Annotated in this window: 48 protein-coding genes and 1 pseudogene (1 of these 49 running past the window's edge); 10 read left to right on the top strand and 39 right to left on the bottom strand. The window is 39.0% G+C overall.

Annotated features, from left to right (window positions below):
- A protein-coding gene (locus tag EUBHAL_RS05825; RefSeq protein WP_005346333.1) for a pyruvate carboxylase crosses the window boundary here: on the bottom strand, positions 1 to 3,244 show its 5' portion. 323 nt of this gene lie to the left of the window's left edge; only the first 3,244 of its 3,567 coding nucleotides appear in the window; it begins with the start codon at positions 3,242 to 3,244; its stop codon lies off the left edge, out of view.
- A gap of 198 nt (positions 3,245 to 3,442) precedes the next feature.
- Here EUBHAL_RS05825 and pduB point away from each other — a divergent pair, with 198 nt between their 5' ends.
- Positions 3,443 to 4,219, top strand: a complete 777-nt coding sequence (pduB, locus tag EUBHAL_RS05820; protein ID WP_005346330.1) for a propanediol utilization microcompartment protein PduB — start codon at positions 3,443 to 3,445, stop codon at positions 4,217 to 4,219.
- Between the two features lie 70 nt (positions 4,220 to 4,289).
- A pseudogene (locus EUBHAL_RS05815) lies at positions 4,290 to 4,913 on the top strand (flavodoxin family protein); the annotation flags it as partial.
- A gap of 255 nt (positions 4,914 to 5,168) precedes the next feature.
- On the opposite strand, the gene EUBHAL_RS05810 reads toward EUBHAL_RS05815, so the two are convergent.
- From EUBHAL_RS05810 to EUBHAL_RS05755, 12 genes are all read right to left on the bottom strand, one after another.
- Entirely contained in the window at positions 5,169 to 5,789 is a 621-nt protein-coding gene (locus EUBHAL_RS05810) for a cytidylate kinase-like family protein (RefSeq protein ID WP_005346326.1), read from the bottom strand.
- 434 nt (positions 5,790 to 6,223) lie between these two features.
- Positions 6,224 to 7,153 carry a bifunctional riboflavin kinase/FAD synthetase gene (locus EUBHAL_RS05805; protein WP_005346323.1) on the bottom strand — a complete coding sequence of 310 codons (930 nt, stop codon included), beginning with the start codon at positions 7,151 to 7,153 and terminating at the stop codon, positions 6,224 to 6,226.
- Positions 7,154 to 7,218: 65 nt separating this feature from the next.
- Entirely contained in the window at positions 7,219 to 8,241 is a 1,023-nt protein-coding gene (truB, locus tag EUBHAL_RS05800) for a tRNA pseudouridine(55) synthase TruB (protein ID WP_044922190.1), read from the bottom strand.
- Entirely contained in the window at positions 8,222 to 9,259 is a 1,038-nt protein-coding gene (locus EUBHAL_RS05795; protein ID WP_005346317.1) for a DHH family phosphoesterase, read from the bottom strand. The genes truB and EUBHAL_RS05795 overlap by 20 nt, the downstream gene beginning before the upstream one ends.
- Positions 9,256 to 9,642, bottom strand: a complete 387-nt coding sequence (rbfA, locus tag EUBHAL_RS05790; protein ID WP_005346315.1) for a 30S ribosome-binding factor RbfA — start codon at positions 9,640 to 9,642, stop codon at positions 9,256 to 9,258. Before rbfA ends, EUBHAL_RS05795 begins: the two co-directional genes overlap by 4 nt.
- A 14-nt stretch (positions 9,643 to 9,656) precedes the next feature.
- Positions 9,657 to 12,164 carry a translation initiation factor IF-2 gene (infB, locus tag EUBHAL_RS05785; protein ID WP_005346314.1) on the bottom strand — a complete coding sequence of 836 codons (2,508 nt, stop codon included), beginning with the start codon at positions 12,162 to 12,164 and terminating at the stop codon, positions 9,657 to 9,659.
- 3 nt (positions 12,165 to 12,167) lie between these two features.
- The gene (locus EUBHAL_RS05780; protein WP_005346312.1) at positions 12,168 to 12,461 is read right to left on the bottom strand and encodes a L7Ae/L30e/S12e/Gadd45 family ribosomal protein; all 294 of its coding nucleotides are present in this window, start codon (positions 12,459 to 12,461) and stop codon (positions 12,168 to 12,170) included.
- 10 nt (positions 12,462 to 12,471) lie between these two features.
- Positions 12,472 to 12,747 (bottom strand): RNase P modulator RnpM, encoded by a 276-nt coding sequence (rnpM, locus tag EUBHAL_RS05775; RefSeq protein WP_005346310.1) that lies wholly within the window; start codon positions 12,745 to 12,747, stop codon positions 12,472 to 12,474.
- A 22-nt stretch (positions 12,748 to 12,769) separates the two neighbouring features.
- Positions 12,770 to 14,014, bottom strand: coding sequence for a transcription termination factor NusA (gene nusA / locus EUBHAL_RS05770; RefSeq protein ID WP_005346306.1), 1,245 nt, complete (start codon positions 14,012 to 14,014; stop codon positions 12,770 to 12,772).
- A gap of 37 nt (positions 14,015 to 14,051) precedes the next feature.
- A complete protein-coding gene (rimP, locus tag EUBHAL_RS05765) occupies positions 14,052 to 14,513 on the bottom strand; it encodes a ribosome maturation factor RimP (RefSeq protein ID WP_022169362.1) in 462 nt (153 codons plus the stop codon).
- Between the two features lie 157 nt (positions 14,514 to 14,670).
- Positions 14,671 to 17,151, bottom strand: coding sequence for a YhgE/Pip domain-containing protein (locus EUBHAL_RS05760; protein WP_005346300.1), 2,481 nt, complete (start codon positions 17,149 to 17,151; stop codon positions 14,671 to 14,673).
- A gap of 88 nt (positions 17,152 to 17,239) precedes the next feature.
- Complete coding sequence (locus tag EUBHAL_RS05755; RefSeq protein ID WP_005346299.1) at positions 17,240 to 19,354, bottom strand: efflux RND transporter permease subunit; 2,115 nt, start codon at positions 19,352 to 19,354, stop codon at positions 17,240 to 17,242.
- 195 nt (positions 19,355 to 19,549) lie between these two features.
- Between EUBHAL_RS05755 and EUBHAL_RS05750 the strand changes: the two genes are divergently transcribed.
- A complete protein-coding gene (locus EUBHAL_RS05750) occupies positions 19,550 to 20,161 on the top strand; it encodes a TetR/AcrR family transcriptional regulator (protein ID WP_005346296.1) in 612 nt (203 codons plus the stop codon).
- 227 nt (positions 20,162 to 20,388) lie between these two features.
- On the opposite strand, the gene EUBHAL_RS05745 is transcribed toward EUBHAL_RS05750, so the two are convergent.
- The 15 genes from EUBHAL_RS05745 to hisH form a co-directional block, all read right to left on the bottom strand.
- Positions 20,389 to 20,964 carry a 5-formyltetrahydrofolate cyclo-ligase gene (locus EUBHAL_RS05745; RefSeq protein WP_005346293.1) on the bottom strand — a complete coding sequence of 192 codons (576 nt, stop codon included), beginning with the start codon at positions 20,962 to 20,964 and terminating at the stop codon, positions 20,389 to 20,391.
- On the bottom strand, positions 20,939 to 21,163 hold the full coding sequence (locus EUBHAL_RS05740) for a DUF896 domain-containing protein (protein WP_005346286.1): 225 nt from the start codon (positions 21,161 to 21,163) through the stop codon (positions 20,939 to 20,941). The genes EUBHAL_RS05745 and EUBHAL_RS05740 overlap by 26 nt, the downstream gene beginning before the upstream one ends.
- A 174-nt stretch (positions 21,164 to 21,337) precedes the next feature.
- The gene (locus EUBHAL_RS05735) at positions 21,338 to 23,023 is read right to left on the bottom strand and encodes an NAD(P)/FAD-dependent oxidoreductase (protein WP_005346284.1); all 1,686 of its coding nucleotides are present in this window, start codon (positions 23,021 to 23,023) and stop codon (positions 21,338 to 21,340) included.
- Positions 23,020 to 24,636, bottom strand: a complete 1,617-nt coding sequence (locus tag EUBHAL_RS05730) for an aminoacetone oxidase family FAD-binding enzyme (protein WP_005346281.1) — start codon at positions 24,634 to 24,636, stop codon at positions 23,020 to 23,022. Before EUBHAL_RS05730 ends, EUBHAL_RS05735 begins: the two co-directional genes overlap by 4 nt.
- On the bottom strand, positions 24,633 to 25,142 hold the full coding sequence (ybeY, locus tag EUBHAL_RS05725) for an rRNA maturation RNase YbeY (RefSeq protein WP_005346277.1): 510 nt from the start codon (positions 25,140 to 25,142) through the stop codon (positions 24,633 to 24,635). The genes EUBHAL_RS05730 and ybeY overlap by 4 nt, the downstream gene beginning before the upstream one ends.
- Positions 25,139 to 26,149, bottom strand: a complete 1,011-nt coding sequence (locus EUBHAL_RS05720; protein ID WP_005346273.1) for a PhoH family protein — start codon at positions 26,147 to 26,149, stop codon at positions 25,139 to 25,141. The genes ybeY and EUBHAL_RS05720 overlap by 4 nt, the downstream gene beginning before the upstream one ends.
- Before the next feature lie 79 nt (positions 26,150 to 26,228).
- Positions 26,229 to 27,482: a sporulation protein YqfD gene (locus EUBHAL_RS05715; RefSeq protein WP_044922187.1), complete on the bottom strand. Its 1,254-nt coding sequence runs from the start codon at positions 27,480 to 27,482 to the stop codon at positions 26,229 to 26,231.
- A gap of 12 nt (positions 27,483 to 27,494) precedes the next feature.
- Positions 27,495 to 27,710 carry a YabP/YqfC family sporulation protein gene (locus EUBHAL_RS05710; protein ID WP_005346269.1) on the bottom strand — a complete coding sequence of 72 codons (216 nt, stop codon included), beginning with the start codon at positions 27,708 to 27,710 and terminating at the stop codon, positions 27,495 to 27,497.
- A gap of 232 nt (positions 27,711 to 27,942) precedes the next feature.
- Entirely contained in the window at positions 27,943 to 28,323 is a 381-nt protein-coding gene (gene dhaM, locus EUBHAL_RS05705) for a dihydroxyacetone kinase phosphoryl donor subunit DhaM (protein WP_005346266.1), read from the bottom strand.
- 18 nt (positions 28,324 to 28,341) lie between these two features.
- Positions 28,342 to 28,965 carry a dihydroxyacetone kinase subunit DhaL gene (gene dhaL / locus EUBHAL_RS05700; RefSeq protein ID WP_022169448.1) on the bottom strand — a complete coding sequence of 208 codons (624 nt, stop codon included), beginning with the start codon at positions 28,963 to 28,965 and terminating at the stop codon, positions 28,342 to 28,344.
- A gap of 141 nt (positions 28,966 to 29,106) precedes the next feature.
- Positions 29,107 to 30,105, bottom strand: coding sequence for a dihydroxyacetone kinase subunit DhaK (gene dhaK / locus EUBHAL_RS05695; RefSeq protein ID WP_022169449.1), 999 nt, complete (start codon positions 30,103 to 30,105; stop codon positions 29,107 to 29,109).
- 520 nt (positions 30,106 to 30,625) lie between these two features.
- Entirely contained in the window at positions 30,626 to 30,802 is a 177-nt protein-coding gene (gene rpsU / locus EUBHAL_RS05690; RefSeq protein WP_005346250.1) for a 30S ribosomal protein S21, read from the bottom strand.
- A gap of 202 nt (positions 30,803 to 31,004) precedes the next feature.
- Positions 31,005 to 31,964, bottom strand: coding sequence for a S66 family peptidase (locus EUBHAL_RS05685; protein ID WP_005346245.1), 960 nt, complete (start codon positions 31,962 to 31,964; stop codon positions 31,005 to 31,007).
- Positions 31,965 to 32,168: 204 nt separating this feature from the next.
- A complete protein-coding gene (gene hisF, locus EUBHAL_RS05680; RefSeq protein WP_005346239.1) occupies positions 32,169 to 32,927 on the bottom strand; it encodes an imidazole glycerol phosphate synthase subunit HisF in 759 nt (252 codons plus the stop codon).
- 10 nt (positions 32,928 to 32,937) lie between these two features.
- Positions 32,938 to 33,543, bottom strand: coding sequence for an imidazole glycerol phosphate synthase subunit HisH (gene hisH / locus EUBHAL_RS05675; RefSeq protein WP_005346237.1), 606 nt, complete (start codon positions 33,541 to 33,543; stop codon positions 32,938 to 32,940).
- A gap of 316 nt (positions 33,544 to 33,859) precedes the next feature.
- Here hisH and EUBHAL_RS05670 point away from each other — a divergent pair, with 316 nt between their 5' ends.
- On the top strand, positions 33,860 to 34,072 hold the full coding sequence (locus EUBHAL_RS05670; protein WP_005346236.1) for a DUF6465 family protein: 213 nt from the start codon (positions 33,860 to 33,862) through the stop codon (positions 34,070 to 34,072).
- Between the two features lie 469 nt (positions 34,073 to 34,541).
- Here the strand turns inward: EUBHAL_RS05670 and EUBHAL_RS05665 are convergent, their stop codons facing one another.
- Both EUBHAL_RS05665 and EUBHAL_RS05660 read right to left on the bottom strand, forming a co-directional pair.
- On the bottom strand, positions 34,542 to 35,717 hold the full coding sequence (locus EUBHAL_RS05665; RefSeq protein WP_005346234.1) for a phosphoribosylaminoimidazolecarboxamide formyltransferase: 1,176 nt from the start codon (positions 35,715 to 35,717) through the stop codon (positions 34,542 to 34,544).
- 197 nt (positions 35,718 to 35,914) lie between these two features.
- Positions 35,915 to 36,628: an IMP cyclohydrolase gene (locus tag EUBHAL_RS05660; protein WP_005346232.1), complete on the bottom strand. Its 714-nt coding sequence runs from the start codon at positions 36,626 to 36,628 to the stop codon at positions 35,915 to 35,917.
- A gap of 241 nt (positions 36,629 to 36,869) precedes the next feature.
- On the opposite strand from EUBHAL_RS05660, the gene EUBHAL_RS05655 reads away from it, so the two are divergent.
- Positions 36,870 to 38,060: a hypothetical protein gene (locus EUBHAL_RS05655; protein ID WP_005346230.1), complete on the top strand. Its 1,191-nt coding sequence runs from the start codon at positions 36,870 to 36,872 to the stop codon at positions 38,058 to 38,060.
- 12 nt (positions 38,061 to 38,072) lie between these two features.
- Positions 38,073 to 38,633: a class IV adenylate cyclase gene (gene cyaB, locus EUBHAL_RS05650; RefSeq protein ID WP_022170395.1), complete on the top strand. Its 561-nt coding sequence runs from the start codon at positions 38,073 to 38,075 to the stop codon at positions 38,631 to 38,633.
- On the opposite strand, the gene EUBHAL_RS05645 is transcribed toward cyaB, so the two are convergent.
- The gene (locus tag EUBHAL_RS05645; protein ID WP_242648749.1) at positions 38,581 to 39,528 is read right to left on the bottom strand and encodes a DMT family transporter; all 948 of its coding nucleotides are present in this window, start codon (positions 39,526 to 39,528) and stop codon (positions 38,581 to 38,583) included. The two genes, cyaB and EUBHAL_RS05645, sit on opposite strands and share 53 nt — an antisense overlap.
- A 368-nt stretch (positions 39,529 to 39,896) precedes the next feature.
- Here EUBHAL_RS05645 and EUBHAL_RS05640 point away from each other — a divergent pair, with 368 nt between their 5' ends.
- Entirely contained in the window at positions 39,897 to 41,096 is a 1,200-nt protein-coding gene (locus tag EUBHAL_RS05640) for an exonuclease SbcCD subunit D (protein WP_005346223.1), read from the top strand.
- A 1-nt stretch (position 41,097) separates the two neighbouring features.
- Positions 41,098 to 44,547: an AAA family ATPase gene (locus tag EUBHAL_RS05635; protein ID WP_005346221.1), complete on the top strand. Its 3,450-nt coding sequence runs from the start codon at positions 41,098 to 41,100 to the stop codon at positions 44,545 to 44,547.
- 114 nt (positions 44,548 to 44,661) lie between these two features.
- Here EUBHAL_RS05635 and EUBHAL_RS05630 read toward each other — a convergent pair whose 3' ends face one another.
- The 3 genes from EUBHAL_RS05630 to EUBHAL_RS05620 all read right to left on the bottom strand — a co-directional run bounded on the left by EUBHAL_RS05630 (position 44,662) and on the right by EUBHAL_RS05620 (position 48,288).
- The gene (locus EUBHAL_RS05630; protein ID WP_005346218.1) at positions 44,662 to 45,759 is read right to left on the bottom strand and encodes a glycerol dehydrogenase; all 1,098 of its coding nucleotides are present in this window, start codon (positions 45,757 to 45,759) and stop codon (positions 44,662 to 44,664) included.
- A gap of 303 nt (positions 45,760 to 46,062) precedes the next feature.
- On the bottom strand, positions 46,063 to 47,022 hold the full coding sequence (gene pta, locus EUBHAL_RS05625) for a phosphate acetyltransferase (RefSeq protein ID WP_005346216.1): 960 nt from the start codon (positions 47,020 to 47,022) through the stop codon (positions 46,063 to 46,065).
- Positions 47,023 to 47,310: 288 nt separating this feature from the next.
- The gene (locus EUBHAL_RS05620) at positions 47,311 to 48,288 is read right to left on the bottom strand and encodes a hypothetical protein (RefSeq protein WP_005346214.1); all 978 of its coding nucleotides are present in this window, start codon (positions 48,286 to 48,288) and stop codon (positions 47,311 to 47,313) included.
- 979 nt (positions 48,289 to 49,267) lie between these two features.
- On the opposite strand from EUBHAL_RS05620, the gene EUBHAL_RS05610 reads away from it, so the two are divergent.
- Positions 49,268 to 50,458 carry a CDP-glycerol glycerophosphotransferase family protein gene (locus EUBHAL_RS05610; RefSeq protein ID WP_242648748.1) on the top strand — a complete coding sequence of 397 codons (1,191 nt, stop codon included), beginning with the start codon at positions 49,268 to 49,270 and terminating at the stop codon, positions 50,456 to 50,458.
- Between the two features lie 250 nt (positions 50,459 to 50,708).
- On the opposite strand, the gene EUBHAL_RS05605 is transcribed toward EUBHAL_RS05610, so the two are convergent.
- The 5 genes from EUBHAL_RS05605 to nikB all read right to left on the bottom strand — a co-directional run bounded on the left by EUBHAL_RS05605 (position 50,709) and on the right by nikB (position 55,950).
- Positions 50,709 to 51,665, bottom strand: coding sequence for an ABC transporter ATP-binding protein (locus EUBHAL_RS05605; protein WP_005346203.1), 957 nt, complete (start codon positions 51,663 to 51,665; stop codon positions 50,709 to 50,711).
- Positions 51,658 to 52,446: an ABC transporter ATP-binding protein gene (locus tag EUBHAL_RS05600; RefSeq protein ID WP_005346201.1), complete on the bottom strand. Its 789-nt coding sequence runs from the start codon at positions 52,444 to 52,446 to the stop codon at positions 51,658 to 51,660. Before EUBHAL_RS05600 ends, EUBHAL_RS05605 begins: the two co-directional genes overlap by 8 nt.
- Before the next feature lie 9 nt (positions 52,447 to 52,455).
- Complete coding sequence (locus EUBHAL_RS05595) at positions 52,456 to 54,024, bottom strand: ABC transporter substrate-binding protein (RefSeq protein WP_005346198.1); 1,569 nt, start codon at positions 54,022 to 54,024, stop codon at positions 52,456 to 52,458.
- A gap of 148 nt (positions 54,025 to 54,172) precedes the next feature.
- Positions 54,173 to 55,000, bottom strand: coding sequence for a nickel transporter permease (gene nikC / locus EUBHAL_RS05590; protein WP_022170021.1), 828 nt, complete (start codon positions 54,998 to 55,000; stop codon positions 54,173 to 54,175).
- Between the two features lie 5 nt (positions 55,001 to 55,005).
- Complete coding sequence (gene nikB / locus EUBHAL_RS05585; RefSeq protein WP_005346192.1) at positions 55,006 to 55,950, bottom strand: nickel ABC transporter permease; 945 nt, start codon at positions 55,948 to 55,950, stop codon at positions 55,006 to 55,008.
- Positions 55,951 to 56,622: 672 nt separating this feature from the next.
- On the opposite strand from nikB, the gene EUBHAL_RS05580 reads away from it, so the two are divergent.
- Entirely contained in the window at positions 56,623 to 57,444 is an 822-nt protein-coding gene (locus EUBHAL_RS05580) for a DUF4097 family beta strand repeat-containing protein (RefSeq protein ID WP_005346190.1), read from the top strand.
- Positions 57,445 to 57,671 lie beyond the last annotated feature (227 nt).

Raw genomic sequence — 57,671 nt, 5'->3', positions numbered from 1 at the left:
CAGGATTTTTCGGATCTGTCTTTAATCTGCGGTCCGCCTTCACTTCAAAATGCTTGTCAAGAATCTTTACCTCCCGAAGGAATCCATTTACTTCAAACTGTAAAATGCGGTATCCTTTCTCATCGGGTTCTGACTTACCGACAAACTTAATTAATGTATCATTGCCTTCCTCAATCTGGATAGTTGTCTCTTCACCTGGACGAAGCCCATAGAAATACACATGACTTTCTAACTTCGATACATCATTATATGCCTGGAAATGCTCACAATAGTCCTCATATACCTTCGGATAAAGGGCATAACTTAGCACTTTCTGCTCCATGACTTCCGGCTGTTCCATCGATTCCATGTAATAGTTTTCGCGAAGATGCCTGCCGATTGCCTCAAAATCTACATCGGGAAGTAAACTTCCCGGACGCACCGTTATCGGTTCCTGTCCTTTTAATACAATACGCTGTAATTTTTCCGGAAAACCACCTTCTGGCTGTCCTAATGCACCCTTAAAATATTGTACAATAGAATCTGGATAAGACAAGTCTTTTCCTTTCTCTAAAATATTATCTTTTGTCAGATCATTTTTCAACATAAAAATTGCCATATCTCCTACAACTTTTGAAGTCGGGGTTACTTTAATGATGTTGCCAAGCACCTCATCTGCTTCTTTATAAAGACGCTTAATATCATTAAAATCATTACCTGCACCCATTTCTTTGACCTGTGCAGCAAAGTTAGAATACTGACCTCCCGGAATCTCGTATTTATAAATTTCCGGATTTGGAGAGTCCATATCACTCTCAAATGGCTTGTAAACCTTTCGTTCATGCTCATAATATTCATTTAAAACAAGGAGACCATCCGGGTCAATTCCGGTATCCCGCTTCGTTCCCCTTAATGCCTCCACCAACGCATTCATGGACGGCTGGCTCGTAAGGGAACTCATTGAACCAATCGCACAGTCTACAATATCAGCTCCGGCTTCTGCTGCCATCAGATAGGTTGCGATTCCATTTCCCGTTGTATCGTGTGTGTGTAAATGAATCGGCACACGGACTTCTTCCTTTAATGCGGTAATTAATTCTTTTGCTGCATACGGTTTTAGCAGGGAAGACATATCTTTTAACGCAATAACGTGACAGCCCATTCTCTCTAACTGTCTTGCCTTTTTACAGTAATAATCAATTGTGTATTTTGTTTCTTTTGGATTTAAAATATCTCCCGTATAACAGATAGCCCCCTCGACTACCTTGCCAGTCTTTAACGCTTCTTCTACCGGAAGTTTCATATTTTCTATCCAGTTCATGCTGTCAAAAATACGGTAAATATCTACGCCGTGGTCACTGGATACCTTGATAAACTTTTTGATAACATTGTCCGGATAGGTGCTGTAGCCGACAACATTGGAAGCACGAAGCAGCATCTGAATCATCACATTTGGCATACGTTCTCTTAAAATATCCAGTCGTTTCCATGGGGATTCCTTTAAGAAACGGTATTCTGTATCGTAAGTTGCACCGCCCCACGCTTCGATAGAATAAGCATCCTTTAAATACAGGTTCGTTGCTCTTGCCGCTCCTGCCACTTCTTTTGTACGCATTCTTGTTGCAAGAAGAGACTGCTGTCCGTCACGCATTGTCGTATCGGTGACATAAAGTTTGTCACTTCGATACACCTTTTGGGTAAATTCCTTTGCCCCAAGTCTTAAAAATTCATCTCTTGTTCCAAACAGTTTCCGTTCCGTATCAATAACAGGAACCTTTCTATTCTCAAGAAACGGCTTTGGTCCTGGATTGACATTCACCATCTTATTGGCAAGAAATTCCAATATTTTTGTTGTTCGGTCTAACTTGTAATGCAGTTCAAACAGTTCCGGTGTCTCTTCTATAAAAGTAGTAAAGCACTTTCCTTTATGAAATGTTTCATGATTTAATACGTTAATCAAAAATGTAATATTGGTCTTTACTCCGTGAATCCTCAGTTCTTTTAATGCACGCACAGACTTGTGAATCGCATTCTCAAAAGTACGGTCATGGGAAATGACTTTTACAAGTAAGCTGTCATAGTGTGGTGTAATGACAGCTCCCGTATAAGCCGTTCCTCCATCCAGACGGATTCCACCACCCGAACCAGAACGATATAAATCAATCTTTCCCGTATCTGGCAGGAAATGATTTGCCGGGTCTTCTGTTGTTACTCTTGCCTGCAGGGCGTAGCCAGTACATTTGATTTCATTTTGTGAATAAATGTGAATCGTTGGGGAATTTAACGGATACCCTTCTGCAATTAAAATCTGACAGATCACAATATCAATTCCCGTCACCATTTCTGTCACGGTATGTTCTACCTGAATACGTGGATTCATTTCAATAAAATATGGATGCTCCTCCTCATCTACCAAAAATTCCATCGTTCCAGCATTCGTATATCCGACTCTTCTGGCAAGTCTTTTTGCCGAATCCAAAATCTTCTTTCTCGTCTCTTCCGAAATCGACCATGCTGGTGCAAACTCAATGACCTTCTGGTTTCTTCGCTGCAAGGAACAGTCTCTGTCATAAAGATGGACGATATTTCCATAATTATCGCCAAGAATCTGCACTTCGATATGCTTTGGATGAATGAGATACTTTTCTATAAAAAGCTTCGCCTCTCCAAAAACTCGTTTGGATTCATTCCGTGACTTTTCAAATGCTTCTTCCATCTCCTCCTGACTTTGTACAATGCGCATTCCTCTGCCACCACCGCCATTACTCGCCTTTAACATAACAGGATAGCCAATCTCATCCGCGATTTTCATTGCCGTATCCACATCATGAATAATAAAATCACTGCCGTCAATAATTGGAACCTTACTCTCCTCTGCCGCTCTTTTTGCAGAAATCTTATCCCCCATAATGTTCATTGCCTCTACATTCGGTCCGATAAATACAATATCATTTTTCCGGCAGGCTTCGGCAAACTCCGGATTCTCCGATAAAAATCCGTATCCGGGATGAATCGCATCCACCTTTTTCTCCTTCGCAATCCGGATAATTGTAGGAATGTCTAAATATGCATCCACTGGCCCTTTATCTGGATTTAACGGATATGCCTCATCTGCTTTTGTACGAAAAAGTGCATACCTGTCCTCTTTAGAATAAACAGCTACTGAGCCAATCCCTAACTCACTCAATGCCCGAAATACACGAATCGCAATCTCTCCTCTGTTTGCGACAAGCACTTTTTTGAACTTCTTTACTTCCATAATCATAACCCATCCTCCAAAACTGCAATATTTTTCACTCAGAAGTTATACAAGTTTCAAAACAAATAAAAATCCCCCGTATTCAAAACCTTATTATTTAGTATACCTGTATATTTTTACAAAAACAAGGTGATTTTCTGGCATTATATATACATTTTTTCTAACCCATGCTATACTATTTAGAGATTTAGGAGGAGGATAACAATGGATGTGAATAATTTTTTGCAGTCAGAAGCGACCCAGTTCGTCGGTACCGCTGCGGCAAATACTATCGGTCTTGTTATTGGAACGATTCATGAAGATATCAAGGAACTTCTTGAGATTCCCGATGAATATCAGGCCATCAGTATTGTATCTTCCCGAACCGGAACTGTCGCACAGGCGATTGCGATTGATGACGCAGTAAAAGCAGTAAATGCAAAGCTGCTCCGTTTTGAGATGGCAATTGATGCTGGTAAGCAGTGTGGACAGGGATGCCTCTTCGTCCTCGGTGCAGAGAACATTTCCGATGCCAGAAGGCTTGTTGAGATTGCGTTAGAGCAGATTGATTACTGGGCTGCCTGCATCTATGTGAACGAAGTGGGGCATATGGAATCTCACGTCACTCCACGTGCCGGAGAGATTTTACATCAGATATTTGGTACACCACTTGGCAAGGCATTTGGCGTTATCGGTGCTGCCCCAGCAGGAATCGGCATTGTTGCCGTTGACCAGTGCATGAAAGCCGCACCTGTAGATATCGTCTGGTATGGCTCCCCATCCCATAATCTTACGATGATGAATGAATTTTCTGCTGGTATTTCCGGCGATGTTTCTGCTGTTCAGAAGGCATTGGAAGCGGGTAAGGAAGTCGGTTGTGAACTGCTTCGTGTGTGCGGTATCACACCAATTTCTATCACGAAAGTTCATGAAGTCTGTGGAACAGATTATGTGAAGGAAAGTTATACACCGACATCCTGTTTAAAACCAAAGGAAGAATAGAATATAGCTATTATTTTATAATGGCTTTACAGATATGCAACAAAATTCATAGAAAGGGTTGGGATTATTTATGAAAGTATTACTTTTAAATGGAAGTCCACATCCAAATGGATGTACTTTCCGCGCACTCTCTGAAGTAGAAAAGACACTTCAGCAGGAAGGCATTGAAACAGAAATTTTCCATATCGGCACTAAAGCGATCCGAGGCTGCATGGGCTGTGGTATGTGCCGTAAGAACAAGCTTGGAAGATGTATCTTTGGTGAAGATGCTGTTAACGTAGTCATCAAAAAAATGAAAGAATGTGATGGACTAATCGTTGGCTCCCCTGTACATTACGCCGGAGCAAGCGGTGGAATCACTTCTTTCCTTGACCGTATGTTTTACTCTACCGGTGGGTTTGCCTACAAACCGGGAGCTGCTATCGTAAGCTGCCGTCGTGCCGGTTCTACTGCCGCTTTAGAACAGCTGAATAAATATTTTATGATGAACAATATGCCACTTGTTCCTTCTGCTTATTGGAATATGGTTCATGGCAATACTCCTGAAGAGGTGGAGCAGGATTTAGAAGGGCTTATGGTCATGCGTACTCTGGGACGAAATATGGCGTGGATGCTTAAATCTATTGATGCAGGAAAGGCGCATGGAATTTTGACTCCGGCGGCGGAACCGAAGACTCGGACAAATTTTATTCGGGAATGTGCACCGGTGAAAGAGGAAGCAGAAGAGAAGAATTTTGCTCCTTATTTTATCTCTTATAATAAGGTGAATAAAGCATATCAGGAGGAGGATTAGATTCTGGGCTGCCTCAAGCAGAAGAGACGCCCTCAGGGAATAAAATGGTATGCTCCCTTTTAGGTAGACAGTTGAAAAAAATAAAACTGTTTATCTGAAAGGGAGCATACCATTTTCGTCAGCTTACGATAAACTAACGTGACTTATTTCGTCTCTTTATAAATTCTTCTCTTTTAATGCTACAGCCTGTTTAATCAGTTCCACCGTTCCATCAATACCTAAGATACTACTATCAATGCAAAGATCATAACTCTTCAAGTCTCCCCACTTCTTAGAAGTGTAGTAATTATAGTAGCTTGCACGCTGCTTATCTGTCTTGATAGCTACGTCTTTGACTTTGGCTTCTGGAACCTCATACTGTTCCTGGATACGGGACTTTTTGAAAGCCATTGGTGCGTGGATGAATACATTCAGCTTATTGTCATAGTCTTTTAATGCATAGTCTGCACAGCGGCCTACGATAATACATGGACCTTCATCTGCTACCTTTTTGATGGCATCAAAGGAGGCAAGGAATACCTTCTGGTTGAGAGGCATATCAAAGGAGGCTGCATTATAGCCTAATGCGTATGGATCCATTACGAGGGAGTAGAGAAAACTTGTGGTTGGTTTCTCATCGAAGTTTTCAAACATCTCCTCGCAGATACCGCTTTCTTTGGCTGCCACTTTTAAAAGTTCTTTATCATAAAATGGTATGTTATAATATTCAGCAAGCTTCTTACCGATTTCTTTTCCGCCGCTTCCGTACTGTCTTCCGATTGTGATTATTGTGTTCATAAGACCACTCCTTTTGTCATTCTTTTCAGGATATGCATAAGCCTTTGCTTTTGCATTTAGTTTTATTATACACTAGTTTTCAGACAATTTCCACAAAAATATTTTGATTTTATTGTGAAATTTATTTATTTTATGGATTATAAGCTGTCAAATCCAATGGACAACAGACACAATTCATCCCCTACCTTAGCCAAAATGGGATTTAAAAGAGGCGAATAAAAAATCAGTAACGGACACCATTCATTTTTCTACCTTAGAGCGTATTTGAAAAATGTTCTAGATAGAACTCTTCTTGCTGGAAGTGGACAAAAAAGACCAAAGATATGTCTTTACTCATCCCTAAGCGGATATAGAAACTTATCTTTGATCTTTTTGTTTTTTAATAATTGATCTTAAAGAATAATTTGTTACAATAGTCCTTCAAATCACATATATCAATGAGACAGCACATTAGTAACATACTGCTTTCCAAATTCAATATCCTGAAAAAGCTGTGCCTGCAATGCCTCTACAGAAGAAAAACGAGTTTCTTTTCTGTGATAATGCAGAAGTTCTACGACCATTTCTTCGCCATAAACATCTTTATTGAAATCAAAGATATTGGTCTCGACTGTTTTTTCGCTGGTATTGTTGACAGTTGGCTTGGTTCCGATGTTGGTAATGCCGTAGTAAACTTCGTCTTTCCAGTGGATTTTAGAAACATACACACCATTTGGCGGCAGTAGTTTAAAGGACGGAACTTGCTGGTTAATGGTTGGCACCTGTATGGTTCGTCCAAGTGCATTTCCGTGAAGGATTTCCCCAGAAACACTGTAGTTTCTGCCTAAGAGAGCTTTGGCTTCTTCCATTGCTCCTTTTTCAAGAGAAGCACGAATTCTGGTACTGCTAATATCCTTTCCATTTAATTGTAACTTTTCGACTACAATAAGGTGATATCCGCATTCTTCTTCTAGCTTTTCTAAGTCTGTAATACTACCGGAGCGGTTCTTACCGAAATGGAAGTCTGTTCCGACAACAATTACTTTTGCCCCCACTTTTTCTACGAGGACTTCCCTGATAAATCTGTCAGGGGTTAATGCAGCAAATTCTTTTGTGAAAGGATGCTCAATCAATATGTCGATTCCTCGTTTTTCAAGAATTTCCCGGCGTTCTTTTTTTGTATAGATTTGTTTATATTCTGTATCACCAGTAAGGGTCAGTCTGGTTGGACGGTCAAAGGTAAATACAACGCTTCGCAGTCCGTGAAGCTCCTGTTTTTTTACTTCGTCCATTAGAAGCTGGTGTCCCCGGTGAATCCCTTCAAACTTTCCAAGTGCAACTGCGGTGTCTTTGAAATGAAAGTCTGAGCTTGTTATATATTCCATTTTTTTCCTCCGAAACCGCTAACTTGCGGTATGGATTTTGTATTTTATATCATTCTTATAGTGACCTACAAAAACAACTTATAAGGTTTTAACATCTTCTTTTCCTGAAGCTGATAAATTCCTATAAAGTTTTTCTGATTGTCATAAACACGGAATCTGTTACCAACAGTATAACTGCTATACTGTTTTCCGTCTTTGCCTGACTTTTCTTTCTTACCAAGATCCTCTGTATCCGCTTCTTCCATTTTCATTTGTTCATTAGATGACAAGTCCTCATATAGTTGCCAGTTACTAATCGATGAATTTTCATCCAAAGCACACAAAGAAAGAGAAATCGGATTCCCATTATAGAGAAGTTTTTCTCCTTCTTTTTTCACAAAAAAAGCTGGCAGATGCAAAAACACTTCATCGACTGGTACGATATGTTCCAGTAATGTATCAGCATCGCGCATGGCTTCTACTTCTGAAAGGGTGAATCCATCCTCTATCTTAAAAGAAGACACTCTGGTACGGACAAGTCCTGCCATACAGCCTCCGCATCCTGCTTTTTCTCCAATATCACGACAAAGGCTGCGGATATAGGTTCCTTTTGAGCATGTTACTTCAAAGGTGACGTAAGGCAAATCTATTTTTTTAATAATGATAGAAGAAAGGGTGACTGGACATGGCTTTCTTTCAATAACGATTCCCTGTCTTGCAAGTTCGTAGAGTTTCTTTCCGTTTACCTTTTTAGCGGAATACATCGGTGGAATCTGATCGTAACTTCCCTGGAAAGAAAGGATAATATCTCTTATCTCTTCTTCCGTGACCGTTACCTCTCGTTCTTTTAATGTCTGCCCGCTTGTATCTTCGGTATCGGTTTCTCTTCCAAGCAAAAGAACAGCTTCATACGTTTTATCCCAATCTCCGATAATGTCACAAAGCTTGGTTGCCTTTCCAAGACACACTGGAAGTACTCCGGTCGCATCCGGATCAAGGGTTCCGGTATGTCCGATTTTTTTCTGATGTACAATGCCGCGAAGCTTTGCCACTACATCATGGGAAGTAAAACCTGGTTCTTTTTTAATATTAAGAATTCCGCTTATCATAAATTGATTCCTGCTTTTCTTCTTGTTCATTTAACTGATGCTCTACCATATGGGTGATATTCATTACGATATCTCTTGGCTGGCCATGTACCGTACAGCCGGCAGCTTTGATATGCCCACCGCCGCCAAAGATTTTGGCAATTGCACTGACATCGACTGCATCGTTAGAACGCATACTGACTTTGTAGTTACCATCTTCTTTCTCATAAAGGAGAATCGCACATTCAATGCCATCTGTCACACGAAGCTGGTCAATAATTCCGTCTAAATCGCTGCTGTCGATTCCATAAAAGTCAAAGTCTCTCTTTCGAACGATGGAAAAAATAACCTTTCCATGCAAAAGAATGATACTTTCCATTAATGCACGGCCAAGAATCTGATTCTGCACATAGGACTTCTTGTAAAATGTCCGGTCAATGATATCTTCAGAATGAATGCCTTTTTCAAGTAAAGCACCTGCGGTCTCCATCGTTTTTCTTGTTGTATTGGTATGCTTGAATACACCGGTATCATGAACAATACCCATGTAAAGATCCTGCGCGCATTCAAGGGAAATCTTATCCCAGTCAAACATATCAAACAATACTTCGCAGGTGGAAGAAGCGTCCGGCACGATAAAGCGTAAGTCACCAAATCCCTCATTAGTGAAATGGTGGTCTACGCATATCTTGTATTTTGCCTCTTCAAAATAACCTTTGAAATCATGGAGACGATCTGTATCGGAACAGTCAAGAGAAAAAAACAGGTCATACGGTCCGTCAATCTTTTTTTCCTGTGTAATCTGGTCCGCATATTTTAAAAATGAGAATTTATCCTGTACCGGTTCTAAAAATAATGTTACCTCTTTTTCTGGATACTGTTCCACAATGTAGGTATAGAGTCCGAGACAGGAACCAATGCAGTCCCCGTCCGGATTCATATGACCGGATATGGCAATTGTCTGTGCAGTCTGAACCTGACGCTCAAACTCCTCTTTTCTTTCGGCAAATGTCACATTTTCTCTCTTGTCTGTACTCATTCTTCCGATGCCTCTCTTTCTCTCTCATGCATTGCTGCATTAATCTCGTCAATCTTCTTTGACATACTTACGCCATATTCAATAGACTGGTCAAGAATAAAGCGGACATCTGGTGTATTTCTTAAGTTAATACTTCTTGCTAACTCACGGCGGATATAACCGTGAGCACTTCTGAGCCCTTCTAAAGTAGATTCCTGTGCCTCTTTATCACCGAGTACGCTGATATAAGCTTTACAGGTCTTTAAATCCGGAGCTACTTCCACAGACACAACAGAAGTCATCGGAGCGATTCTTGGGTCTTTGATTTCTCTGGAAATAATACGGCTCAGTTCTTTTAATACCTCGGAATTAATTCGAGTATTTTTTACACTGTTCTTTCTCATAACAGTACCTCCTGTTATCTAGGAATTTCTTCCATTACGAAAGCTTCAATCTGGTCGCCTTCTTTAATATCGTTGTATTTTTCAAAAACGATACCACATTCGAAGCCTGCTTTTACTTCTTTTACGTCATCTTTGAAACGTTTCAGGGATGCAAGTTCTCCTTCGTAAATAACGATACCATCACGAACGATACGGGACTGTGCGTCTTTTGTAATCGTACCATCCAGTACATAACATCCAGCGATTGTTCCAACACCGGAAGCTTTGTAAATCTGACGTACTTCTACATGACCGATTACTTTTTCTCTGTAAACAGGATCTAACATACCCTTGATTGCTGCTTCGATATCTTCAATTGCGTTATAGATGACACGGTATAATCTCATGTCAACTTTTTCTCTCTCTGCTGCAGCCTTTGCCATCGCATCTGGACGTACATTAAATCCGATGATGATCGCATTAGATGCAGAAGCTAAGATTACATCAGATTCGTTAATGGCACCTACACCACCATGTACAACTTTAATCATAACTTCCTCATTGGAAAGCTTCATAAGACTCTGTTTTACAGCTTCTACAGATCCCTGTACATCGGCCTTTACGACAAGGTTTAATTCTTTTACGTTACCAGCCTGAATCTGATCAAATAAATCATCAAGGGACAACTTATTCTTTGTCTCTTCGAGCATCTTTTCTCTTCCATATGCGATAAATGCATCAGCAGTTGCTCTTGCTTCTTTTTCATTTCCGTGAGCCATAAGGACCTCGCCGGAGAATGGTACATCGTTAAGACCAAGAATCTCTACTGGGGTAGATGGGCCTGCTACTTTTACACGGTTACCCTTGTCATCCATCATCGCACGAACACGGCCAAATGCATGACCTACGTTAATGCTGTCTCCTACATGAAGCGTACCTTTCTGGATAAGGATTGTAGCAACTGGTCCACGGCCTTTATCAAGTTTCGCTTCGATAACAAGACCTCTGGCTCTTCTCTTCGCGTTTGCTTTCAGCTCTAATACTTCTGCTGTAAGAGTAATCATCTCTAAGAGTTCATCAATTCCTTCGCCTGTCTTAGCAGAAACTGGTACAAATACGGTACTTCCACCCCAGTCTTCTGCGATAAGGCCGTATTCAGTAAGTTCCTGTTTTACACGGTCAACGTTGGCACCTTCTTTATCAATCTTGTTAACTGCAACGATAACTTCTACCTCTGCAGCTTTTGCATGGTTGATTGCCTCGATTGTCTGTGGCATAACACCGTCATCGGCAGCAACAACTAAAACAGCGATATCTGTTGCCTGTGCTCCACGCAGACGCATAGAAGTAAATGCCTCATGACCTGGTGTATCTAAGAATGTAATCTTTTCTCCGTTAATCTCTACCACATAAGCGCCGATATGCTGTGTGATTCCACCAGCCTCACCTGCTGTAACGTGTGTGGAACGAATCGCATCAAGAAGAGAAGTTTTACCGTGGTCAACGTGACCCATTACACAGACAACTGGTGGTCTGCTTGTTAAGTTTCTTTCGTCCTCTTCTTCCTCTTTTAAGAGTTCTTCGATGACATCAACTTTTACTTCTTCCTCTGCGATACAGTTATATTCTAAAGCGATTTCTGCTGCATCATCAAAAGAGAATTCTGTGTTGATGGTTACCATCTGTCCTGCCATGAAAAGCTTCTTGATAATAACAGAAGGCTGAACCTTACAAGCATCTGCCAAATCCTTTAAGGATACTGGATCTGGGAGAGTGATGTTACGGATTACATCTTCCTTTGGCTCTTCCTGCTTTGGTGGCTGTACTGGAGCCTGCTGCTTCTTATTGTTCTTCTGCTTTCTTGAGCTGCCAAAATCATTATTGCGGTTATTGCGGCGGTTGTTCTTGCCACCACGGTTATCATTTCGGTTGTTTTCCTTGTTGTCACGGCTGTGCTCACGATTGATGTCATGGCGGTTTTCTTTGCCGTTTCTTGTTTCTTTTGCGTTAATCGGAGTATCTCCCATAGAAGGCCTGTTTCTTCTGTCATTTCCGTTACGGTTATTGTTACGGTTATCTCCGCGATTATCATTACGGCCGCCACGGTTGTCGTTATTACGATTATTATTTCTTCCGCCGCCACGGTTGTCATTTCGGTTGTCGTTACGGTTGTTACGGCCGCCACGGTTATCATTTCGGTTATTATTTCTTCCATCTCCGCGGTTTTCATTACGTCCATTACGATTGTCGTTATTGCGGTTGTTATTTCTTCCGTCCCCACGGTTGTCATTACGGTTATTATTTCTATCTCCACGGTTATCATTTCTGCTACCGCGATTATCGTTGCTACGGCTTTCATTGTTACCGCGGTTGTTACCAGATTCTTTTTTCTGGAATTTTGCTTTTAATTTATCTACATGTTCATCTGATACTGTACTCATATGACTCTGTACTTCAACTCCCTGCTGTTTTAACTCTGCTATAATTTCTTTGCTGCTTTTATCTAATAACTTTGCTAACTCATGTACTCTCATTTTTGGCATACACTATCCCTCCATATTCAGACTTATTTTTTTTACGATTGATTTTGCAAAACCTTCATCTAAGATACAGATGGAAGCCCTGTACGCTTTACCTATCCAATGCCCTAATTCCTCTTTGGTCGCAAAGATTTCCATAGGCACTTCATAATACTTACACATGTTCCGGAACAATTTTTTTGTATTGTCAGAAGCATCTTCTGCTACGATTACCAGACAGGCATTGCCGGATTTTACTTCCTTTTCGGTAGAAAACTCTCCGCTGGCAACCTTTCCTGCCTTAGCAGCAAGCCCTAGCATAGATAATACTTTACTGTTTTGTGTCAAGTTCCTTCAACTCCTCTTCTAATCGGTCATATATCTCATCAGGAATGGAAATCTTTAAAGAACGTTCCAGTCCTTTTGAACGTCTTGCTTTCTGAAGACACTCCGCAGAAAAACAAAGATATGCACCTCTGCCATTCTGCTTTCCTTTTGCATCAAGGACAACTTCATTCTCCGGTGTCTTGATAACCCGGATCATCTCTTTTTTTGTCTTCATTTCACGACAGCCCACACACTGTCTAAGTGGTATCTTCTTTCCCATAACTGTTCACCAGATTCCATTCTTACTGTTCGTCTGTGTCTGCTTCCTCAGAAGAAACTTCCTCAAAAGAATCCTCTGCTGTTTCTGGTTCTTCTGTTACCTCTTCTGCCTCAAAATCTGCTGTCGCTTCGCTTGCGGAAACTTCTGGCTCTTCTACAGGTGCTTCAAGGTCAAAATCTTCTGCCTCATCAAGATCACCAAAATCTTCTCCGAAGTCTAATTCTTCTGCAAGCTCTGCTGCCTGGCTTTCACTCTTAATATCAATCTTATATCCTGTAAGCTTTGCTGCAAGACGGGCATTCTGTCCCTCTTTACCGATGGCAAGTGAAAGCTGGTAGTCTGGAACAACAACGCGTGCGCTCTTTTCCTCTTCGTCTACATCTACAGAGACTACATTGGATGGGCTTAATGCGTTCTCGATCAATACTGCTGGATCATCATTCCATTCAATAATATCAATCTTTTCTCCACGTAAGTCACTTACGATTGCATTAACACGCGCTCCGTTAATACCTACACATGCTCCTACAGGATCTACATTAGGATCGTTAGATGCTACTGCAATCTTTGTACGGGAACCTGCTTCACGGGCAATGCTCTTAATTTCTACTGTTCCATCATAAACTTCTGCAACTTCTTTTTCAAAAAGTCTCTTAACAAGTTCTGGATGTGTTCTGGAAACTAAAATCTTAGGTCCCTTGTTTGTATCTTTTACTTCTACGATGTACAGTTTGATACGGTCTGTTGGCTTAAATACTTCGCCTTTAACCTGCTCTTTTTCTGTGAGAACAGCATCTGTCTTATCGTCAAGACTTACACTGATATTCTTTCCATTATAACGCTGTACTACACCTGTTACGATGTCTTTTTCTTTATGTGCGAAATGCTCGAATACCACTCTTCTTTCTTCTTCTTTAATCTTCTGCACGATAACACTTCTTGCATGCTGTGCAGCGATTCTTCCGAAGTTCTTTGGAGTCACTTCGATGTTTACTACATCGCCAATCTCATAGTGGAAACGAATCATCTTTGCATCTGCTAAACTAATTTCTGTAGCTGGATCTTCTACTTCCTCTACAACTGTCTTTTCGACATAAACAGAAATATCACCAGTGTCTCTATCCATGTTTACCTTTACAATGGCATTCTTTCCAAAGTCACGGTTACATGCTGCAACTAAAGAATCTTCAATCGCCTGCATAATTACTTCTTTTTCAATATGTTTCTCTTTTTGTAATTGATTTAAAGCATCAATTAATTCACTCATTTTCTCTTATCCTCCTGCTTTCTTTTCTATATTATTCTCAAAAATCAATAGCTAAACGAATCATAGCAATGTCCTTACGGTCAAGTACCAGTTCGTTCCCTTCTGTTTCAATCGTAACAGTATCTTCTGTGAAATCTTTTAAGATTCCCTCAAATTCCTTCTGTTTATTAATTGCTTTGTAGAGCTTACATTCTACAGACTTTCCAAGACTTCTCTTAAAATCTTTCTCTTTTTTCAGTGGTCTTCCAAGACCAGGGGAACTCACTTCTAAAATATAAGCATCAGAAATAAAGTCTTCTGCATCAAGCTTCTCTTCAAGAGCACGACTGATCAGTACGCAGTCATCAATGTTAATGCCGCCTTCCTTATCCGCATATACACGAAGATACCAGTTCGCACCTTCTCTTACATACTCTACATCAACAAGTTCAAAATGATTCTCCTCAATAATCGGAGTTACCAGTTCTTCCGTCTTTGCAACAATCTCTGTTCTTTTCATGTTGATTCTCACCTCTTTCCCAGACATACAATAAGAGTGGGCACCCACCCACTCTTATCATCTACAGTATACTATTCGTAGTATAGCAGGTTTTCCATTGTTTATCAAGGGATTTCTTAAAATTTTACCTGCTATCTGCTATTTTTGTGACATTTTCTTAATTCTCGTCTGCCTCGATAGGGTCTGTTTCAATCACAAATTTCACGCTTCCCTTCGCATTTTTCTTAATTCCGCCGAAGGATTTGTATCTGTTATCTGCCTTCTTTACAGCCTTGAAATGATTGATCACGCTGTCAAGATCATCTCCTGCAAGGTCAGAAAGCTTGCTGATTCCATCATCATTAAATGTCTTTAAGCCTTTTGTAAGTGTATCGCTTCCTGTAGCAAGCTTATCAATACCAGAAGTAAGCTGTCCGCCTGCGGAGTCTAACTTATTCATTCCAGAAGAAAGACTCTGTACACCGATCGCTGCTGCATTAACCCCCTGTGCATAAGCCTTTACACCAGTTACTAACTGGCTGCTTCCCGCTACTAACTTACCTGTTCCTTTATCTACGGAACTTGCTCCTTTTGTAAGAACACTGTTATTGCCTGTTAAGGTCGCCGCTCCTTTTGTCATGGTATCAAGTCCGGTAGAAAGGGTGCTAAGACCAGAAGTTAAATCTTTCATACCACTTGTAAGCGTTTTATTATTTGCAGTAAGAGCCTGCGCTCCGGTATTTAATTCATCAACACCCTTGATCAAATCTGGAATCTGACTTGCTGCATCGGATAAAGAACCTGTATTTGCTGCAAAACTCTCTAATACTGCTGCCTGTGTCTTCATATCTTTTAACAGAGTTTCCATATCACTGAGTCCTACATTAACTTTGCCAATATTAAGCTTCTCTGCACTTGGAGCATCTCCTAATGCTTTTTCGGCATCACTTGCCAGGCCACTGATTTCAATGCTTGATGGCTCTGCACTTACACTAACGTTATTATCAATGGCACTCTTTAAAGCACTCTTCATTTCATCGGTCAATCCATCCATATTTACACTATCAATGGCAGATTTAGCTTCTTCTTTTGCCTTTGAAGTTGCACTGCTGCTAAGAGAATCTTTCTGGCTGGCAATCTTTTCATTTGCCTTATCCGTTGCCTTTTTATCAATATCATCTAATGCAGATTTTGCACTACTGAACTTCTCTGAAACTTCTTTATTATGTTCATCTATCTTACTATTGTGCGCCTCCACTGCTTCAGATAACTTATTCATCTTATCAATTGCCGATTGAATCTCTGTTGCCGATTCCTGTAACTTTTTCGCGTCACTTTCTAATGCAGAGGATGCCTTCTTTACTGCTTTTAATTCTGTGTCACTTGGCAGTTCCAAATTACTCATTCCAGAAACCTTATTATTTAACTTTTTGATTCCTGCTGCAATTTTAGCTTCATTTTCGGTATAACTTTTAATACCTTTAGAAAGTGCTCCTGCTCCTGACTCTAACTTACCTGTACCGCTTGCTGCTGACTGTAAACCAGCATCTAAGCCAGATACTCCTTTTGTATAGGAGGAGATTCCTGCATTCAGTGACTTTGTTCCCTTTTTCAGGGCTTTTAATCCTTTATTCAAAGATTCTACACCAGATTCTAACTGTCCACTCTTAGAACTTAATGTATTAAGACCGGATAGAAGCTGCTTTACTCCAGCATTCGCGGAAGATACGCCCTTTGTATATTCTCCTGCTGAAGAAGAAAGAGTTCCCATTCCATCGGATAAAGCTTCACTTCCATCAATCAGCTTATCGGTTGCATCTGTAAGTTTATCCATGCTGTCTTTTAAATCATCTACGTCATTTAAATTGCTTGTATCAATGTCTTTTAATGTTCCTGTTGTTGCCGCTGTTGCTGTTAATGCAAGTTCAAACTTATCTGCCTTCGCTGTAACTTCTACATATTCTGGAATATCTACATCATCTAATTTATCATAAGATGCCAGATTAAGACTGCTCTTTAATCCAGGGAACGCAAGACCTACAACAACATTTTTATCTCCATCGCTAATTACTTTACCATTAGTAACTTCGATATTAGAAAATACATCAGAAGAAAGAATCATTCCGGTAACCATAGTAAATGGAGTCTTTATATTATAGTTCTTGCCTTTTACTTTTACCGTTTCATTGGAGTTGTTATAGTAATCAAAGCGTATCTTTACTTCACCACTTTTACCAGCCATATCTTTCGGATCCATCTGCTGTCCGTCAAGATAATAAGTAACTTTCATTGTTACTGGAAGTTCTTCATTGGATTCGCCCTGATAATAAATATCATTTCCTTTAGAATCCCATACAATAGAACCATCTGCATTCTGGGTAAATGTCTCGTCACCTTTTACATTCTTGATATTCTCGAGGTTGGAAAAGTCCTCTAATGTATCACTGCTGCTATGATTCTTTAACCAGTCGCTTACAGTAATCTTATCAACGCTTCCGTCTGCATTCGCATTTACATATACCGTCTCTGTCTTATCTTCTTTTTTGGAATCTTTTTTTCCTGCTGCATTGACTGGCATTGCAATTCCTACTGCCATCATGGCACTCATGAGAATAGCAAATGCTCTGGATGTGTGTTTTACAAATCTTTTATTTCTCATCTCTATCACTCCCTAAATTTATGCTCCTGGAATCTTTTGTACAGCATATGACGCTTTGCTTCCATTAGATTCCGGGATTACATATTATTTATAATACAATGTCATTAACTACTGTATCTTTATGATCGTCAATATGGCCCATTCCCTTCGTTGTCTTGCATATCGCCTTATCAAAGATAAGGAACATCGTAGGCAGCAGTGTGAGAACAACGATCATACTGATAATAGCACCTCTTGCCAGCAATGTACAAATAGAACCAATCATATCTACCTGTGAGTAGCAGGCAACACCATAAGTCGCTGCAAATAAACTCAACGCACTCGTTATAATAGAAAGCATATTTGACTTATGAGCAATGCTGATTGCCTCTAACTTATTCTTTCCATTCCTTCGTTCTTTCAAATAACGATTGGTATAAACAATCGCATAGTCTACTGTCGCTCCAAGCTGTATCGTTCCGATAACAATGCTAGCAACAAATGGAAGGCTGACCCCCTGGTAATATGGAACTGCCATATTTACCGCAATCGCAAATTCAATGATGGCTACCAGAATAACTGGCAGGGAGATTGACTTAAATATAATAAGAATAATTACAAAAATCGCTGCGATTGAAGCAATATTTACATTCTGGATATCAATGTTTGTAACATCTTCAAGATCCTTCATAAGTGGTGCTTCACCAATTACCATTGATGTTTTATCATAGTTCTTCGTTATCTTATTAATCTTTGCAATCTGCTTATTTACTTTCGGAGTTGCTGATTCATATTCCGAACAGATAAAAGCCAGTTCATGGTCACCGCTTTGGAGCATACTCTTTACATCTTTTGGAATCATGGATTCTGGTACAGAGGCCCCGACAAGAGAACTCATGCTTATCGTCCATTTAACACCTTCTACATTGTCAATCTCTTTGAGCATATCTCGTTTATCTTTAGAATCCATGTTACTGTCCATCATTACCATATGAATCGTACTCATATTAAAGTCTTTTTTCAATCGGTCTGTCGCCACATTACTTGGCAGGCTGGATGGCATAGACTTTGCGATATCATAATAAATCTTGATATTATTATTTCCATGTACTGCTGGAAGTAATAATACAAGGAAAACAATCAGCCATACCCAGTGATGCTTGATAATAAAGTTTGATGCACCATCCACACTCTTAATCAGCGGTCTGTGCTTTGTCTTCTCAATCTGCTTATCAAATGCAAGAATCAGTGATGGAAGAATCGTTACACAACAGATTACACCGATAATAACACCCTTGGCCATAACAATACCAAGATCACGACCTAATGCAAATGTCATAAAGCAAAGAGCCGCAAATCCGGCAACAGTTGTGACGGAACTTCCGACAACCGCTTTAAAGGTACTTGCAATCGCATGCCCCATCGCCCGGTTCCTATCTTCTGTGTACTTCTCTTTATATTCCTCATAACTATTCAGCAGGAAAATGGAATAGTCCATCGTAACTCCAAGCTGTAATACAGCCGTCAGTGCCTTTGTAATATAGGAAACCTGCCCTAAGAACACGTTACTTCCTAAGTTATAAATAATTGCAATTCCGATACTTAATAAGAAGAACACTGGTACTAAGAAAGATTCTGTCGTAAACTCAAGTACCAGGAATGACAATACAGCGGCAATCACAACGTAAACTGGCAGCTCGTCAAGTGCAACATCTTTAATATCATTAACTACACCTGACATACCACTGATAAAGCATTGCTTATTCGCAAGCTTTCTCATCTCGGCAACTGCATTCATAGATTCATCGGATGATGTCGTATTATCGAAAAGTACGATCATCATCGTGGCATTGCCTTTAAAGAAACCTTCTCTTAACTTTTTCGGAATCATCTGTACTGGAAGATTTAAATCAGCAACATCATCATACCAGAGAACATCCTTTACATGATCGACTGCCTCAAACTTCTTCTCAAGCTTCTGCACATCTTTCAGTTCCATATTCTCGACAACAACCATCGAGAACGCTCCCATTCCATACTCATCTACCATAATATCCTGACCTTTTACCGTTTCAAGCGTCTCTGGCAGATAACTAAGTAAATCATAGTTAACTCTTGTCGTTACCATTCCTATTAAGGAAGGTATCAGTAACAAAAATCCAATAAGCAAAATCAGAAATTTATGTTTCGCAATCTGCTTACCCATCTTGATTAACAAATTCATCATCCCCTCTTTATTTATTTTCTTTTCCTAACCAACATTATATGCAAAAAATGACCATCGGTCAACACTGAGTAACGCACAATTTTCCTCAATAAGCGAAACTGAATTTTGGTCATTTTTACGTTATTGACTTTTGGTCATTTTTGTTGCATAATGTAGCCAAATACATTCAGCATCGTTTAAGGTGGTATTATTATGGGAAAAGTTGAGACAAATAAAAAACAAAAGAATACAACATTATTGCAGACTTCTTTTGAACTGTTTACCGAAAAGGGGTTTACTAAAACAACCATTTCCGACATTGTAAATCGGGCAGGTCTCGCAAAAGGAACTTTCTATTTATATTTTAAAGATAAATATGATTTAAGAGACAAGCTTGTAACATATAAAACAAGCCAGCTTTTTGGGAATGCACATACGGCTTTAATCGAACAGAATATTCAGGGTTTTGAAAACCAGATGTTTTTCGTCATTGATCATATTATAGACCGATTAGAAAAAGAACCGAAGCTTCTTCAGTTCATCTCTAAGAATCTTTCCTGGGGAATCTTTAAAAATGCTTTTGAGAAGACGGTCCCGGAAAATTCCCGACAATTTTATGATTACTATCAGGATATGCTGACACAGAATCATATCTTCTGCGAAAATCAGGAATTAATGCTCTTTACAATCTTAGAGCTGGTAGGCTCTACCTGCTATAGCTGCATCTTATATCAGCAGCCAGTATCCATGGAAGAATATCTTCCTTATTTACATCAGACAATCCGACAAATATTTATAACCTTCACAAAACCGATGGCTGATTAGTTGGGAGTAATTTGGGGATGAGAGACTTCCGATTTCAACCTCAAATCTTTCCCATGCACTATTTAATTTAAAAATCCAGCCAAAGACAGCCCTCGAAGAGAAAAGCGCCTCTATATTTGTGGCCTCGGAGCAAGGTTCGGATGCGAGCGCATAAGCGAACATCCAAACCGCCGCGACTAAAGTCACAAATATAGAGGCGCTTTTCTCTTCGAGGGCGTCTGTTTTGCCTAATAAATTAAATAGTCCATCCTCCTATCATGGGATTCGGACGGTACTTTTTCTACGATTTGAAAGTCGTACCCCAATGCCGCTGTTATAATCTCCTCATGGGATGCGAGATATTTATCGTAGAATCCACCGCCGTATCCAAGACGATTTCCGTTTTTATCAAAGGCAAGTCCTGGGACAAGCATAAAGCCTGGAGTTGTGATTCTGTCTTTTTCTTCTCCTGCTGGCTCAAGGATACCAAATGCTCCGGGAACACAGTCAGATAGCGCAGTGATTTCGTAAAAATGCATGATTTCTCCTTGTACTTTTGGAACGGCAACATGCTTTCCATAAGAAAGACACCAGCTAATGATGTCTGCGGTTTCTAATTCATTCCGGCAGGCGATATAGGCATATATCCAGTCTGCATTCATAAATTCCGGCAGTTCTTTTAATTTTGACAGGCAGTTTGCTGCGGCATGTTTTTTTTCTTCATCTGTCAATGCATTTCGTCTTGCTTTCATATCACACCGCAGATTCTTTTTTAATTCTAAAGCTTCTTCTGGCATTTTAGTTTTTATCCAGCTTCTTTCCATATTTCTCACCAAGATTTTCGATACTTCCGTCTTTATTCTGAATGTCAATTCGGTTCAAAGAACCACGCAAGTTTTTGCGGATGGCAGCAAGGTAAGCTTTGCGGAGTTTTTTCTGCTCTGCTTCTTCTGCTTTGGTAAGTCCTACAGATTTGGATTTATGGTATAGTTCATTAATTCTATCAATATCAATATTATTCATAAAATTTCCTCCTTTTTAATCCGATATACTCTCGGAATCTTCTCACAAAATTAGGTACAAGAAAGACTCCGAGAGTACATTCCGTTGTATTATACACAATGGTCCTACGTTTGTAAACACAGAAATATCTTTGTAAGTAAATGCAGTCAAGCTTTGTCTCGTTGCTGGCTGTACTTAATTCTGTGTGAGAATCTTCTCTGCAATAGCTTCTGCAGTTTTAATACCATCCATAGCTGCAGAAGTGATTCCTCCCGCATAACCTGCTCCTTCTCCACATGGAAAAAGACCTTGTATGTTACTTTCAAACTGTTTATTTCTTTCCATACGAAGTGGTGAAGATGTTCTTGTCTCTACTCCGGAAAAAACCGTATCTTCTGCATCGTAGCCTTTGATTTTATGCCCGAAGGCTCTCATTCCTTCTTCGAGGGATGCACAGACATAATCTGGCAGACATTCGTGTAAGTTTGCGAACTGCCATTCTCCTTTTATGGACGGAGTAACGTTTCCAAGTTTTGTGGACATCTGATTTTTCAGAAAGTCTCCAAAAAGCTGTACCGGAATCTTTCCATTTCCGATTTTATAAGCAAGTTCCTCATATTTACGCTGAAATTCCAATCCTGCTAATGGACTATCTGATGGGAAATCATCTGGCGTCACTGTAGTAATCAATGCAGTATTAGAATTATGTCCTGCCCGGTTATGGTAACTCATTCCATTGACGCAAAGCCGACCTTTTTCTGAAGAAGAATTTACAACATAACCGCCAGGACACATGCAGAACGAATAAATTCCTCTGCCAGTGCCTTTGCACTGATGCGTCAGTTTATAGCTTGCTGTTGGAACTTCCTCTGGATATCCCTCTCCATACTGACTTTCATTAATCAAATGTGCCAGATGTTCCACACGCACACCAATCGCAAATGCTTTTGGATTCATAGAAAGTTCCCTTTCATGAAGCATATAAAAAGTGTCTCTTGCACTGTGACCGATTGCAAAAATAACATTGCGGCAAGGGTATTCCGCTTGCACTCCTTCTTTTTCAAGAATAAGTCCTGTTAGCTGTTTGTCCTGCATCAAAAGTTTTTTTTCTGCTTCAGCTCTCTCTCTTTCTGCCACAGAACCACTGATTTTTTCACATAAGATATCACAGACTTTCGTGCGGAAATGTACCTCCCCGCCAAGACTTTCTATTTCTTTTCGAATTGATGCCACCACATCTTTTAAAATATCTGTACCAATATGTGGTTTAGCTTCATAAAGGATTTCTTCTGGTGCACCATGTTTGACAAATTCTTTTAAAACAAAATGGTTACGTCCAAATTTATCCTTGACTAAGGTATTTAACTTGCCGTCAGAAAATGTTCCTGCACCGCCCTCGCCAAACTGTACATTAGACTCTTCATCAAGTTCTCCACTTTCAAAGAAATGCTCGACAATCTCCGAACGTTTTTCCACGCAGTCTCCCCGCTCAAATACAATGGGGGCAAATCCTGCTCTTGCAAGAACTAAGGCTGCAAAAAGTCCTGCTGGTCCCATACCGACAATAACTGCCCTGTCTATTGTCGAAACTTCTGTCGAGCTTGCTCCTGATCCATCTTTCTTATTATATGGAAATCTATACTTCACTACAGTAGAACGTGTCCATTTACTTTTTTTGGCTGAAAGAAGCTTTTTTTCATTTTCAAACTCTGCATCAATTGTATACACATAAAAAAGCTGTGGCTTCTTTCTTGCATCCACAGACTTTCTTACAATCCGCCATGAGACAGGTCTTTTCCCATGCGCCTGATGAATAATCTCTTCAAAAAGTTCTTCTCTGGTATGTCCCACCTTTAATTTCAACTGTGAAATTCGTATCATCTTCTTCGGTTCCTTTCTGAAATACCATCGTTTTCTTCCATCGTATGCCGGTCATCCTTAAAAAGCTCCTGATTTCTCTTAACAATCGCTCTTCCTGCTACTGTACCACTCGAAAATGCCCATTGAAGATTATAGCCTCCACAGGTGCCGTCAACATCCGCTACTTCTCCTGCAAAAAACAGTCCAGGCTGAAAATCTGACTCTAAATTACCGGTTAATTCTGTAAGAGAAATACCGCCTCTTGTTACCTGCGCTTTTTCATATCCCATATAACCATTAATCCGCAAAGGAAAATGACTTACCGCCATGACAAGGGCATTCCATTCTTCTTCCTTCAATGTTCCAGCTAAAGTTTCTTCTCTTAATCCTGCCTCTCTTAAAATAACCGGGCAAAGTTTTGCAGGAAATAGTCCTTTTACAAAAGAAAGCATGTCTCTTTTTTTATGATTTTGTGCAAGCATCAAAAACAGGCGAAGCTTCTCCTTGGAAGAAAGTTCCGGCATAAAGTCAAAGTATAAAGCTACCTTCTTTTTCTCCTCTAAAGCGGTGATCGCAAAACGGCTTAACTGGAAAATAGCCACACCAGAAATACCATAGTCTGTCCATTGAAGTTCTCCAGTTTCTTTTTTTACCGGCTCTCCATCAATTTCTAATGTGATTTCTGCCTGATTCCGAACCCCGCTTACCTTTTTTAAAAACGGAGCAGATGACTTCAATGCTGTAAGTGCAGGCAATGGTTTTATAATCTCATGTCCAAATACTTTAGCAAATGCATATCCGCTGCCATCACAGCCAAACTTCGGCCCCGCAAATCCCCCGGTTGTGACAAGGAGACTCTGACAGCGATAAACCTTTTCTATTTTCTCACCATTACCCTGCTTTCCTGTACTCTGTTCTGACTGACCGAGCTGTTCTTTTGCCTTTATCAAAAAAACGTCCTCTTTCTTTTGAACATTGTATACCTCCGAAAAAGGAACAAATGTAATAGACGGATTTGATAATATTTCTGTCTCAAAAGCTTCCCTCACACTTGCCGCCTGCTCACTGTATGGGTACACATAGCCATTCTTATCTTTTGTATAGATTCCAAGACTCTGAAACAACTCCATAGCCTCTTTTTGTCCAAACACAGACAATACTTTCTGTACCTTCTCTGGACAGTCACTTCGATAATATTTTGGCTTTTGTGCAAAGTTTGTGAGATTACATTTGCCATTTCCAGTGACCAGAATCTTTCTTCCCATCTGGTTTTGGCGATCAAGAAGGAGTACTTTTTGTTTTTCTTTTCCGCAGGCAAGTGCGGCTGTCATTCCGGCTGCTCCAGCTCCGACAATAATGGTATCCCATACTGTGGAATCCTGAATTAATTTTTCTGGTAATATCCTGTCCTTTTCCACAGTACTTTTTTGTATTTGTTTCGCCATCCTCTGATTGTGCCTTTTCTCTGTTTTTATTCTGTTCTTTGACAGACTGATATTGTTCTGTGTTTTCGCTTTATTATTTAACTGGCCGGCACTTTCCTGCTCTCTGATTCTGCCTTTTCTCTCTTTAGCATTTGTGAAACTTTTTCTGCTATTCCCCTGAGTTTTTTCCCTGCCTTTTATTTGTCTCAAGCTTCCATCTCCCGAATATAACCACAGTTTTTAAGAATCTCTTCCTGCTTTGCTTCCATCACTTTTCGTTCCTCATCAACCATATGGTCATATCCCATAAGGTGAAGCATACTGTGTGCAACTAAAAATGCCAGCTCTCTTGTATTGGAATGACCGTAAGCTTTCGCCTGTTCCTTTACTTTATCCATGGAAATAATAATATCTCCAAGAATCAGCTCGCCAGTCTCAGGATGAAAAGCATCCGGATCTCTTTCTTCTATATCAGAGAAATCTCCCGGCACCGGATAATCTGCCATCGGAAAAGAAAGAACATCTGTCGGACGGTCAATCTGGCGATGTTCCTTATTAATCTCATGAATCTCCTCATTATCTGTTAAGAGCACATATACCTGTGCTTCATACGGACATTTTTCATAATCTAAGGCTGCCTCTATCACATTTTTAATAACGGTTTCATAATCCGGTAAAATCACTTCCGGATATACATTCTCTATTTCAAATGTCATTTTTTCTCCTGCTTTCCTGTTGTTCTCTGCTTTCTCTTTTGTCTTGTTTCTTTCTTTTTGTCATATTCATCGTATGCGGTAACAATTTTCTGAACAAGCGGATGACGCACAACATCCTTACTCGTCAGATTACACACGCCAATTTCATCAATATTTTTAAGCACATGAAGCGCATCATCAAGACCCGAACGAGTACCTGACGGCAGGTCTTTCTGCGTAAGGTCACCGGTAATAATTGCCTTTGACCCAAAGCCAATACGGGTAAGGAACATCTTCATCTGTGCCGGTGTCGTATTCTGCGCTTCATCTAACACAACAAATGCATTATCTAACGTTCTTCCTCTCATATAAGCAAGAGGTGCCACTTCTATTAATCCCTTTTCCATGTTTTTAGCAAAAGTATCCGCACCCATAATTTCGTAAAGCGCATCGTAAAGAGGCCGTAAGTACGGATCCACTTTACTTTGAAGGTCACCCGGAAGAAATCCCAGCTTCTCCCCGGCTTCAATCGCCGGACGAGTCAGGATAATACGATTCACTTCATTTGCCTTAAATGCTGTAATTGCCTTTGCCATCGCAAGATATGTCTTTCCGGTTCCCGCAGGTCCTACACCAAATACGATCATCTTATCCGTGATCATATCAACATATTTCTTCTGTCCCATCGTTTTAGGCTTAATCGGTTTCCCCATGATCGTATGACAGATTACATCACTATCTAACTGGGTAACTGCAGATTCCTCATTCGTCATAGAAAGAGAAAGTGTATAATTAATATTCTGCTCTGTAATATCATTCCCTCTCTGCGATAATAAAAGGAGCTGCTCTATCACATGTTTTGCTCTATCGCAATCCTTCTCTCCTCCAATTAACTTCAACTTGTCATCTCTGAAAATAATCGTGACATGCAATGTCTTCTCAATCTTTTTCATGTTGGCATCAAACTGACCAAAAACATTACTTGCATGTTCCGCTGGAAAAGGGAATTCCTGTTCTGCTATATTCATTCTTTGTCTGATTTTCCTTTCTTGTCAATATATTTTCAAAATCCCACTATATGATTTGTAATTGAACTTACTGCTAAAATTATCTGTTTAAAACGGCAGGCTCTTGTTTTATATCCTTTTCCCCGTCTAATGTTGAGGGAATCTCCTGAACTTTACCTACACGTTCTTTTATTTTGATAATTCCCCTTGCAGTACACTCATTTTTATCACTGTCTATTCTAACATTATTTTTCAGGATTACCACCCCTTTTCTCTCATATTCTTTCAAAAAGAGAAAAAGACGCTTCCTTGCCTCCTTCTTTGCCTGGGACACACTATAACTTTCTTTTGAAATCTGACACTGCGCCTTTGTTATAACAAAAAGAGAAACCGGCAGATAAAACTGTGGTCCGATATGCAGCAAAATTTCTCTGGACTGTTCATCATACTCTGCATATGCTGTTTTACGTTCCGGCATTTTAATCGTATAACCATTTATCAAAAAGCGATAACTTTTTTCTGTCTTTCCAGTATAATTTTTTTTATAATAAATTAATGGAAAACAATCTTCATATTTTATTTTTGAAATTGCATAAACATCTCCCTGTGCCCTTACCAATGTTTCCTCTGCAATTTCTCCCTCATCATCTTTAATCTCTACAATCCCTGAAATAAGTACATCCCCCGGCTTTACTTTATCGCCCTTTTTCACCTTTGCACTTCCGCTTCTTACAAGAATACTGGCAATTCTTCCTTTCTTTGAAGCAATAAGATTACATGGTGATTCCTGCATTTCTCCCTCCTTTTGATCACGTTTATCTAAAGTTTCTTTCACTCTGACTCTTAAAAGTGTTCCCTTTCTTTCACAGGAAACCCATGCTATGTCTTCAAAATCCTTTCGAATCTGCTCCTCTAATCGTGCACACGAAAACCCTGAAATCTTTGTCCCACTATGAACTCCTTTTTTCTCAAGATAATCAAGAAGCTCTTCCTCTGAATGTCCATAACTTCCTGTCACCTGCACCTGCCATATAAAACAGGACATAACAATAAAAATAGCTGTACAAAACAAAAGTGCCAACGCAAAGCACTTTCTTTTTTTATATCTGCAGAACAAATACGGGATTCCTTTTTTCTGTATACACCGAAATGTACTTCCCGTTTTTTCTGATATTTCCTGAAGTTCTTTATATCCCCCTCTGCTTATGTAAAAAATATAATGCTTTCCCTCTCTTTTAATATTCCACAAAAGAATCTGCTTTGCTGCGCAGAGATTTAAAAAACGTTCCTGATTCATCCCACTTAAAACAATCCGGCAATATCCCGACAGAAAATGAAATAACGAAAAGAGCATCTTCTTCTCCCTTCAAAAATGAATTGAATGAATATGACCTGTAATCTTCATATCAACATCGGTAAAATATTCAATTAAAAGACCTTCTCCCTCAATAATCATCTTACATTTATAACAATTCAACACAATCTTTTTATCACTGAAATCACCCAGACTTCCATAATTTTCTATACTGATTTCTTTGGCTCCATTTACAGAACAGACAAAAGGACTCTTCCTTTCCAGCATAAAATCACACCATGTATTTTTTATATCCCTATGAGAGAGAAAGAAAAAATAGAACTCCTGATTTGCGCAGCTGCAAGGCAGCCAGCAAAGAGAGCCTATCCCCTATATTTGTGGCCTCGGAGCAAGGTTTGGATACGAGTGTGTGTAAGCGAGTATTCAAACCGCCGCGACTAAAGTCACAAATATAGGGGATAGGCTCTCTTTGCTGGCGTCTGTTTCACAGCCTTACAAATCAGAATTTGGCCTGTTCTTTCGATGCCTGCGCTACCTGCACAACTTCTTCAAGAGAAGCTCCTCCTGCGGCAACTACTGCGGCAGCAATCGCTCCCTCTGTTACAGGACAGTCTACCATCTTAATCTTACGGTCTTCCATAGATTCTAAAACCATTTCCGTTGTCATGACAGCACTTCCCAAATCCATAAAGATTGCTACACCGTCATCACTGTAAACTTCATCAATAGCTTCTGTAATCTTTTCAAAACTAGTTCCAAATCCGCCGTCATCCATTCCACCGGCTGCCTTCATCGGTGTTTCCGGTGCCATCAAAGAAGCTAATTCTACAACACCTTCTGCTAATTTTGGGCTGTGGGATACAACAACAATACCTACCATATATCTTATTCCTTTCTCTTATGCAAGTTCCTGTACTGCTTTAAGCATTAATGTAAATGAAGTAGCACCCGGATCCTGATGTCCGATACTTCTTTCTCCAAGATAGCTTGCACGACCCTTTGTCGCAATAATTGTCTTTGTATATTCGATACCCTCTTCTGCAGCTTTTACGCCTGCATCTAAAGCTTTCTTAGCATCACCGTCTGCTTCATAAGAAGCTTTGATTGCATCATGTGCTGGAATCATGGCATCAAGCATAGTCTTTTCACCTTTTACAGCTTTACCACGTTTCATGATACCATCAATGGATACCTGAAGCATCTCGATAAAATCATTCATATCCATCTCTGTCTTGCCATTAAGTAATGCACCAGACTTCATAAATGCAGTTCCGTATAATGGACCGGAAGCTCCTCCAACTGTAGAAACAAGTTTCATTCCGATTGCTTTTAAAATAGCTCCGATATCTTTGCTTTCAAATGTATCTTCGATTGTCTTAACTGCATCAAAACCACGAGCAAGGTTAATACCGTGGTCACCATCACCAATTACATTATCAAGCTCTGTTAAAAACAACTTCTGCTCATCTACATCTGCAATAATCTTGTCAATGATTTCAATTACTTTTTTTACGTCTGCCATAATTGTGTCCTCTTTCCTAATATTCATTACTCTAACAAAAGACCCACGCAGATTACGCCGGTCTTTCGTTAAATTCATTGTAACCGTCTAAGGGCGGTATGTCAATAACCGTCCTTAGATAACAGCTATCTATTTCACTTATTATTTTGCAACTGTAAGTGCTGGAGTGTCAGCTTCTTCGTCTAAGAGTTCTTTCATCTGGTCATCAAGACGGAGTAATGTGATAGAGAATCCTTCCATCTCAAGGGATGTCATGTATTCGCCTACCATTGTCTTATAAACTTTGATACCTTTCTCAGCCAAAACATCTGCTACACGGTTATTAACGATGAACAGTTCCATTAAAGGAGTAGATCCACATCCATTAATCATTACTGCTACTTCAGAACCGGAGTAGTCGATATCTGCTAAAATCTTCTCAAGAAGTGTATCAACGATTTCATCTGCTGTCTCAAGCGGTTTCTTCTCAACGCCAGGTTCTCCATGGATACCAATACCGATTTCCATCTCATCATCAGCCAGTTCAAATCCAGGTTCTCCAGCTGCTGGTACGGTACAAGGCTTAATAGCCATACCCATTGTTCTTACATTATCAATTACTTTCTGAGCAACAGCCTGTACTTCGTCAAGGCTTGCACCTTTTTCTGCTAAAGCACCGGCGATCTTATGTACAAATACTGTTCCGGCAACACCACGACGGCCTGTTGTATATAAGGAATCCTGTACAGCAACGTCATCATTAACAACAACTTCTTTTACTTCGATTCCATCCATATCGGCTGCCATCTCAGCTGCCATCTCAAAGTTAAGAACATCGCCTGTATAGTTCTTAACTACCATTAAAACGCCCTTGCCATCGTCAACGGCTTTAATTCCTTCATAAATCTGATCAGGAGTAGGAGAAGTAAATACAGCACCTGCAACTGCAGCATCTAACATACCTTTTCCAACAAATCCGCCATGAGCTGGCTCATGTCCGCTTCCGCCACCACTGATCAAGGCTACCTTGCCAGTCTTCTTCTCAGCTCTGACAACAACATTACCACAGTCAAGCTTCTTCACATACTGAGGGAAAGCTTTAACCATACCTTCTATCATCTGATTCTCTACCTGGTCTACTGCATTAATAATCTTCTTCAAAATAATCTCCTCCTTCAAAGAAATAATATATCATTGGGATTATGTGCCAATCACCACACTCATCCTAATTTCAATAATATCACTTTTGCATAAATCGGTCAATTGATTTTATGCATTTTTAAAGATATTTTGAATAACTATTCACAAAAGAAAGTTTTTCTTTTGTGAACTTTACATAATCATGATTATGTCTAATTTGATTTGTTCCCAGACTTCTGTCTTTGGCAAAATTCAAGATCACAATTTCCACATTCTACCAATTCCAAAGCAAGCAGAAATCTAAATTTCTAAATCTCAAATCTCCCCTGGATATCCTTTTTCAATCTTCCAAAAAACAGGCCGCCAAGAAAGAATATAGCCTATATCTGTGGCCTGGGAGCAAGTGCTGAATGCGAGCGCTAGAGCGAACATTCAACGCGACGCGACGAAAGTCACAGATATAGGCTATATTCTTTCTTAGCAGCCGTCTATTGACAGCATGAAAAAAGGACATCCATAACTGGATGTCCCCTTACAGCACTTATTTATATTTTCGTTTTCTAGCAGCTTCAGATTTCTTTTTACGTTTCACACTTGGTTTCTCATAGTGTTCTCTTTTACGAATCTCCTGCTGAATACCTGCTTTAGCACAGCTTCTCTTAAAACGACGAAGAGCGCTGTCTAAAGATTCGTTTTCTTTAACGATAATACTTGACATTGACTCACCTAACCTCCCTCCAGTTGCGTATTGTGCCTAATACAACTGTCTGGGTATTTTTGCACTGTCTAACATTATAGCATAAAAAACAAATTCGTCAATAACTTTTTTAAATTTTTTGAATAAATTTTTTTGAATCATTTTTAAGCATGCTCTGAACCATTTTTTTCTCTTTGAGAGCGTCTATTTTGCCTGCAGTAACTTAGAATTTATACTTCTTTCCGATTTGTATTGCTTTAGAATCTTCTCCATGTCCGATATACTCCGTTTTGACCACAGGAAGTTCTTCATTAATGTATCGTTTTAAAAGAGAATATACAGCCGACACTGGCTGTTCTCTCTCCATCTGCGTAAATGTTCCAAGTAAAATACCTTTTACTTTTTTGAATACGCCCAGTTGTTCTAATTGAGCAAAGTATGTTACAATCTGCGCTGGATTTCCGCTTCTTGCCTCTAAAAGTAATATTTTATCTGTGACATCTGGAAAATATTCGGTTCCTGCCAGTTTTAAAAAGCATCGAATATTTCCTCCAACAACAATTCCCTCTACCGTTTTTCCCTGATAGAATTTATATGGGAACTGATATAGTCCACTATTTTCCACAGATAAATCATAGAGGTTGTTCTTTTCCATCATTTTTACTGCATCATTGTTTATTATGTTGTTTAAGTCTTTTGCAAAACACGTTTTTATAAAGTCTTCTTTTTGCTGCGCGGAATATTCATACAAAAGATTTCTAATCTGATACAAAACAGAGACCTTCTGTGTTTTTGCATATATGGCATTTATAATAGTGGTCAGATCACTATATCCACAAAATTGCTTTTTTACGGAGGCAATTCGTTCATAATCCAGATAAGGAAGTATCGTATTGGCAAGGTCTCCTCCAGAGATATCGAAAATAGCTTTTATAGAAGCATCCTCATAAAATTCCATCAACTCTCTCGCTTTTTCTAATGGACTTCCGCTTTCTGGAAAACCTTTTAAATTATTTTCTACCTCTTCTAAAGAAATCTTTTGATAAATATATTTTGAAAATACGGAAATAAGACCCATTTCTTCTAAAATTACTTTTAAGTTCTCTATCTCCTTTTTCTTTGACAGACTTTGCCCGTTCGAACAACAGACAATTGCAACTTTATCTCCCTTTGCAAGTTTCATAATAAGTTTCCTTTCATTCCGGCAGATTTTAAAATCATTTGTAATCCCAAAATTTTCATTAAATTTCCGAGAGCATGTTCAAAAAATGCTCTCTGCAAATTGGGGTATGCAGATTGCAGGAATGGCCTTTCAAACATGCTCTATATCGGATGAAAAATACTTCCTAAACAAAACACATTCTGCTATCATCTATAAAAATACCGCTTATATTCTCACAGAAATTCCTTTTTCTCTAAGATACCTCTTCAAATCCATAATTTCCAACTCTTTAAAATGGAATAAAGAAGCTGCCAAAGCTGCATCTGCCTTTCCCTGATCAAATGCATCATAAAAATGTTCTTTCGTTCCAGCTCCACCGGAAGCGATAACAGGAATAGAAACATTTTCAGAAATAGTGCGGGTAAGTTCTAAATCATACCCTGCCTTCGTTCCATCGCAGTCCATACTTGTAAGAAGGATTTCACCAGCTCCTAGTTTTTCTACACGCATGGCCCATTCTACAGCATCAATTCCCATATCCACTCTTCCGCCATTCTTAAATATATTCCAGCCGCCGTCCTCTCTTCGCTTCGCATCAATCGCAACAACAACGCACTGGCTTCCAAATTTATCTGCTGCCTCGCTAATTAATTCCGGGCGCATAATCGCTGCAGAATTGACAGATACCTTATCTGCCCCTTCACGAAGAATTGCTTTAAAATCATCTACTGTACGAATTCCTCCTCCAACAGTAAATGGAATAAATACTTTCTCCGCTACTTTCCGAACCATATCTGCCACTGTATTTCTCGCATCAGAAGAAGCAGTGATATCAAGAAACACCAGCTCGTCCGCTCCTGCTTTATCATAGGCTTCCGCAATGGCAACCGGATCTCCGGCATCTATCAGATTTACAAAATTCACACCTTTTACAACTCTTCCATCATTGACATCAAGACAGGGAATAATTCTTTTTGTAAACATAAGTTCCTCCTTATAATTCCACGAAATTTTTAAGAATCTTTAAACCAATTTCACTACTTTTCTCCGGGTGGAACTGGCAGGCAAATACATTATCATGTTCTACCGAAGCATGAATTAATGCAGAGTATTCTGTCGTTGCTGTCACGTCCTCTTCCCGTCCTGCTTTTAAATAGTAGGAATGTACAAAATACACATAAGAATCTTCTGGAATATCTTTAAAAAGCCTTGCTCCTTTTTTGATTTTGATAGAGTTCCATCCCATATGCGGAATCTTAAGTCCTTCCTTATCTGGAATTCTTAAAACCTCTCCTGGCAAAATTCCAAGACCCTTCACTCCCGGAGTTTCATCACTCTTTTCAAAAAGAAGCTGCAAACCAAGACAAATTCCCAAAAAAGGAATCTTTTTCTCCACCACTTCATAAATCACTTTATCGAGTCCATAAGAACGGAGCTTTTCCATAGCATCTCCAAATGCTCCTACTCCCGGCAGAATTACCTTATCACTATTTAAAATCTTCTCTCGGTCACGAGTAATCATTACTTCTTCCCCAAGATGTAACAACGCTTTTTCAACGCTCTTAATATTACCTGCATCATAATCTATAATTGCAACCATATGTCATTCCTCCTATCATTTATATGTACTCTCGAAGTCTTTCTTGCACTTGCTTTTGTGAGAGCACATTTATTTTTTTATTCTAGTTGAAAAAGGTATATTTTGCAAGATTTATCTGCAAAAAATTCATAAATATTCCAAGACATTTAATATTATGAACGGTAAAACAGGACTGCCAAAATTATATTCGCTCTGGCTCTTACTGTCTGCCTTTTCCCTGTCGAAATTTCTTTATTGATTTTTATTTCAATTTATTATATGATATTTGTAACAATATTACATTATAATAGTTCCATTAGGAAAGGGGAATACATAAATGAAATCAACATATAACGTAGAATTTGCTGGAAATCAGATTGAAAGCAAAGAAGTTATTGCAAGGGCAAAAAAAGTTTGGGTAGATGCAGGTAACAAAAACCGCAAAGTAAAAGATTTAAAAACTATGGATTTATACTTAAAACCAGAGGAAAACGCTGTATACTATGTATTCAACGAAGAAGAGTCCGGCAGCTTTCCATTATATGAATAGATAATTCTGATTTGCCGCAGGCAAAAGAGACGCCCACAGGGAATATAATATCCTATATTTGTGACTTTAGTCGCTGCGTGTTGAATATTCGCTTTATTCGCTCATACCCAACACTTGCTCCGAGGCCACAAATATAGGATATTATATTCCCTGTAGGCTGTGCTTTGGCTACCTAAGCAAATTCAGAATTTATTTTTGGAGGAATTTGAGGGAGGTTTCAGATAGTTGCGGCATTCCACGTCTCCTGTCCTCTTCCCCAAATCTCTCCAACTGATTTCCCGAACTGAGCTGCCAACAAACAGAACCCAGAAAGAGAAATAAAGCATATTTGTGGCCTCGGAGCAAAGGTTGAATGCGAGCGCTTTTACGCGAACATTCAACCTGCAGCGACTAAAGTCACAAATATGCTTTATTTCTCTTTCTGGGTTCGTCTGTTTCGTCTGCCTCACCAGCTCGGCAAATCAGAATCCTAGTGATGGAATAAGCGGATTCCCGTAAAGGACATTTCGATTCCATACTTATTACAAGTATCAATTACATTATCATCCCTGATAGATCCACCTGGCTGTGCGATATATTTTACGCCACTCTTATGGGCACGCTCGATATTATCTCCGAATGGGAAGAACGCATCAGAACCTAATGCCACGTCTGTAAGTTTATCAAGCCATGCTCTCTTTTCTTCTCTTGTAAAGACTTCTGGTTTTACCTTGAAAGTATTCTCCCATACACCATCTGCAAGTACATCCATGTACTCATCTCCCATATAGATGTCGATAGCATTATCTCTGTCTGCACGACGGATTTCATCTTTGAACTGAAGTCCCATTACCTGTGGAGACTGTCTAAGCCACCAGTTGTCTGCCTTCTGGCCTGCAAGACGTGTACAGTGGATTCTTGACTGCTGTCCCGCTCCAATACCGATTGCCTGTCCGTCTTTTACATAGCATACGGAGTTTGACTGTGTGTATTTTAAAGTAATCATGGAGATAGCTAAGTCTCTCTTGGCTTCCTCTGTCAGTTCTTTATTCTCTGTAACGATGTTGTCAAAGAACTTATCATCGATGTTTAATTCATTTCTTCCCTGTTCAAATGTAATGCCAAATACCTGCTTTTTCTCGATTGGTGCTGGTACATAAGCCGGGTCAATCTGAATAACATTATAGTTGCCTCTTTTTTTAGATTTTAAAATTTCTAATGCTTCTGGTTCATATCCTGGAGCAATCACACCATCAGATACTTCTCTCTTAATCATGTTAGCTGTGGAAACATCACACACATCGGATAATGCGATGAAGTCACCATAAGAGGACATACGGTCTGCTCCTCTGGCTCTTGCATATGCACAGGCAAGTGGAGAAAGTTCTCCCAAATCATCTACCCAGTAGATTTTTGCCAGTGTATCGCTTAACGGAAGACCTACTGCTGCACCGGCAGGAGATACATGTTTAAAAGAAGTTGCGGCAGGAAGACCTGTTGCCTTTTTCAGTTCACTTACAAGCTGCCAGCCATTAAAAGCATCTAAAAAGTTAATATAGCCTGGTTTTCCGTTCAGTACTTGAATAGGAAGTTCTCCCTCTTCCATATAAATCCGGGATGGTTTCTGGTTTGGGTTGCATCCATATTTTAACTCTAATTCTTTCATTCTTATTTTACCTCTTTTTTTATGATGTACTTATGTTCTGACTTTGTGATTTCGGTTATTCTGTATAATGTAATTATTTAAACTCCTGCAAATTTAAATGGCTATGTGACATCCTCTCCCACCTATAGAGGTGGGGCTTCCCAACCTCGGCAAGTTTGGTTCTCGTTCGATAACACTACTGTGCCGCGACATTGCTTTCATTTATTTTTATTAATGATTTTAGATTCATATTTTCCTGTTGCAATATCAATATAGCGGACAAATAAAGATACTTTATTATCTTCATTTAAGCTGCTCCAAAGCAGCTCAGCAAATGCATCCATATCATCCGGAATTGCCATCCACTTTGGCTCACCTTCAAAACTTGGTAATGGATTGCCATCATGCATATATGTAGAAATAAAATGGCCTTCTCCCGCTGGAACTTTATTATAGGCAAATGTATAACGGTTACAGCTTTCCGAATTTCCATTATTGCTCTTTAAAATAGACATGGCATAATTGAACTCACCTTTTTCTAAATGAAGAACTGCAGAAATTCTAGGAGTGTAGTTTGGTCCGTCTGGCTCAAACTCTCTAGAACGTAAGGACTGCTCAAAAGTAAGCTGTTTGTCCATACCATCATAGATAGTATCTGTCTGATCTCCATTTGTCACAATTGTTTTATTTCCAAGCACTCTCACTGGGGCATAAATAATAAGACTTGGATCTTCTAATTTAGAAGGATCAAATGCCTGTGTGCGAATGCCCTCTCCGTCCTCTACAAAAATACGGTTACGGCTGTTAGAACTTCTTCCCATAATAAAATACGCAATCACGGCCTTTGTTCCATCTTCGGAACGTCCGACAATAATTCCTCTTCCCGGATAAGAATTCTCTTTCAGTTCTTTTTCGATTGAAATCATTTTCATGAATCAAGGTCCTCCTTTTGAATCTAAAACATATTTAATAGCGTATATTTATAAAGTATACAATAAGATACCCACAAACGCAACTAACAGGACTTTTGAATTATAAAAAAGATATTTAAAAAGATTTAGATATTTTCTCCTACTTCTTCCCGATATGTGGTAGAATAAAGTACGTCTTTTTTACAAAAACTAAGACGTATCATATAAATTGTGTGTCAACTACGCACAGAAAGGACCTATTATGAAGAAAAATTTTTTACTACTTTTCACTCTTTTACTACTTGCACTTGTCGGTACCGGCTGTGGTAATAAAGTTTCCGGAAGTCTTGGTAAGGATGGTGCAGAGCTGGTTGGAACCTGGAATGGTGTTGGAAATGCTTTAGGAAGAGATGACAGCTATAGTTGTGACTATCTAAGTTTTTCTATAGATAAAGAGGGAACATTTACTCTCAAAGATATTGCACAGAATAAAACCTGTCTTTCCGGAAGCCTCTCTGCTAAGTCAGAAAAGTTTTCCTTAGATACCAGAGAAGAAACCACAGCGGAACTTCCTTCTGGCTGGGACGGCCTCGGTTCTGGCAGCACACTGTCTTACGATATGCCGACAAAAAATAAGCTGGTACTTACTTATGATAATGTCAGCTACCTTTTTGAAAAGCAAAACGATTCTTCCAAACAAACTTCTAAAAACAGCTCGGCAAGCCCCCTGTTAAACCTTGCGGAGAATGATGTGTGGTACAGCAATGACGGAAGCAATGAGGATAAAACAACTTACGAATTAAGTCTTTATGATAATTATATGGAGCTTTATTCCATTGACCCTAAGGCAGCTACAGAAGGAGAAGCAACTTTTCTTACAAACTTCTTCTATTTGTCAAGCAGAGATAATGAATTTACATTCTATACCTATAAAGAGGCAAGTATGAAGCTTCCAGACTTCTTAAAAGATCTGCCAGATGGTTTTTCAAAATCTACTATTACTATGAAGGCAGAGGATGATTCCATCACTTTATCTTACAATGGAAAGAGCCTTTCTTTTTACAATAATGTAATTTATGGATTAAAGAGTGACAGTGATTCTTACAGACTTTGTGATACTTGTTTTAACTGGAAGTTTGACTCTTCCGATCACTTCAGTTATTTTACTATGAATCCTGATACAAATACTTTATATCTGTATGTAACAGACGGGGCTGAAGATGCCGATGAGCCAAAATACGTTGCCGGTGAAGTACACATCAACGAAAAGAAACATACGATTACCTATCATTTCGACAAAGATTTAAGCGAGAAATCTATTGGCACAGACAGTAATCTTTACAAAATATTTGAAAAAATGGATAAGACAAAACTTTCCTACACGTTAAAGGACAAACAGTTAACACTGAAACTTGATAAGACAACTTATAAACTTACTCTTGATGAATATTAATGGAGCTTGTATATGATTGAAGTAGAAATTAAACTGCCACTGTTTCGAAGGTCCATCACAGAACGGGCATTGACAGACTGTGGATTTAAAGCAGGGAATCTCGTTAAGGAATCCGATTTTTATTTTACCAGCGATTTTCATGACTTTATGAAAACAGACGAGGCACTCCGCATACGAACCTGCGAGAACTTTACAACCAGAGAAACAACGTCCTTTCTTACCTACAAGGGTGCAAAGCTCGACACCGTTTCCACAACAAGAAAGGAACTAGAAACCCGTATCGAAGATGCTGATATTGCAAGGGAGATTCTTATCTCCCTTGGCTACAAAAAGCTATACCCAGTGACAAAGCTTCGCCAGTACTACCACAAAGGCCGCATGACCGCCTGCGTAGACCAGGTAGAGAGTCTTGGCTCTTTCTTAGAATTAGAGATTCTTGTGGATAGTCCAGAGCAAAAAGAAAGTGCCCTGCAAAGCATTGAGGCACTTCTTCTTGATATGGGCAGCAGCCTGAAAGAAACTACACGGAAATCTTACCTGTCGATGCTTCTTTCAAAGGGTTCTCCCGATTAACAATATAAATTCCGATACATACAAGAATTAATGAGGTCAGGCCGGTTAAGGAGAACGCCTGGCCTTTTTCTTTTAATAAAAGAGCAGACAGCATGACGCCAAACACCGGATTCATAAAACCAAAGACAGCGATTCTTGACGGCGGATTGTATTTTAAAAGTAAAGACCAGAGTGTATATGCCACCGCGGAAATACAGGCCATATATAATAAAAGAAACATCGGCGCGATTCCCTCAAATTGAAGCTTACCACCCATTAATTTTCCTATAATGATAAGAACCGTTCCTCCCATCATAAACTGCCATCCACTAAGCAATACCGGATTTGCCTTCGTGGAAAACTTCTTAATAAATGCCGATGAACACGCTGCAGATACTGTAGAAATTAATATGAAAAATTCTCCATTCCAGTGGAAACTCATATCCAGCCCCGCTCCGCCAAGATTAACAAGTACAACGCCCGCAAAGCCGATAATGCAGCCAAGAATCTTCGGCCCCGTCAGCTTTTCCTGATGAAAAATGAGACTTGCAATGATAATGACAAGAAAAGAGTTTGCTCCATTAATAATCGAAGACTTTACTCCTGTTGTATGGGCAAGTCCCATATAAAAAAATACATACTGTAATATCGTCTGAAAAACAGCTAAAGTCATTGCCATCGGAATCTCTGTCTTTTTTAACTTAAAATTACCGGAAGTTCCAAGTAAAAGCACTAAAACACCGGCAAGAAAAAAGCGGCAGCCCGCAAATAACAACTGTGATGAGGCATCCGCTGATGCGATATGAAACATCTTATATCCTATTTTTATACAGGGAAATGCACTTCCCCAAAGCAGACAGCATATCATGGCTAAAAACCAGACAACAACTGTCTTTTGCATCCATTGTTCTTTCAAAACATTTCCTCCTTTTATTATATATGTACTCTCAGAACCTTTCTTGCAATTTATTTTCTACAATACCTGTTCTTTATTTATGTAGTTACTTTGCCGTTCTATTCTATACTAGTCCTGTCTCATCTGTCAAATAAGTTTTCTTTCTTGTTTTTGGAAAATTTATTTTTATGACATCGCAGAATACTTGTTCGAATTTTTGTTCTATATCCTTGCATTTGGAAAACAAATACTATACAATAGAAATATCCGAAATTTATTATATTCTATTATAAATCATATAGTGAGTTTACAAGTTTTTCTCTATACACTCTGCTATAGGTTTGCTAACAACATTATCAGAATACATTACAATCAAAAGGAGGGTCAGGATGAAGTTAATCCATACCGCCGACTGGCATCTTGGAAAAAATATTGAAGGACACAGCCGTTTAGAGGAACAACGGCTGTTTTTAAAAGATTTTATAAATATATGCGAAGAAGAACAGGCTGACATAATCATCATTGCCGGGGATATTTATGATAATTATAATCCTTCCGCCATGGCAGAACAGCTTTTTTACGATACTTTAAAACAATTATCAAGAAATGGCGATTGTATGACCGTTGTCATTGCCGGTAACCATGATAATCCAGAACGGCTGGTTGCCTCCGGACCTCTTGCCAGAGACCACGGCATCGTCATGGCAGGCACACCAAATTCCGTAATCACACCCGGTATGTATGGCAAGAATGAGATTACAGAAAGCGATGCCGGCTATATCCATGCGATTATACATGGGGAAGAAGCGGATATCCTTCTCGTTCCTTTTCCAAGTGAAAAACGGCTGAACGAAGTCTATCTTGACGAGACAGAAGAAGAAACAAAAAAAGCGGCTTCCTACAGTGAGAAAATGTCTTCTCTTTTCGGCTCATTAGCAACGCATTTTCATGAAGATTCCATCCACCTTATCGCAAGCCATCTTTTTGTCATGAACAGCGTGGAGGACGGTTCCGAGCGAAGTATCCAGCTTGGCGGAAGCTACATGGTCGGCGGTGAGATTTTCCCGGAAAATGCGGATTATATTGCTCTTGGACACGTTCATAAGCCACAGAAAGTCCCCGGCTGCCCGAAGGCAAGATACAGCGGTTCCCCTCTGCCATTTAACGTCAGGGAGACTTCTTTTGACAAGCAGGTGATTGCCGTTACACTTACCGCAGGCTCCCCTTGTACAATCCGGGAACTGCCATTGCCTGTATATAAACCAATCGAAGTGTGGCATTGTGAGAATATCGATGATGCTGTCGAACAATGCGAGGCAAATGCCGACAGAGAATGCTGGGTCTATTTAGAAGTTAAGACAGATCACTACATTCATGAAGAAGATATTAAAAAAATGAAAGCAATAAAGGCAGATATCCTCTCCATCACCCCTGTTCTTCCAGAAGATGAAAGCGAAGACTTTTCCGCCTCTGACCTAAAAGAACAGCCCTTTGACGAGCTTGTAAAGAATTTTTACCGCAAAAAATTTCACGTTGACATCGGAGAGGAAACTTTCTCTCTTTTAATGAGCATTATAGAGGAGAATTAATATGAGACCACTTCAACTAAAATTAAAAGGCATCAACAGTTACCGCGAAGAACAGGTCATTGATTTTGAAACATTAACTTCCCAGGGACTTTTCGGCATCTTTGGCCCTACCGGAAGCGGAAAGTCTACTATTTTAGATGCCATGACCCTCGCCTTATATGCCAAGCTGCCCCGTGATACGAAAAACTTTATTAATACGAACGAAACAACTGCCTCTGTCTCCTTTCTTTTTTCCATCACGACAGACCGAACAAGAAAGTATCTTGCAGAGCGTTCTTTCCGCTACCATAATAACACATACACTTCGACTGTCCGCAATACGACCGGCCGCCTGATCGTCTGCGATGGCGAAAATGAAACTGTCCTGGCTGATAAGCCTACCGAGGTAACCGCAGAATGTATCCGTTTACTCGGTCTCACCAGTGAAGATTTTATGCGCACCGTTGTTCTTCCTCAGGGACAGTTCAGCGAATTTTTACATCTTAAGAATAAAGAACGCCGCATTATGCTTCAGCGTATTTTCCATCTTGAAAAATACGGAATCGAACTCACCAGTAAAATTGGCAGAGCAAAACAAAAACAAGAACTTCTTTTAAGTAAGCTTGATGGAGAAAAAAAGAACTTTGAGGAGATTTCTTCTGTGCAGCTTTCTAAACTGCAAAAGCAGGAAAAAAGTGATACCAAACAACATTCCCGCCTTTCTAAAAAGCTTGCAAAATTAGAAAAAAGCTTTCAGAAAACAGAGGAACTGTACAATACACAACAGGAACTTCTCCCTTTAAAAAAAGCACAAAAGGAAAAAGAACTTCTGCTCCCATCCATAAAAGAAAAAGAAAATAATCTGAATATCACAAAAAAAGCAAACCAGCTGCGCCCTTTTTCTATTCAGGTTTCAAATGCACAGTCTGCTTATGACCAGGCTTGCGAAAAATTAGAAACCGTCCAGAAAGAGACTGCTTGTTTACAGTCTCACTTCGAAAAAACAGAAAAAGAATATCATGCCGCTGCTTCTGCTCAAAAAGAGGAACTTCCCTTACTTCAGGCAAGAGAACAGGTACTTCATACCGCACAGTCTGCTGCTGATACCATCCATACCTGGGAACAGACAAAAGGAAACGCCCAAAAGGAACTGCAAGAAATTTTAGCCTCTCTGGCTCCCCTAAAGGAAACGCAGGAACAACACTTTAAAAAAGAGCGACAGATTCATTCGGAAATTGTCGAATCCGAAAAATCAATCGAGGCTGACAGAATCAGCCCAGAAAGAAAACAGCTCCTTGAAAAAGGGAATGTTATGGAAGAAACCTACCGGGAAAAACGAGAGAATTACAACACCAATGCGAACGCTCTTTCCACCTTAAACACTGAAATTAAAGAAGAACATGATGCCTTTTCCATTCAGCAAAAGTCTCTGAAAAATATTTATACACAGCTCTGCCATCGGCGTTCTGCTTTAAATGAGCAACATTCTGCCGCAAAAAAAGAGTTAGGCATTATAAAGGGAAAAGAAGAACAGGCCAAACAGAAGCAAAAATCCTGGCAGCAAAACCATATGGCACAGCTTTTGCGAGAAGAATTAGAAGAAGGAGCTCTCTGTCCGGTTTGTGGAACTCCTTACAAAGAACACGTTTCACAGTCTCATATTGCCGAGAATGTAAAAACTTCTTCTGAAACTATTTCTGACGTTACTACTAAAAGAGATACTGAAGCTTTTTCAAAAAACGATTCCGAAACTATAGAAAAAAAAGAGGCTGAACTTTCTGAGATTTCTTTTAAAAATCTTGAAAAAGGACTAAAAAAATTAGAAAAGCAGCAGCAAACCCAGCAAAATCTTATTCAGCAGCTTGAGCAAGAACTTTTCTCTTTAGACACACATATTTCTAATTTAAAAGATGCTTTAGAGATTACAGATGAAGATACTATAGAAGATAATGAGACAGACCGCCACTTTACTATAAATGAAAATATATCCCAGGCTTCCCCTGTCATAGTAGAAAAACCAATTGATTATTTTTCCATTTCCAAACAGATTTCTACTTACTTACAGGCAAAGGGAGACTTGCGGCGACAAAAGGAACAATGCGAGAGACAAGCCGCTACTTTGAAAGAACAGCACTCTGCCCTGCAAAATTATGCAGAAGAGATTCTCACTCTCCGAAAAGATAATAATATCGAGAATTTTTCAAACACTTTAGAAACTCTTCGTCAGAAAGAGCAAGAACGCCAGCAGAAAGAAATAACGATCAAAGAACAAAGACAACATTTAGAAAAACTCCGTTCGGATATAAAAGTTCTTTCAGCGCAAATTGCAGGCTTAGAAAATAAGAGTTCCTCCCTCACCGCCAATATCGAAAACTGTGAAAAAGTTATCGCAGAACAAACAGAAAAGTTTCCAAAAACACTTTCTATAAATATGGATTTTGTTTCAGAAATCACAAAAAATCAACAACGTCAACAGGAAATTAACACAGCCTTAAAACACACTGAGAAAGACTATCAGCAAAGCTTAAAAGAACTACAGAAAAAGAACAAGGAACTTACTTCCTGTCAAAGTACCAGCCGTTCCTCTGAGACACACTTAAAACAGGTACAGGAACTTTATCTTACTCAGAAAAAAGAACTTGGTTTTTCCAAAACAGACCAGCCCGAGCTTTACTACATGGAAGAAAAAGAGTTAACAAAATTAGAGAAAGACATTACTTCCTATTATGATGATGTGCGGCAAAACGAGGAACGCATACGCTATCTTCAGGAGAAACTCGGAAAAAAAGAAATCGAAGAAAGTGAATGGATTCGCCAAAAAGAAGAACTGGCAGACATAAAACAGCAGATAAAAGAATTAGACTCCTCTATTCTCCTCTTAACACATCAAATTGAAACCATGACAAAAGACCTTGCCAAAAAAGAGGAATTAGAACAGAAATGGGAAACAGAATCCCACAAAAAAGATATGATAAAAGAATTAGAACAGCTTTTCAAAGGCAATGCATTTATTGAATATGTTGCACAGTCAAAACTGTCCTATATCGCCAGAGAAGCCTCTGTCATCCTATCAAAAATATCTGGCGGCAACTATGCCCTCGAAATCAATGATTCCGCAGAATTTATCATCCGGGATAATAAAAATGGAGGAGCTATCCGCCCTTCCGATACCTTGTCCGGCGGAGAGTTATTTATTACCTCCCTCTCCCTGGCACTGGCGCTCTCCTCTTCCATCCAGCTTAATGGCGCCGCTCCTCTCGAATTCTTCTTCTTAGACGAGGGATTCGGCAGCCTTGATGATGACTTGCTAGATACCGTTATGAATAGCTTAGAACGACTACAGTCCAAAAAGAGAAGTATCGGTATTATCAGCCATGTGGAGACGATACAGGCGAGAGTTCCTCTGAAACTGCTGGTGACTCCATCGGATCTGTCACAGAAAGGAAGCCAGATTCGGTTGGAATATTCTTAAAGATAGACCAAAACAGACGACCGCTGGAAGCAAAGTACCTGATTAAAGCAGAAATTTAAAAAGCCCAGCCCTCCAACACAGGAGGGCTGGGCCAAAATAAGATTCAATAAATTACTATAATCCCTTATAATATCTTCCTAAAGCATCTGCTCCGACCATTGCCGCATATACTTTATCTGGTGTAACTTCTAATGGTTCATTTCCTAAAGTATCGTCTGGGGAAGCTGCTAAGGTTGCTGCTTCCATAAGGGCATCTTTATCTGGATGTTCGATTCCTAAATCTGCGAAAGTTGTAGGAAGTCCTACGTCCATGCAGAATGTGATTACCTCATCTAATAAGTCTTCGTCTGCATTCTCTAAAACAAGCTGTGTTAAAGTACCAAAGGCAACTTTTTCACCATGATATAAATGATGACAGTCTTTAATGCAGGTAAGTCCGTTATGGATGGCATGTGCACCAGCTAATCCGCCGCTCTCAAATCCCATACCAGATAATAATGTATTGGCTTCGATTACTTTTTCTACTGCTGTTGTGCATACGCCTGCTTCTACTGCAAGTTTTGCCTTTACGCCTTCTTCAATTAACGTCTGGTAACAAACTTTTGCTAATGTAATTGCTGCGATTGTGATATGTCCGCCTGCACAGCTTGTTGCGTTACTTGCCTGACAGGCTTTTGCTTCAAAATATGTAGCAAGTGCATCGCCCATACCGGAAACTAAAAGTCTTGCAGGAGCTTTTGCGATAATATCTGTATCTACTAATACAAGATTTGGATTAGCAGGTAACCATAAGTATTCTTCAAATACACCATCATCTGTATAAACTACAGTAAGTGCAGAACAAGGAGCATCTGTTGCTGCGATAGTAGGACATACGATAACCGGACTCTCTACATAGTAAGCAACAGCTTTGGCTGTATCAAAAATCTTTCCGCCACCGACACCGATTACCAGATCGCATCCTTTTTCTTTTACGATAGCTACCAAACGGTTAATCTCGTTCTTAGAACACTCTCCATGGAATGCTTCAAAAACAAGTTCGCATCCTGTATCTTTGAAACTATCTTCAATGATTCCACCAACACGTTTCTTTCCACCTTCACTGATTAAGATAAAAGGCTTCTTTCCAAGTTTGGTAGCATACTGTGCGATGTTAGCAAGTTCGCCTTTTCCCTGCACATACTTCGATGGACTGATAATAATGTTTGCCATAAAAAAATACCTCTCTTTCTTCTAATAGAAAAAATTGCTACAAAAAACCGTCTGTAACCCTGGTTTCTTGTTGCAATTATAACAAACCTTGTTCCTAAAAGCAAGAGATTTACTATTTAATTCACCTTCTCCAGCCACAGCACAGAAGCCATTGCTCCCAATAAGGCATATTTGTGGTCTCGGAGCAAATGTTGGATGCGAGCGCATAAAGCGAACATTCAACACGCCGCGACTAAAATCACAAATATGCCTTATTGGGAGCAATGGCTTCGCCTGTAGTTTGTCTAATGAATTAAATAGTAATTAGCTTAATGCTGCAGTTACAAGAGCCATTTTGTAAACTTCCTGAGCGTTACATCCACGGCTTAAATCGTTGATCGGTGCATTAAGTCCCTGAAGAACTGGTCCGATTGCTTCGTATTCACCAAGACGTGCAGCAATCTTGTATCCGATGTTACCAGCACTGATTTCTGGGAAGATGAAAGTATTAGCCTGTCCGGCAACTGTAGAACCTGCACATTTTACTTTTGCAACTTCTGGTGCTACGGCAGCGTCAAACTGAAGTTCTCCATCGATATCTAAATCTGGAGCCATCTCTTTTACTTTCTTTGTAGCGTTGGCCATTAATGTAACCATCTCGCCTTTTCCTGAACCATATGTAGAGTAAGATAACATTGCTACCTTTGGATCAATGCCAAAGATTTTTGCTGTCTTAGCTGTCTCGATAGCGATTTCTGCTAACTCGTCTTCATTTGGAGCGATGTTGATCGCACAGTCACCCATTGCTAACTTTTTATCACCTTTTACCATGATGAAGCAGGAGCTTACAATCTTGTTGCCTGGTTTTGTCTTAATTAACTGTAATGCAGGACGTACAGTATCGGCTGTAGAGTATGTTGCTCCACCTAACAGACAATCTGCCTTGCCCATCTTTACTAACATTGTTCCAAAGTAGTTTGATTTGGAAAGGGCTTCACGAACCTGCTCTGGTGTCATCTTGCCTTTTCTTAATGTTACCATCTCATCAACCATAGCATCGATTTCTGCATACTGCTCTGGATCGATGATCTGACATTTTTCAATATTAAAACCAGCTTCTTTTGCTGCACTCTTTACTTCGTCAGCCTTTCCAAGAAGGATAACTCCAAGAATGCCTTCTGTTGTCAGTTTATCTGCTGCTTCAAGAATACGGGCATCTGTTCCCTCTGTGAAAACGATAGTACGTGCATTTGCTTTTAACTGTTCTGCTAATTTTTTAAACATCTTTTATTACCTCCTGTTATTCATCCATTTTATTAAATCCAAATAACCTAAAATAATTTAACTAAGAAAATTGTTTCTTTCTTAAATCTTTCTGATTCTTCTCTTCTTAGCTTAATTATAAATTACATATTAGATCTGCGTATGTGCTATATTCCCTGTTCTTTCGAACTTCAGCACACAGCCTTTATTGTATCGGTTTTGTTTCAGGTTTTCAAGTTATTTCGAAAGAAAATACAAAATTTTGTGCATTTTTCTCTATACATAATCGAATAGACAGGTGAATTTCAATTATTCTACAGGCCTTTTGTATTCATAGCGTAAAATTCCACCTTCAAATGTGCCATTTTCCCAATTTCCTTCTTCCACAATATTCCAGTCAGGATGTGTTTCATCTGTATATTTCTTTTGACCGTAACCTTCTATAATTCCATCCGTACCAAAAATGGCATCGCACAAAAGCTTTCCATCTTTTCCATACACTTTGTAGCGGTTCTTGTCCCACTCAAAAGCCCGAACTCCTGTTGTATAGCGGTTTCGGTATCCCGGACGGAACTTTTTACCAGTAAGCTGCTGGAACAGGCGGAGTGTATTTGGCTGAAGCAATGCTGTGTGACGAAGTCCGCCCTCACTTAACTGTTTATAATAATATGGATAAAACGGCATCATAAACTGTAAGAATGCTTTCTTTAACTGTTCTTTATCTTTTACATAACAAACAGCTTTTTCTTCTTCCTCCTTAAAGTCAATACAGGAAAAATATTCTTTCACCATTGTTCCTGTAAAAGATGGCAGTCCCTCGATAATACTTTCTTTTTCCTTATATAAAGCGGAAGACATATCTCCCAGTTTTTCAAGCCGATTCCATTCTCCTTTATTATAAGTAGCAAAAAGAGTCTGTAATTCATGATTAATATAATAATATAACTGTTCTTTTTGTCTGTTTTTTTCTTTGAAATCTACTTTTTCTTCATTTTTTACTTTCTGATTTTCAGATATTATTTTTTCTGTGTTTTCTCCTGTTCCCTTTTCCTTATCATTTTCTAAAACACTTTCTGTTTTCGCTTTCTGTTCTCTGGCTTCTGCAGACTGTGACTTATCAGCAGATTCTGCTTTTTCCTGTACTACAGCAGTTTCTTTTCCTTCGCTTCCCTTTTTCTCTTGTGTTTCGCTCTGTGCAGTATTCTTTGCACCAGACTTACCAGACATAAAAAAAGCAGCTCCGGCAACGATGATAACGATTACTACAGCTCCAATCATAAGACTCATTTCTTCTTTCCCTCTTTTCTTAATGTACTAATGGCAAATCGTAGAATAAGCCATATTATATCTATATTATACGCTTTTCACAAAAAATTCAATATTAAATGTTATATTAAATTCATAGACTGTTAAAAGGCTTTCTCTCACAAGCTACTGCTTATATAAACCAAATTAATTTTATGGAGATTCTATATGATTACTTATTTTATGCAACTTAATGTAAAGCTGCTTTTCGTTTTAATTCTGTTTGGATTTATTATGGGGCAGACCCGGCATGCTGCTATACAGAATTTTTCGAACAAAAACCGCAGCTATCTTATTCTGGATTTTTTCAATCTTGTTGGCACACCTGTCCATGAAATAGGGCATTTGCTCTTTGGACTTATATTTGGATATAAGATTGATCAAATCTGCCTTTATCGCACTACCAAAAAGGCACTGTATTCCGGAGGCACTCTTGGTTTTGTGAAAATGCATCATGAAAACCGTTCTTTTTTACAGAAGCTTCAGGGCGATTTCGGGCAGTTTTTTATCAGTATCGGCCCCTTATTATTTGGCCCATGTCTCATTTATATAATCAGCCTGTTTCTTCCAGAAAATGTTCGTACACTTCCTCTTTCTTTTCAACAGAATTGGACAATTTTCTTTAAAGCCTTGCAACAATTACAAGCTTCTGATATAATCTTTCTGTTTATATTCCTTTATATAATTATGGGAATTTCTCTAAATATGGAGTTAAGCAGACAAGATTTGCATCTTGCCTGCAAGGGCCTGCTTTTTCTTGAAGTATTTTTTCTTATTTTATCAGGTCTTTCTGTTTTATTTCACTGGAATCTGCAATATGGGATTGATATTCTTTTTCGATGGAACCTTTTGATTTCCTCCATAGGGATTATTTCTGCCCTGATTGCTAATCTGATTTCTTTAATATAAAGCACAAAATACAAATATTTTATTTCATTTAATGCAAAGGAGTATGTCTATTATGTCATTTTTTAAAAAGTACAAAAAGAAATTTGTTGCAAAGTTAAGACAGCTGCGTAAATATTATCGTTACAAAGTATATTTTCCAAAAAAATATGAATCTTACTGTAACCAGCCAGTACAGGAGAACAAAGTCCTTTTCTTAGAAATGCGTTTTACCACTCTTTCTAATTCTTTTCAATATTTATACAAAAAGTTAGAAGAATCTGGTGAATATGATTTAAAATGTTCTTACGTACAGTTTAACTTTATTCGTGGCCGTGAATTTACAAAACGTGTTGATGATATGTTACAAGAACTTGCGACAGCAAAGTATGTATTTATTGATGATGCTTCTCTCATTCTTTCTTCTATTCCATTAAGAAAAGAAACAATCGCCATCAATTTATGGCATGCATGTGGAGCCTTTAAAAAATTTGGGCGCAGTACTGCTGAATTAAAGTTCGGTTCTTCTGCCGCAACTTTAGACAAATATCCAAACTACGAAAATCTTACGCATGTAACTGTCAGCAGTCCAGAAGTCATCTGGGCATATGAAGAAGCAATGCATCTTCCAAAAGGTATTGTTAAAGCAACTGGTGTTAGCCGTACAGACCTCTTTTATGACAGTGAATTTGTAGAAAGCCGCAGACAGAAATTATATGAAATTATGCCAGAAGCAAAAGACAAAAAAGTTATTCTCTATGCTCCTACTTTCCGTGGTCATGTTGCTACTGCCAAATCTCCAGATAAAATTGATTTTGAACGTTTTTATCAGGAACTTGGCGATGAATATGTCATTGTCTGCAAGCACCACCCATTTGTTAAGAAACCACCGGTAATTCCAGAAGAATTACAGCATTTTGCAAGAGATTTAACGAAAGACCTTTCTATCGAAGATTTACTTTGTAGCGCAGATATCTGTATCTCCGATTACTCTTCACTGGTATTTGAATACTCCCTGTTCGAAAAACCAATGATCTTCTACGCTTATGATTACGATAATTACTGTGACTGGAGAGGTTTCTACTATGATTACTCTGAATTTACTCCTGGTCCGGTTGTTCAGACAGAAGATGAACTTTTAGACAGTATTAAAAATATTGATACTCAATTTGATAAACAGAGAGTTATTGACTTCAAAGAAAAATTCATGGGAAGCTGCGATGGACATGCAACGGAGAGGATTATTGAATTGATGAAGGAAAGTTAGTAACAGCTTTTTAATTGATAGACAGACGAAAACCGAAGCCCGATAGGATTACAAATGTGACTTTAGTCGCGGCGGTTTGAATGCTCGCTTATGCGCTCGCATTCAAACCTTGCTCCGAGGTCACATTTGTAATCCTATCGGGCTTCGATTTTCTGGTTGTTGGTAATTTTAGAATTGCTGTTACTGTTTTTCGCTTTTCTCGATTTTTATCAATTCAATAATGGAGGAGATTTGATGATGTGGATAATCCTCAAATTCTCCAACAAGCGATTTGATGATTTTCATCTAATGTTTTTAATTCTGGTTTTTCTTTTTGACATTTTTCCATGCAGAACGCACAACGGTTCTGAAATGGACAGCCTTGTAATTCTCCTGTTGGCATAGAAGCTTCTCCCTCTAACGGAGTAATCAGCTTGTTAAAGTCCATATGAAGATCAAAAACGGACTGTAGTAAGGCTTTTGTGTATGGATGCAAGGCTCCTCTGGCAACTTCTTCTCCCGGAAGGATTTCTACGATATTTCCCATGTACATGACTGCTATCTGATGTGCTATACTTGATATCATGGCAAGATCATGACAGATAAATCCAATTGCTATATTTTTTTCTTTTTGCAGCTTTACGAGAAGCTCCAGAATAGCTTTTTGGATAGAAACATCCAGTGCAGATGTGGATTCATCACAGAAAATGATTTCCGGTTCTAAGGCAATTGCTCTGGCGATTCCTACTCTCTGCCTCTGGCCTCCACTCATGTTATGAGGATAACGGTCAGCAAAGTCTCCTGGCAATTCTACCATTTCAAGATATTTTCTTGCAACGGCATCTTTTTCTTTCTTTTTAATTAGCCCGAAATTCATGAGGGGTTCACAGATAATATCGCCCACTTTCATCTTTGGGTTAAAGGAAGTAGACGGATTCTGGAAGACCATCTGTACATTTCTTCTGTTTTTCCGAAGTTCTTCCCCTTTCATCTTTGTAATATCTTTTCCCTTGAAAAGGATTTCTCCGGAAGTTGGCTGTTCAAGCTGTACCATCATACGCATAAATGTAGACTTTCCACAGCCACTCTCTCCTACGATTCCGAGTGTCTGTCCTTTATAAAACTTTAAACTGACATCATCATTTGCAATAAGTTCTTTTCCTTTGGTAAGAGGGAACTTCTTTGTCACATGTTTTGCTTCTAAAATAAGCTCTTTTTCTTTAGACATATCTCTCTCCCTTTAAAGCCGGTACAGATGCAAGTAAGTTCTTAGTATATTCTGACTGTGGGTTATGTAAAATATCTTCCCTCTGGCCGGAATCAACCACTTTCCCCTGCCTCATCACAAGCAGTTTATCTGCCATATAAGCAGCAACACCGATATTATGGGTTACAACAATGATTCCTGTTCCAAAGTCATCTCTAAGTTCCATCATCTGGCGGACAATCTGTGCCTGTGTCGTTACATCAAGTGCGCTCGTTGGTTCATCTGCCAGAAGAAGTTTCGGCTGAAATGTCATCGCCATTGCAATCCCAACTCTCTGGCACATACCACCAGAAAGTTCAAATGGATAACTTTCCATAATACGCTTTCCATCTGGCAGACGCATTTTTTCTAACATTTCTACTGCCATATCAAATGCATCTTTTTTTGAGATATTTTTATGGGCACGAATATATTCCACATATTGGCTTCCTATTTTACGGATAGGGTTGATCATCGCTCCGGAATCCTGAAAAATCATGGAAATCTGTGTTCCTCTAAGTTCTCTCCACTGCTTTTTTGAATATTGAAGTAACGATTCTCCCTCAAAAAGAATATCTCCTTTTGTCACTTTTCCCCCACTGGGTAAAAGGCCTAATATAGAACGGATTACTGTAGTCTTCCCGCTTCCGCTTTCTCCGACAATACTACAGATTTCTCCGGGTTTCATCTCAAGATGAAACCCTTCAATGGTTGGTTCTGCATTACTGCTATATGCGACGGTTATATCCTGAACATCGAGCATAAAAACCTCCTATTTTGCTGGAGCAATCTCTGTTGTAAGCCAGTAGTAATCTGCTGTGTGGATGTTTGCTCCGCTCACTGTCTTATCACTGATCATAGAACTGTTATAATATCCGTGAACGATAACTGCTGCATCATTAATTAAAATCTGCTGTAACTGTTCAATGATTTTAGCACGTTTGGCTTCGTCAAATTCTGTGTCTAACTGTTCGTATAATTTATCATACTCAGCATTCTTATAGTTACAGAAGTTCGCATCAGACTTACCGTACCAGTTTGCCATATACTCTGTAGGATCACCATTACCTACTGTAATCCAGTTAGAGTCGCATAAATCGTATTCTCCGGCTACCATTTTATTCCATTCTCTGTCTGCATCCATAGAATTAATCTTTGCTTCAATTCCAATGTCCGCAAGCTGTGTCTGAATCGCCTGTGCAAAGTCAGAAAGTCTTCTGTTCTCATAAGTGATATAATTAATAGAAATCTTCTTTCCGTTCATCTCACGGATTCCGTCTCCATCTGTATCTTTATATCCTGCATCATCTAAAAGTTTTTTTGCATTATCTACATTATATGTATATGGATTTTTTAAATTGTCATAGCCATATGCAAGACTGGATGGAAGTACAGAGATACCTTCTGTATATAAACCACCTACAGTAACTTCACACATTGTCTTATGATCTAATGCCATCTGTACTGCCTGTCTTAATGTGTCATCTCCTAAAATACCTTTTTCATTAATATAAGCAAATCCAGTACGTACACCCTGTCCGATAGAAACATTAAAGTTATCATCTTTCTTTAATGTATCAAGGTCAGAAGTAGAAGTTACATTCTCTACAAGGTTAATGTCTCCGTTTTGTAATGCTAATGCTTTATTATCTTCACTTAAGAAGTCAATCTCTACATTATCATAAGGAACTTCCCCGTTCCAGTAATATTTATTCTTTACAAGAGTCGCTTTTGTCTTAGAATCAAAACTTGTTAAAGCATAAGGACCTGTACCGATTGGGTTCTCTGCCAAGTCATAATCTCCGCTCACATCAAGAATTACAAATACAGGATATGCAAGATCTTTTCTAAGGTCTGCTTTTGCCTGTTTTAATACTATTGTCAGAGTACGGGCATCATCATCTGGTGTGATAGATTCATAATCCATAAATTTAGATGGGTTAGAAGAACCTGTTTTATTGGCATAAAGAACATCCCAGCATGCTTTGATTGCAGAAGGCGTTACATCATTTCCGTTAGAGAACTTCACACCATCACGGATATGGAATACCCATGTTTTGTTATCTTCTGTGGAATATTCATCACAGATTGTATTTTCTACACTTAAATCATCTTTATATTTAAAAAGACATTCTCCAATACCATAACGGCTGCTACACCAGGCAGAGTTAATCATGTTTGCAGGATCTAAAGATTCGGAATAAGAAAAACATCCAAATTTTAATGTTTTCCCATTATCGCTGCTGCTACTCTCCTTGCTGCTTCCACCACATCCTGCAAGCATCGTAACTGCCATTACCATAGCAAGCATGATTCCTAAAAACTTTTTCATTTTTTTCATAACATATCCTTTCTTCTTTTATAATCTTATTTTTATTTTATGGTTTTTCATTTGGAATTTATAAAATAATCTAACTTTACTCAGTTATCACTATCCCAAACTTTATTAAAACCCATAATTCTTTTCTTACTATTTTTGTTATTTTTTATTATTCCTCTCTCACATCAAGGACATCTCTCAGGCTGTCACCTAACAGGTTAAAGATTACTACCACAATAAAAATAGCCAGTCCCGGATAAATCATCATCCACGGAGCATTCTGCATATATGTTCTTCCCTCATTCAGCATTAGCCCCCATTCTGCTGCCGGTGCCTTTGCACCAAATCCTAGAAATGACAGCCCGGCAAGCTCTAACATCATGCCACCGATGTCTGTAGCTGCGGTAATTACAAGCGTAGGAATTACATTTGGCAGCATATATTTTCTTAAAATATATCCTGTCTTTGAGCCTGTTACAATTGCTGCGTATACATAATCTTCATGTCGTATTTTCATGACAAGACTTCGTGCAAGACGGGCATACTTTGACCAGCTTACTATAGCAATCGCTATGACTGCATTCTTTATACTCGCTCCCATAATTCCTGCAACAGCAATGGCAAGAACCATACCGGGAAAAGAAATCATCATATCAGAAAGTCTCATGATAACTGCGTCAACCCATCCTCCAAAATATCCCGCCAGTGTTCCTAAAATTGTTCCTGCCACAAAAATAATCGCAACTAACGTCAGTGTAGCTGGAAGAGAGATTCTTGATGCATAGATTACTCTGGAAAAAATATCTCTTCCTAACTTATCTGTTCCAAACCAATGCTCACTATTCGGTGCCTGTAATGCATTTTTCAGGTCAGATACATACGGATCCTGCGGGGCGATCACTGGTGCAAAAACTGCGACAAAAATAAGGAGAATCACTAATAAAAAGAAAAAGGAAAACTGCTTATTCTTTTTTATGAAATTTAATATTTTCTGCATCACACTCACCCTCTCTCATTCCTTCGTATTCTTGGGTCTACAAAAGTATAAGACATATCTACCAGTAAATTGATTACCATGTAAATCAGCGCAACCCAAAGTACATATCCCTGAATTAAGGAATAATCATATGCCGTAATTGCCTGTACTGCCAGATTTCCAAGTCCTGGATATGTAAAAATCACTTCTACAACTGCCGTTCCTCCTAAAAGGTTACCAAGTGATAATCCAAGTAATGTAATTAATGGCAGCAGTGCATTTGGAAATACCTGCTTCCAGAGAATTTCCTGTTCGGACATTCCTCTTGCACGTGCACCTGTCACATAATCCTTATTCAATTCTTCTAACACAGCGGTTCTCACCTGTCTGGTATATTTACCTGCCATTGCAAATGCCAGTGTTATCGCAGGTAAAATGATTTTCTCAAATCCATCTCCTGTTGAAATAACAGGAAGCAGGCTAAACTTCAATGCAACAACATAAAGAAGTATGAGTCCTACCCAGAAGTTTGGAATGGATACTCCCAAGAATGTCACTCCCCTTACCAGATAATCCACCCATGTATTTTTATAAACTGCCGATAACATTCCAAGCGGAACCGCTACTAACAACATAAGGATTAACGCCGAAAAAGCTAACTTTAATGTTGGTAGCAGACGTACGGATAAAAGTTCTGCAACCGGCTTCCCATTTGAATAGGAGGTTCCAAAATCTCCATGAAGAACTTTACCAAGCCATCGCCCATATTGTACTAAAACCGGATCATTTAATCCTAATCTTTCTCTTTCTTCCTGCAGTTCTTTTTCCGTTGGAACCATGCCACTTGCCGCATATCTCGTCCGAACCGGATCACCAGGTGCAAGATACGTGAGAATAAATGTGAAAAAACTAATCCCTATCAGCACAATAACAATCTGGAGCAGTCTTCTGCCCAATTGCTTTACACTCAAACTGTTTCCTCCTTTGATTTTCTATGTATTCTCGGAATCTTTTTGTGCTTGATTTTGTGAGAAGATTTTTTGTCAGTTGTGTCCAAATTTTTGAGGCATACATGATGCGTACGTTGATGAAATTCGGGTGCAACTGGTGGAAAATCAGCCACAAAATCAAGTGCAAGAAAGACTCCAAAAGTACATTTATATGAAATTGATGTTAAAAAGTATGGATTTTAAAATAGAAAATTAATTCTTAAGGCCCCGCTGCATAGCAAATGGAGGCAGCAGACTATTATGACAATAGCACAGTTCTAGAATTTTCCAAAGAAAGAAGCATAAAATTCCAAAGATAAAAAAATATTTTACTTATTCACAAAAACTTATACGGACTGTGCAATTTTCTACGCATACTAAATAATACTTAGTAATGATACCATGTCACTTTTTTTATGTCAAAGTGTAATTTTACCTTTTTTGATGTTTATTTTGACAATTTAATGTCTTTTATCCTGTATTTTTTTGCGTCTGCATCACTTTATATTACCTATCTACCTACCAAAAATCTTTTCAATTTAAAAATCTCCCTCTACCTATCTATTTAATACCCCTGATTCAATATTGCTATATTATATTTTCTATTTTATAATAAAAAAAGATTATTCATATGGCACAGGAGGCATTGGGATTATGCAAAATAATAAAGCAAAAAACTTGAATTTCACAGAAATTTTATCTAACGAGCCGGATAATATTCTCTCTTTAGATGTTTCTTCCGTAAAAACATTACAGATTGGTTATCAGGCTGAAACGCTTTTTTTACACAAGGCAACAGATGATACCCTTACAATCAAAGAATATATTAATGGACTTACCGGCAGCGAGTATTATGCAAAAGTGACTGCAAACCGCTTTAAAACAACAATACGTTACGGTCGAAGAGAAGCCGTAAATCCCGCCACCTGTATAGAAATTTTTCTTCCAGATTCCTATAATGGAGAGTTGCTTCTCTCCTCTCAGTACGGTAACATTATGACGGATGCCGACTGGAAGGTAGAACGATTTGCCGCAGAAACAACAGAAGGTTCTATCTCTCTGAATACAATTACTGCACCTCGAATCCGACTCGTTTCTTCTACAAGCCTGATTCATATCACAAAAGCAGAGGGTTTTACAGATATCCATTCTGTTTCCGGTACAATTATTGCTGATGATATTGAAGGCGGTGCTAAATTAGCCACTTCCTCCAGTCCGATTCAGGCAACATTTACTTCTTTAAATAATATTGTAGAATGTGAAACATTAAATGGAAATATTCAGCTTCTTCTTCCTGAAAATACTGGAATGAAAATCGATGGCATCAGTAAACGAGGAAAAATCTTTTCTGACATAGAGGGTCTTTCTATCAAAGAAAAACCAGGAAATGTACAAAACATTACTGGAATCTTGGGAGAAAAACCATTCCAGAACGTGAGAATCTCAACAATCAATGGGGATATTTCCCTGAAATAGAACATATTCCATATTTGTGGTCTCGGAGCAAAGGTTAGATGTGAACAGGGAAGCGAACATTCAACCTGCAGCGACTAAAGTCACAGATATGGAGTATGTATCTTTTTGAGTTCGTCAGCTTTGCCTAGTAAATCAAATAAAAAGAGCCAATAAAGTGCAAAGCACTTTATTGGCTCTTTTTTTATATCATATACCTTCAAAACCACACACAAACTATCTTTTTCTAT

Origin of the sequence: Anaerobutyricum hallii DSM 3353, from assembly GCF_000173975.1 — a bacterium.
GTDB lineage: Bacteria > Bacillota > Clostridia > Lachnospirales > Lachnospiraceae > Anaerobutyricum > Anaerobutyricum hallii.
This window is presented reverse-complemented; position numbering and strand designations above follow the sequence as displayed.

Coding starts and splice junctions, on each gene's coding strand:
- pduB (WP_005346330.1), top strand. CDS start 3,443: ATGGATGTGAATAATTTTTTGCAGTCAGAAGCGACCCAGTTCGTCGGT.
- EUBHAL_RS05810 (WP_005346326.1), bottom strand. CDS start 5,789: ATGAACACAATAATCACAATCGGAAGACAGTACGGAAGCGGCGGAAAA.
- EUBHAL_RS05805 (WP_005346323.1), bottom strand. CDS start 7,153: ATGGAATATATAACAAGCTCAGACTTTCATTTCAAAGACACCGCAGTT.
- truB (WP_044922190.1), bottom strand. CDS start 8,241: ATGATAAGCGGAATTCTTAATATTAAAAAAGAACCAGGTTTTACTTCC.
- EUBHAL_RS05795 (WP_005346317.1), bottom strand. CDS start 9,259: ATGAGTACAGACAAGAGAGAAAATGTGACATTTGCCGAAAGAAAAGAG.
- rbfA (WP_005346315.1), bottom strand. CDS start 9,642: ATGAGAAAGAACAGTGTAAAAAATACTCGAATTAATTCCGAGGTATTA.
- infB (WP_005346314.1), bottom strand. CDS start 12,164: ATGCCAAAAATGAGAGTACATGAGTTAGCAAAGTTATTAGATAAAAGC.
- EUBHAL_RS05780 (WP_005346312.1), bottom strand. CDS start 12,461: ATGCTAGGGCTTGCTGCTAAGGCAGGAAAGGTTGCCAGCGGAGAGTTT.
- rnpM (WP_005346310.1), bottom strand. CDS start 12,747: ATGGGAAAGAAGATACCACTTAGACAGTGTGTGGGCTGTCGTGAAATG.
- nusA (WP_005346306.1), bottom strand. CDS start 14,014: ATGAGTGAATTAATTGATGCTTTAAATCAATTACAAAAAGAGAAACAT.
- rimP (WP_022169362.1), bottom strand. CDS start 14,513: ATGAAAAGAACAGAGATTGTTGCAAAGACGGAAGAACTGGTAACTCCG.
- EUBHAL_RS05760 (WP_005346300.1), bottom strand. CDS start 17,151: ATGAGAAATAAAAGATTTGTAAAACACACATCCAGAGCATTTGCTATT.
- EUBHAL_RS05755 (WP_005346299.1), bottom strand. CDS start 19,354: ATGAATTTGTTAATCAAGATGGGTAAGCAGATTGCGAAACATAAATTT.
- EUBHAL_RS05750 (WP_005346296.1), top strand. CDS start 19,550: ATGGGAAAAGTTGAGACAAATAAAAAACAAAAGAATACAACATTATTG.
- EUBHAL_RS05745 (WP_005346293.1), bottom strand. CDS start 20,964: ATGGAAAGAAGCTGGATAAAAACTAAAATGCCAGAAGAAGCTTTAGAA.
- EUBHAL_RS05740 (WP_005346286.1), bottom strand. CDS start 21,163: ATGAATAATATTGATATTGATAGAATTAATGAACTATACCATAAATCC.
- EUBHAL_RS05735 (WP_005346284.1), bottom strand. CDS start 23,023: ATGATACGAATTTCACAGTTGAAATTAAAGGTGGGACATACCAGAGAA.
- ybeY (WP_005346277.1), bottom strand. CDS start 25,142: ATGACATTTGAAATAGAGAATGTATATCCGGAAGTGATTTTACCGGAT.
- EUBHAL_RS05720 (WP_005346273.1), bottom strand. CDS start 26,149: ATGAATATAGCAGAACAGGAATTCCCTTTTCCAGCGGAACATGCAAGT.
- EUBHAL_RS05715 (WP_044922187.1), bottom strand. CDS start 27,482: ATGCTCTTTTCGTTATTTCATTTTCTGTCGGGATATTGCCGGATTGTT.
- EUBHAL_RS05710 (WP_005346269.1), bottom strand. CDS start 27,710: ATGCTGGAAAGGAAGAGTCCTTTTGTCTGTTCTGTAAATGGAGCCAAA.
- dhaM (WP_005346266.1), bottom strand. CDS start 28,323: ATGGTAGGTATTGTTGTTGTATCCCACAGCCCAAAATTAGCAGAAGGT.
- dhaL (WP_022169448.1), bottom strand. CDS start 28,965: ATGGCAGACGTAAAAAAAGTAATTGAAATCATTGACAAGATTATTGCA.
- rpsU (WP_005346250.1), bottom strand. CDS start 30,802: ATGTCAAGTATTATCGTTAAAGAAAACGAATCTTTAGACAGCGCTCTT.
- EUBHAL_RS05685 (WP_005346245.1), bottom strand. CDS start 31,964: ATGAAACTTGCAAAGGGAGATAAAGTTGCAATTGTCTGTTGTTCGAAC.
- hisF (WP_005346239.1), bottom strand. CDS start 32,927: ATGTTTACAAAAAGAATTATTCCCTGTCTTGATGTCAATGATGGAAGA.
- hisH (WP_005346237.1), bottom strand. CDS start 33,543: ATGGTTGCAATTATAGATTATGATGCAGGTAATATTAAGAGCGTTGAA.
- EUBHAL_RS05670 (WP_005346236.1), top strand. CDS start 33,860: ATGAAATCAACATATAACGTAGAATTTGCTGGAAATCAGATTGAAAGC.
- EUBHAL_RS05665 (WP_005346234.1), bottom strand. CDS start 35,717: ATGAAAGAATTAGAGTTAAAATATGGATGCAACCCAAACCAGAAACCA.
- EUBHAL_RS05660 (WP_005346232.1), bottom strand. CDS start 36,628: ATGAAAATGATTTCAATCGAAAAAGAACTGAAAGAGAATTCTTATCCG.
- EUBHAL_RS05655 (WP_005346230.1), top strand. CDS start 36,870: ATGAAGAAAAATTTTTTACTACTTTTCACTCTTTTACTACTTGCACTT.
- cyaB (WP_022170395.1), top strand. CDS start 38,073: ATGATTGAAGTAGAAATTAAACTGCCACTGTTTCGAAGGTCCATCACA.
- EUBHAL_RS05640 (WP_005346223.1), top strand. CDS start 39,897: ATGAAGTTAATCCATACCGCCGACTGGCATCTTGGAAAAAATATTGAA.
- EUBHAL_RS05635 (WP_005346221.1), top strand. CDS start 41,098: ATGAGACCACTTCAACTAAAATTAAAAGGCATCAACAGTTACCGCGAA.
- EUBHAL_RS05630 (WP_005346218.1), bottom strand. CDS start 45,759: ATGGCAAACATTATTATCAGTCCATCGAAGTATGTGCAGGGAAAAGGC.
- pta (WP_005346216.1), bottom strand. CDS start 47,022: ATGTTTAAAAAATTAGCAGAACAGTTAAAAGCAAATGCACGTACTATC.
- EUBHAL_RS05620 (WP_005346214.1), bottom strand. CDS start 48,288: ATGAGTCTTATGATTGGAGCTGTAGTAATCGTTATCATCGTTGCCGGA.
- EUBHAL_RS05610 (WP_242648748.1), top strand. CDS start 49,268: ATGTCATTTTTTAAAAAGTACAAAAAGAAATTTGTTGCAAAGTTAAGA.
- EUBHAL_RS05605 (WP_005346203.1), bottom strand. CDS start 51,665: ATGTCTAAAGAAAAAGAGCTTATTTTAGAAGCAAAACATGTGACAAAG.
- EUBHAL_RS05600 (WP_005346201.1), bottom strand. CDS start 52,446: ATGCTCGATGTTCAGGATATAACCGTCGCATATAGCAGTAATGCAGAA.
- EUBHAL_RS05595 (WP_005346198.1), bottom strand. CDS start 54,024: ATGAAAAAAATGAAAAAGTTTTTAGGAATCATGCTTGCTATGGTAATG.
- nikC (WP_022170021.1), bottom strand. CDS start 55,000: ATGCAGAAAATATTAAATTTCATAAAAAAGAATAAGCAGTTTTCCTTT.
- EUBHAL_RS05580 (WP_005346190.1), top strand. CDS start 56,623: ATGCAAAATAATAAAGCAAAAAACTTGAATTTCACAGAAATTTTATCT.